Source organism: Longimonas halophila, from assembly GCF_002554705.1.
Classification (GTDB): domain Bacteria; phylum Bacteroidota; class Rhodothermia; order Rhodothermales; family Salinibacteraceae; genus Longimonas; species Longimonas halophila.
Genome location: NZ_PDEP01000002.1, coordinates 295,001 through 337,277 on the forward strand (window position 1 = coordinate 295,001; position 42,277 = coordinate 337,277).

General features: G+C 59.2%; 30 protein-coding genes and 2 rRNA genes (1 of these 32 only partly in view). 20 read left to right on the forward strand and 12 right to left on the reverse strand.

All coding sequences use genetic code 11. From position 1 onward, the window contains the following. From CRI93_RS03740 to CRI93_RS03765, 6 genes are all read left to right on the forward strand, one after another. Nucleotides 1–1,844: ribosomal RNA gene (locus tag CRI93_RS03740) — 23S ribosomal RNA — on the forward strand (it extends 1,110 nt beyond the left edge of the window). 95 nt (nucleotides 1,845–1,939) lie between these two features. Continuing rightward, nucleotides 1,940–2,051, forward strand: a 5S ribosomal RNA gene (rrf, locus tag CRI93_RS03745). Between the two features lie 206 nt (nucleotides 2,052–2,257). Next, a complete protein-coding gene (purL, locus tag CRI93_RS03750) occupies nucleotides 2,258–4,570 on the forward strand; it encodes a phosphoribosylformylglycinamidine synthase subunit PurL (RefSeq protein ID WP_098061266.1) in 2,313 nt (770 codons plus the stop codon). A gap of 278 nt (nucleotides 4,571–4,848) precedes the next feature. After that, the gene (gene trxB / locus CRI93_RS03755) at nucleotides 4,849–5,913 is read left to right on the forward strand and encodes a thioredoxin-disulfide reductase (RefSeq protein ID WP_176521665.1); all 1,065 of its coding nucleotides are present in this window, start codon (nucleotides 4,849–4,851) and stop codon (nucleotides 5,911–5,913) included. 181 nt (nucleotides 5,914–6,094) lie between these two features. Beyond that, nucleotides 6,095–6,682 (forward strand): LysM peptidoglycan-binding domain-containing protein, encoded by a 588-nt coding sequence (locus CRI93_RS03760; RefSeq protein WP_176521666.1) that lies wholly within the window; start codon nucleotides 6,095–6,097, stop codon nucleotides 6,680–6,682. Nucleotides 6,683–6,901: 219 nt separating this feature from the next. Further along, nucleotides 6,902–7,855: a 6-bladed beta-propeller gene (locus CRI93_RS03765; protein ID WP_176521667.1), complete on the forward strand. Its 954-nt coding sequence runs from the start codon at nucleotides 6,902–6,904 to the stop codon at nucleotides 7,853–7,855. Between the two features lie 43 nt (nucleotides 7,856–7,898). Here the strand turns inward: CRI93_RS03765 and CRI93_RS03770 are convergent, their stop codons facing one another. Then, nucleotides 7,899–8,759 carry a proline dehydrogenase family protein gene (locus CRI93_RS03770; protein WP_098061270.1) on the reverse strand — a complete coding sequence of 287 codons (861 nt, stop codon included), beginning with the start codon at nucleotides 8,757–8,759 and terminating at the stop codon, nucleotides 7,899–7,901. 276 nt (nucleotides 8,760–9,035) lie between these two features. Between CRI93_RS03770 and CRI93_RS03775 the strand changes: the two genes are divergently transcribed. Further along, the gene (locus CRI93_RS03775) at nucleotides 9,036–9,782 is read left to right on the forward strand and encodes a DUF429 domain-containing protein (protein WP_098061271.1); all 747 of its coding nucleotides are present in this window, start codon (nucleotides 9,036–9,038) and stop codon (nucleotides 9,780–9,782) included. Between the two features lie 201 nt (nucleotides 9,783–9,983). Then, nucleotides 9,984–10,637 carry a pyridoxamine 5'-phosphate oxidase gene (gene pdxH, locus CRI93_RS03780; RefSeq protein ID WP_098061272.1) on the forward strand — a complete coding sequence of 218 codons (654 nt, stop codon included), beginning with the start codon at nucleotides 9,984–9,986 and terminating at the stop codon, nucleotides 10,635–10,637. 30 nt (nucleotides 10,638–10,667) lie between these two features. Here pdxH and CRI93_RS03785 read toward each other — a convergent pair whose 3' ends face one another. The 4 genes from CRI93_RS03785 to CRI93_RS03800 form a co-directional block, all read right to left on the reverse strand. Continuing rightward, nucleotides 10,668–11,084, reverse strand: coding sequence for a hypothetical protein (locus CRI93_RS03785; protein ID WP_141491553.1), 417 nt, complete (start codon nucleotides 11,082–11,084; stop codon nucleotides 10,668–10,670). Between the two features lie 11 nt (nucleotides 11,085–11,095). Continuing rightward, complete coding sequence (locus CRI93_RS15055; RefSeq protein ID WP_141491554.1) at nucleotides 11,096–11,785, reverse strand: hypothetical protein; 690 nt, start codon at nucleotides 11,783–11,785, stop codon at nucleotides 11,096–11,098. A 368-nt stretch (nucleotides 11,786–12,153) separates the two neighbouring features. After that, nucleotides 12,154–13,515 carry a M24 family metallopeptidase gene (locus CRI93_RS03795; RefSeq protein WP_098061275.1) on the reverse strand — a complete coding sequence of 454 codons (1,362 nt, stop codon included), beginning with the start codon at nucleotides 13,513–13,515 and terminating at the stop codon, nucleotides 12,154–12,156. A 169-nt stretch (nucleotides 13,516–13,684) separates the two neighbouring features. Then, the gene (locus CRI93_RS03800) at nucleotides 13,685–15,229 is read right to left on the reverse strand and encodes an endonuclease/exonuclease/phosphatase family protein (protein WP_098061276.1); all 1,545 of its coding nucleotides are present in this window, start codon (nucleotides 15,227–15,229) and stop codon (nucleotides 13,685–13,687) included. Nucleotides 15,230–15,484: 255 nt separating this feature from the next. Here CRI93_RS03800 and CRI93_RS03805 point away from each other — a divergent pair, with 255 nt between their 5' ends. Continuing rightward, on the forward strand, nucleotides 15,485–15,919 hold the full coding sequence (locus CRI93_RS03805) for a fasciclin domain-containing protein (protein ID WP_176521668.1): 435 nt from the start codon (nucleotides 15,485–15,487) through the stop codon (nucleotides 15,917–15,919). A gap of 157 nt (nucleotides 15,920–16,076) precedes the next feature. Here CRI93_RS03805 and CRI93_RS03810 read toward each other — a convergent pair whose 3' ends face one another. Beyond that, entirely contained in the window at nucleotides 16,077–16,577 is a 501-nt protein-coding gene (locus CRI93_RS03810) for a Uma2 family endonuclease (protein ID WP_098061278.1), read from the reverse strand. A gap of 288 nt (nucleotides 16,578–16,865) precedes the next feature. On the opposite strand from CRI93_RS03810, the gene CRI93_RS03815 reads away from it, so the two are divergent. Next, the gene (locus CRI93_RS03815; RefSeq protein WP_141491555.1) at nucleotides 16,866–18,287 is read left to right on the forward strand and encodes a hypothetical protein; all 1,422 of its coding nucleotides are present in this window, start codon (nucleotides 16,866–16,868) and stop codon (nucleotides 18,285–18,287) included. A gap of 103 nt (nucleotides 18,288–18,390) precedes the next feature. Here the strand turns inward: CRI93_RS03815 and CRI93_RS03820 are convergent, their stop codons facing one another. Then, complete coding sequence (locus CRI93_RS03820) at nucleotides 18,391–19,203, reverse strand: anti-sigma factor (RefSeq protein WP_098061280.1); 813 nt, start codon at nucleotides 19,201–19,203, stop codon at nucleotides 18,391–18,393. Nucleotides 19,204–19,208: 5 nt separating this feature from the next. Beyond that, a complete protein-coding gene (locus tag CRI93_RS03825; RefSeq protein ID WP_098061281.1) occupies nucleotides 19,209–19,823 on the reverse strand; it encodes a sigma-70 family RNA polymerase sigma factor in 615 nt (204 codons plus the stop codon). A gap of 242 nt (nucleotides 19,824–20,065) precedes the next feature. Here CRI93_RS03825 and CRI93_RS03830 point away from each other — a divergent pair, with 242 nt between their 5' ends. After that, entirely contained in the window at nucleotides 20,066–22,492 is a 2,427-nt protein-coding gene (locus CRI93_RS03830; RefSeq protein ID WP_098061282.1) for a pyridoxal phosphate-dependent decarboxylase family protein, read from the forward strand. Nucleotides 22,493–22,531: 39 nt separating this feature from the next. Next, the gene (locus tag CRI93_RS03835; protein ID WP_098061283.1) at nucleotides 22,532–23,467 is read left to right on the forward strand and encodes a glycosyltransferase family 2 protein; all 936 of its coding nucleotides are present in this window, start codon (nucleotides 22,532–22,534) and stop codon (nucleotides 23,465–23,467) included. 8 nt (nucleotides 23,468–23,475) lie between these two features. Here the strand turns inward: CRI93_RS03835 and CRI93_RS03840 are convergent, their stop codons facing one another. The 3 genes from CRI93_RS03840 to CRI93_RS03850 form a co-directional block, all read right to left on the reverse strand. Continuing rightward, on the reverse strand, nucleotides 23,476–27,693 hold the full coding sequence (locus CRI93_RS03840) for a hybrid sensor histidine kinase/response regulator transcription factor (protein ID WP_176521669.1): 4,218 nt from the start codon (nucleotides 27,691–27,693) through the stop codon (nucleotides 23,476–23,478). An 875-nt stretch (nucleotides 27,694–28,568) separates the two neighbouring features. Further along, nucleotides 28,569–28,988: a hypothetical protein gene (locus CRI93_RS03845; protein ID WP_245850300.1), complete on the reverse strand. Its 420-nt coding sequence runs from the start codon at nucleotides 28,986–28,988 to the stop codon at nucleotides 28,569–28,571. A 229-nt stretch (nucleotides 28,989–29,217) separates the two neighbouring features. Further along, the gene (locus CRI93_RS03850; protein WP_098061286.1) at nucleotides 29,218–30,975 is read right to left on the reverse strand and encodes a SulP family inorganic anion transporter; all 1,758 of its coding nucleotides are present in this window, start codon (nucleotides 30,973–30,975) and stop codon (nucleotides 29,218–29,220) included. A gap of 288 nt (nucleotides 30,976–31,263) precedes the next feature. Here CRI93_RS03850 and CRI93_RS03855 point away from each other — a divergent pair, with 288 nt between their 5' ends. Further along, nucleotides 31,264–31,926, forward strand: coding sequence for an NUDIX hydrolase (locus tag CRI93_RS03855; protein WP_098061287.1), 663 nt, complete (start codon nucleotides 31,264–31,266; stop codon nucleotides 31,924–31,926). 67 nt (nucleotides 31,927–31,993) lie between these two features. Next, complete coding sequence (locus tag CRI93_RS03860) at nucleotides 31,994–32,575, forward strand: OmpA/MotB family protein (protein WP_176521670.1); 582 nt, start codon at nucleotides 31,994–31,996, stop codon at nucleotides 32,573–32,575. 207 nt (nucleotides 32,576–32,782) lie between these two features. On the opposite strand, the gene CRI93_RS03865 is transcribed toward CRI93_RS03860, so the two are convergent. Next, a complete protein-coding gene (locus tag CRI93_RS03865) occupies nucleotides 32,783–33,784 on the reverse strand; it encodes a potassium channel beta subunit family protein (RefSeq protein WP_098061289.1) in 1,002 nt (333 codons plus the stop codon). Between the two features lie 252 nt (nucleotides 33,785–34,036). Between CRI93_RS03865 and CRI93_RS15060 the strand changes: the two genes are divergently transcribed. The 6 genes from CRI93_RS15060 (at nucleotide 34,037) to CRI93_RS15065 (ending at nucleotide 42,224) form a co-directional block, all read left to right on the forward strand. Beyond that, complete coding sequence (locus CRI93_RS15060) at nucleotides 34,037–34,315, forward strand: hypothetical protein (RefSeq protein ID WP_141491556.1); 279 nt, start codon at nucleotides 34,037–34,039, stop codon at nucleotides 34,313–34,315. Nucleotides 34,316–34,442: 127 nt separating this feature from the next. Continuing rightward, on the forward strand, nucleotides 34,443–35,483 hold the full coding sequence (locus CRI93_RS03870; RefSeq protein WP_098061290.1) for an NHL repeat-containing protein: 1,041 nt from the start codon (nucleotides 34,443–34,445) through the stop codon (nucleotides 35,481–35,483). Nucleotides 35,484–35,797: 314 nt separating this feature from the next. Next, on the forward strand, nucleotides 35,798–38,884 hold the full coding sequence (locus CRI93_RS03875; RefSeq protein ID WP_098061291.1) for a transglycosylase domain-containing protein: 3,087 nt from the start codon (nucleotides 35,798–35,800) through the stop codon (nucleotides 38,882–38,884). 167 nt (nucleotides 38,885–39,051) lie between these two features. Continuing rightward, entirely contained in the window at nucleotides 39,052–40,176 is a 1,125-nt protein-coding gene (locus CRI93_RS03880) for a YncE family protein (RefSeq protein ID WP_098061292.1), read from the forward strand. A gap of 1,348 nt (nucleotides 40,177–41,524) precedes the next feature. After that, the gene (locus CRI93_RS15310) at nucleotides 41,525–41,671 is read left to right on the forward strand and encodes a hypothetical protein (protein ID WP_176521671.1); all 147 of its coding nucleotides are present in this window, start codon (nucleotides 41,525–41,527) and stop codon (nucleotides 41,669–41,671) included. A 130-nt stretch (nucleotides 41,672–41,801) separates the two neighbouring features. After that, a complete protein-coding gene (locus CRI93_RS15065) occupies nucleotides 41,802–42,224 on the forward strand; it encodes a hypothetical protein (RefSeq protein WP_141491557.1) in 423 nt (140 codons plus the stop codon). Nucleotides 42,225–42,277: the final 53 nt, after the last annotated feature.

A 42,277-nucleotide genomic window follows, 5' to 3' on the forward strand; every position in this document is an offset into this window, starting at 1 on the left:
GTTGGCTTAGAAGCAGCCATTCATTCAAAGAGTGCGTAATAGCTCACTGGTCGAGCGGTCGGGCACCGAAAATAAACGGGCATCAAGTCTAACGCCGAAGCTTCGAATTGCTATTCCGACTACGGTCGGAATGCAGTGGTAGAGGAGCATTCCAGCAGCGCAGAAGCCGTGTCGCGAGGCACCGTGGAGCTTCTGGAAAAGAAAATGTAGGCATGAGTAACGATAAGACAAGTGAGAAACTTGTCCGCCGTAAACCTAAGAGTTCCTGTTCAACGCTAATCGGAACAGGGTTAGTCGGGACCTAAGTCGAGGCCGAAAGGCGTAGACGATGGAAAACGGGTCAACATTCCCGTACCTCCCAACAACGTTAACATAAGGCGTGACGCAGTCGCGTAAGATCCGCGTATCGACGGAATGATACGTTGAAGTGCGTAGGCTGGAGAGTAGGCAAATCCGCTCTCCATGAAGGCCGAAACACGACAGTAGGAGGAGCCGACAGGCAAATCCATAGTGATCCCAAGTATGCTGCCAAGAAAAGCGTCGTATGTTGTTTCGGGAGCCCGTATCTCAAACCAACACAGGTAGGTGAGGAGAATATCCTCAGGCGCTCGAGTGATTCGTGGTTAAGGAATTCGGCAAATTAGTCCCGTAACTTCGGGAGAAGGGACGCCCTACTTTGTTCAAAAGGGAAGTAGGGCCGCAGTGAACAGACTCAAACGACTGTTTAACAAAAACACAGACCTCTGCTAAGTCGCAAGACGACGTATAGGGGTTGACACCTGCCCGGTACCGGAAGGTTAATGAAGTGTGTTATTCTGACTTCGGTCAGAAGAAGCTCACGACTGAAGCCCCGGTAAACGGCGGCCGTAACTATAACGGTCCTAAGGTAGCGAAATTCCTTGTCGGGTAAGTTCCGACCTGCACGAATGGTGCAACGATTTGAGTACTGTCTCGACCACGAGCTCGGTGAAATTGTGGTGTCGGTGAAGACGCCGACTCCCTACAGTGGGACGGAAAGACCCCGTGCACCTTTACTACACCTTGGCATTGACATTAGTCAGAATATGTGCAGGATAGGCGGAAGGCTTGGAAGCAGCGTCGCTAGGCGCTGTGGAGCCATCCCTGAAATACCGCCCTTATTCTGATTGATGCCTAACCCTCGGCCGTTAGCCGGTCGGGAGACAGTGTCAGGCGGGTAGTTTGACTGGGGCGGTCTCCTCCTAAATAGTAACGGAGGATTTCAAAGGTACCCTCAGCATGGTCGGTAATCATGCATAGAGTGCAAAGGCACAAGGGTGCTTGACTGCGAGACATACAGGTCGAGCAGGTGCGAAAGCAGGACTTAGTGATCCGGCGGTTCCGAATGGAAGGGCCGTCGCTCAAAGGATAAAAGGTACGCCGGGGATAACAGGCTAATCTCCGCCAAGAGTCCATATCGACGCGGAGGTTTGGCACCTCGATGTCGGCTCGTCGCATCCTGGAGCTGGAGAAGGTTCCAAGGGTTGGGCTGTTCGCCCATTAAAGCGGCACGCGAGCTGGGTTCAGAACGTCGTGAGACAGTTCGGTCCCTATCTACTGTAGGCGTTGGAAACTTGAACGGAGCTGCTTCTAGTACGAGAGGACCGAAGTGGACGAACCGCTGGTGTACCAGTTGCGTCGCCAGGCGCATTGCTGGGTAGCTATGTTCGGAAGGGATAAGCGCTGAAAGCATCTAAGCACTAAGCCCCCCGTAAGATTAGGTTTCCCCAATAGGTCGTTCGAGATTAGGACGTGGATAGGCAGCAGGTGTACGCATGGCAACATGTTTAGCCGAGCTGTACTAATTACCTATGAGGCTTGACCTTGCTATTTTCCACATGCCATCCCGTGTGATTACTCATCACACTTGCGGAAAAACATTACCCCTTGCAGCATGCTTTTTAGCGTGTTGCCACCCTTTCCTGGTGACTATAGCGCAGGGGCCACACCTCTTCCCATTCCGAACAGAGAAGTTAAGCCCTGCAGCGCCGATGGTACTATCGCTTCGATGGAAGAGTAGGTCGTTGCCAGGATGTTATTGAAGGCCTCGTCGCATGTGCGGCGAGGCCTTTTTTGTTGTATGCATACCAAATCACTATAGCCGCGCCTCCGCAGAAAAAGCGCGGTTGGCTTTCAATTTGAGGACGCGAAGAATCGGACAAGCTGAAGCTCTCGTTTCAAAAGCGAAGTTCACTTCTTATCTTGTAAGTCCCGTTCTACGCTCATGCCTCCGGTTGCTATGTCTGATTCAGATTCTCCTACGCCAACTTCACTCCCCAATGCACCCGAAACCACACCCGAGCAGGCCATAGAGCATGGTCTCACAGAAGAAGAGTACACGTGGATTGTTGACCACCTGGGACGAACACCGACGTTTGTCGAGCTCGGGATCTACTCCGTCATGTGGAGTGAACACTGCTCGTACAAGAACTCATTGGCGCTCCTGAAAACGCTCCCCAATGAAGGCCCTGCTCTTCTGGTTGCAGCCGGAGAAGAAAATGCAGGCCTCGTTGGTATCGGAGAAGGCCTTGGTGTGGCCTTCAAGGTTGAAAGTCATAACCATCCTTCCGCCGTAGCCCCATACCAAGGAGCAGCTACAGGCGTTGGTGGCATCCACCGAGACATCTTTACGATGGGGGCACGTCCCATTGCTGCTCTCAACTCACTACGGTTTGGCTCCCTCGAAAGCGACCGCGTGCGCTACCTGCTCGACGGTGTCGTGCGAGGCATCGGCGACTACGGCAACTCCTTTGGCGTCCCCACCGTGGCGGGCGATGTCTACTTCGACGATGCTTACGAAGGCAACCCGCTCGTAAACGCAATGAGTGTCGGACTCGTCAAAGAAGATGCGATTGCGTCAGCAGCCCCACAGCATACGGGCAGCGTGGTCTACATCGTTGGGGCCTCCACCGGGCGCGATGGAATCCACGGAGCAACCTTCGCTTCTGAAGAGATTTCCGAAGAGAGCGAGGACAAGCGCCCCAGTGTGCAGGTCGGTGATCCCTTCACTGAAAAGCTACTGCTCGAGGCAACGCTTGAAGCGATTGATGTAGGCGTGGTCGAGGCCATTCAAGACATGGGAGCAGCAGGCATCACCAGTTCGTCGTTTGAGATGAGTGCATCCGGGGGATGCGGAATGGAACTGCATCTCGATCGCGTTCCGGTGCGCGAATCACAGATGACGCCGTACGAAATCATGCTCTCGGAGAGTCAGGAGCGGATGCTCGTTGTGTGCGACCCGGACGATGCCGACCAGCTGGTCGATGTGTATGCGCGATGGGACCTGCACGCTGAGCGCATCGGCACGATCACCGACGGCACAAATGTGCAGCTCTACTGGAACGAGACCCTTGTTGCCGACCTGGATGCGCGCCATCTCGACTCCGGGAGCGGTGCACCCGTCTATGAACGTGAAACCAAGCGTCCCGCATATCTCGAAACGACCCGAGCGTTTCATCCCGACGAGGTGGCTGATTGCACGCCAGACACCGCAACCGACATGCTACATACGCTGCTTGCTGCCCCGAACATTGCGTCGAAGCGGTGGGTCTTCGAGCAGTACGACACGATGGTGCGCACAAACACGGTAGTCGGTCCCGGCCCCAGCGATGCCGCTGTCATTCGTATCAAAGGGACCGACCGTGGCTTGGCACTTAAGACCGACTGCAACGGACGATACGTCTATCTGAATCCGCGCAAGGGGGCTGAAATCGCCGTCTGCGAATCCGCCCGTAATGTGGTGTGCGCAGGAGGGAAGCCAGTAGCTATTACTAACTGCCTGAACTTTGGAAACCCGTACAAGCCCGAGGTCTACTGGACCTTCGCCGAAGCGATTAAGGGGATGGGCAACGCCTGTACCGCACTCGGAACGCCGGTTACCGGCGGCAACGTCTCATTTTACAACGAGCATCCCGACGGAGCCGTCTACCCAACACCGACAATCGGCATGGTGGGGCGCGTCGACGACTTACATACGCAGCCCACGACCGCGGCTGTGCAAACACCTGGGGATCGGCTTTTTCTGCTCCACCCAGACGGGCAGGCATATCCAAACGATATTGATGGATCGGAATATTTGGCAACAGTGCATGAGCAGATTGCGGGCGACGCACCACGCCTTGTGCTCGACGAAGAGGTTGCTGTGCAGCAAGCAATGCGCACCCTGATCAACACCGGAACGGTACAGCATGCGCACGACGTATCGGACGGCGGACTTGCGGCGTGCCTGGCCGAGTCGGCTCTGCACGGCAACTGTGGAATGGACATTACACTCTCCATTCCTGAAGACGTACGAGCAGATGCGGTGCTCTTTGGTGAAGCTCAGTCGCGGATCGTCTTTTCAGTTGCTGAAGACCACGAACCGGCGATTCAAGAAGCGATTCAGGATATTGAAGGCGTGTCAGCAACGCCTATTGGCACCGTGTGCGGCAACGAATTCCGTATCACATGGGCCGGTATCACATGGGTCGAAGCACCGCTCCATACGCTACGTGCAGCGCATGAAAACACGCTGCCCAACGCGATGAATGCCGAGCAGCGCACCGCAGCATAGACACCAGAGACCAGGCCAAAGTGTCCAACGTGGGCAAAGACCCGCAGGCGCGCGAACATCTTCTTGTATGGTGGAGTATCTGTGTATCCAAACAAACAGTATACTACGCGAAGCGCATATGTGAGAGGTCTGTATCCAGGGTCCGATTGCGTAACGCCGGAAGCGCTCTTCGCAACCAAGCATTGCGTCTTCCACACGTTGCGGCAACCGTACAACTTATGGTCCTGCTGCCGCGTTTGGATGCATGGTTTCTTCTTTGCACCAAGCCCTCCTTTATCATGAGCACGCCTGCAACCAACGGACACGCCCCTAATCTTTCCGCCTTTGAGGGCATTGATGGGGCCGATGCCGAAATGCGTGATGTCGTCATCATTGGCACGGGCCCGGCAGGCTGGACTGCCGCACTCTACACCGCCCGCGCCAGTTTGGAGCCGCTCGTATTCATGGGGCCCGAGCCCGGTGGACAGCTTACCACAACCACCGATGTGGAAAACTATCCCGGCTACCCCGACGGCATCATGGGGCCCGATATGATGCAGGACTTTCAGGCGCAGGCTGAGCAGTTTGGTGCCGAGTCGCGCTACGGTGTGGTCACCGATGTCGACTTCAGCGAGCGCCCGTATCGCCTGCTGGTGGATGAAGAAACGCTCATCCACGCGCAGACGGTCATTGTGGCGACCGGCGCTTCGGCCCGCTACCTGGGCCTCGAAAACGAGCAGCGGCTGCTGGGGCACGGCGTATCGGCCTGTGCCACGTGCGATGGCGCCTTCTTCCGCGACGAAACCGTGGCCGTCGTCGGCGGCGGCGACAGCGCGATGGAAGAAGCCATCTTCCTCACCAAGTTTGCGAAGGAGGTCCGCGTCATCCACCGCCGCGACGAACTCCGCGCCTCAAAAATTATGCAGGAGCGGGCCTTCGACAACGACAAAATCACCTTTGTGTGGGATACCGAAGTCGTTGACGTGCTCGGCGAGGATCAGGTGACGGGCATTGAGGTCATCAACAACAACACCGAGGAAACGTACGTCATGGACGACGTGACGGGACTTTTCCTGGCGATTGGCCATACGCCCAACACGGAGCCGTTTACCGGCTGGCTCGACATGGACGACAGCGACTACATTGAAACGCAGCCCGACTCGACCTACACCAATATTCCGGGCGTGTTTGCCTGTGGAGACGCGCAAGACCACGTCTACCGCCAGGCGGTCACCGCAGCGGGCACCGGATGCATGGCCGCGATCGATGCTGAGCGCTGGCTCTCAGAGCACGGCGTGATCGACGAGCCGCGTACTGAAACCGAGTATCACGCGGCCCCGGCTACCGCATCCAGCAACGCGTAACCTCGCAGACGCTTCGCGCCGCCTCCAGTCATGATCGCATGCAGCGATGCATAACATCGTCCTTGCATGTCGGGGCTGGAGGCGGTACTATTTTTGCCTGCGTTATGCGTGTGTTACCACTTGTTTCACCAGCCCCTTACTTCCTGTGATGTATTCGCGCTCCCTCGGAGCTCTGTGCGGAATGATCCTTGGCGTTGTGCTCACGCTCGCGGGCACTGGCTGCGCATCTCCTGATGCGCCCGACCCGTCGCCGCCTACCGCCACAACCACGTCCCCCGACTCATCAGCTCAGCAGGCGAATGCGGATCTGAATGCAGCGCCCCCAACGCCGCAGGGGGAGCGCTCCCTGAACGAGCGCCTGAATGATCTCTCGCTTGCAGCCCGCATCAAGCAAGCCCTGGCCCGCGACCGCAGGCTGCGCGGGTATGACTTTGAGCCGGAGGTGGAGCGAGGCACTGTGCTCTTGCAGGGCGATGTGCAAACGCAAGACGAATACGAGCGCGCCGCCGAAATCACGGCGCAACTGTCCGAGGTCGAGGCCGTCACCAACGCCGTTACGGTCGTTGGACAACCCGTCATCGCTGACAATCGGCGTGGAGATGCAAATCCCAGCAACGAATCGGGCGCCACGCACGTCGTGCAGCCCGGCGAAACGCTGTGGGATATCGCCCGCTCGCATCGCTCGTCGGTCGGCAGCATCCAGCAGCACAACGGACTGAGCGACGGACGCCTGCAGCCCGGTCAAACGCTCAAGATTCCATCGCCGTAAGAGGTGCGTTCTACATATCCAAGTAGCAGGTAGGGACGCAGCGCGCTGCGTCCCTTTTCTTTTTCGTAAAGCGATGATACATCGAGCTATAATCGAGCCCTTTGCATTATTGGTGTTGATTGGGCAATTTGTTTGCTGTAGGCTACTCGGCGCTTTAATCAACCCATCATGCGATACGTCTTCTTACTCTTGTGTTCGCTATTCTTTGCCCATGGGTCTTTGGCGCAGACGCCAGACCAGGAGTGGACACTCAACGACACGTTTTATATAACCTCCATCGACATCGATAGTGAGGGTCGAATCTACGCAAGTGATATCGAGGCTCACCAAATCCATATCTTCGGAGACGACGGATCACACATTCGTTCCGTAGGCAGTGAGGGGCAAGGGCCTGGAGAGTTTATGATGCCACTTTGTGCTGAGTTAAGTCCCAATGAGGAGCAGTTTGTCGTGCGTGACTGGCAAAACAGAGTTAGCTTCTTTACCCGAGAGGGCGACTACGAAAGCTCTTTTGTTATGACTGGGCACATACCATCAGAAGATCTTGCATTCCAGAATGACTCACTCCTCGTGATGGGCAGTTTTGGTGCCCAGACATTGGAAAATGGTAAGACCATGCATTTCTATACAACGGGGGGAGAAAACCTCAAATCATTCTTTCCGCTCAATGAGAGGATGATCGAGTTAAACATCTCAACATGGGCTGATGCCTCCTTTGTCATTGCTCCAAATGATCAAATATATGCACTGCAACCAGGCCAATACAGCTTCAGCATCTTCTCGTCAGAAGGGGAATTAGAACGCGAAGTATCTGTATCACCGTTTCCTGAGCATGTGAATCTCCCTGACGAACCGCAACCTGACGGACAAGATCAGGACGAACTACAGGAATGGATAGATACATATGACACGCCGCGATCGCTCTACATGGTTGATTCCGGCGTGCTGGCAGTCACGATTCAAGAAGGAGATGTGCCTGCGGAAGAAAGCACAATGATCGATCTCATCGAAGCTGATACCGGAGAGTTGTTAGGTAGCCTGCGCCTTCCAGGGTTCATTGTGGATGCTGATTACGAAGAGGAATTGTTGTACGCAGCGGAATCAAATGCGGGGGAGGCATCCACTACACTTCGCGCATACGGCCTCGACGACTTGTTAGAAGCAGCAGAGTAGAGAGCAATCCCCTGACCGTTACCAATCAACCCGCTCCGCCCCCTCACGTCCGCATGAAGTTCTTCAGCAGAAAGAACACGTTCTCCTTCCGCTCGCGCAGGCGCCGGTAGAAGTACGGAAACCACTCCGTACCGTAAGGCACATACACCATCATGTTGTATCCATCAGCAGCCATTTCGCGCTGGGTATCCGGACGCAGGCCGTACAGCATCTGAAACTCGAACCGGTCGCGCGAGATGCTTTCGTCCGCGGCGAATTGCTTTGTAGCGCGGATCAACGAATCATCGTGTGTCGCAATGCCTGAATAGGGCGTGTGCTTCAGCAGGCGCTGCATGTAGTCGGTAAAGCGTGCGCGAATCACATCCATGTCCTGATAGGCCCGTGCCGCCGGTTCGCCGTACGCGCCCTTGCACAGGCGCACGCTCACGCCCAGCTCGCACATCCGGTCGATGTCGCGATCCGTGCGCTTCAGCATCGCCTGCAGCACCGGACCAATATGATCCGGGAAGTCCGCATGCATCGTCTCAAAGATCGACAGCGTCGAATCCGTCAGGTCGCTGCCCTCCATATCCAGCCGCACAAACATGTCGTGCTCAGCGGCCACCTCCATAAGCGCACGCAGGTTCGCGAGGCAGAACGCCTCATCGATGAGCTGCCCCAGCATCGACAGCTTAATCGAAATGCGGTTGCGGCGCTCGGGGGGCGTCACCGCGTCCAGCGTGCGCACCAGCTCGATGTACGTATCCCGCGATTGCCGCGCCACGTCACGGTCGTGCACATGCTCGCCCAGCAAGTCGAGCGCCACATGCAAGCCATCGTCATTCAGCGCTTGCACGGCAGGCAGCGCCTCGTCGAGCGTTTCGCCCGCCACAAACCGGCTGGCCAGGAAAAAAGGAAGTCGCATAGCAGTCAATGTTGAAAGCGCTTTTACAGACAGTAAAACATAGGCATCACGTCCGGCACAAGTTGGCGTGCGCGTTGAAAAACCAGTTCGAAATACAAACATCGTTGCGTAGCGAAGGGCTCTTGGCCAGATAGGTGTCATTGAAAAACACTGGCTGTGATTAGCAGCATCCGTTGGCATTGCCCCAATTTCATTGTGGGAGAAAGCATAGCATCGGCGCTGCGCCGTAACCTCTCGCAGTTTCTCCGTCGCTCTCGTTCCTGGTTCCCCCGTTCCATGGCTGCGCAACCGCCCCACGCTCCACGCACATGGGTCGCCGGAGCCGATGCATGCCCGGCCGGGTGGATCGTCGTGCTCGAACACACAGGCACCGGCGTGCACCGGCACCGCATCGTCGAGCACACCGCCGATCTGCTGCGGCTGCCCGAACAGCCCGCCTGCATCGGCATCGACATGATCATTGGACTGCCTGCCGAAGCCCGCTCTGGCGGACGCGCCTGCGACCGTGCGGCCCGCGCCCTGCTCGGGTGGCCGCGCTCCAGCAGTATCTTCTCGCCGCCGTGCCGCGCCGCTTTGCAAGCCACCACCTACGACGAAGCCGCGGCCACCAACCGGGCCAGCCATCCCGATGGTGTCGGGCTCACCAAGCAGGCGTACTACCTCTTCCCCAAAATCCGAGCGCTCGACACGCTCATCACGCCCGCGAGGCAGCATCGAATATGCGAAGTGCACCCCGAGTGCAGCTTTTACGTGCTCAACGGCAATGCCCCGGTCGATGCATCCAAACACACCGACGAGGGCATTGAGCATCGCATCCACCTGTTACAAGACGCCGAGTTCGATGGGGTCCCCGATGCGTGTAGCGCCTACCCGCGCCGCCAGGCCAAGCCCGACGACATCCTCGACGCCCACGCCGCCTGTTACACCGCGCGCCGCATGCACAAGGGCACCGCCACACGCCTCCCCCAAACCGAACCGGTGCCCGTTGACCCCACCGGACTGCGCATGGAGATCTGGCGGTAAGTTACAGGTGATATACACCTTTATATCCTGCGTCCGACGGTCCCCCGTCGGATGTACAAAACACAGCCGCTCCTGCGGCTCTGGAAACCGGCAGCCCCAAAGAAATAAAAACAGGTTCCCAATTCAGGGGAATCCCGCTCCCTGAAGAGTTGATACCAACTGCCAGTGTCTACTTCATCCTTTCGCATCCCCCCGACTGCTATGCCCACCGACATCGCCAACCTGCGCGAGGAGTACACCCGCGCTACTTTGACGCGCGAGGACATCGCCGACGATCCTATTGCGCAGTTTCGCACGTGGCTCGACGCGGCCATTGAGGCCGACCTGCCCGAGCCCAACGCCATGACACTGGCCACCGCCGACAAACAGGGCCGCCCGGCCTCGCGCGTGGTGCTGCTCAAGGAACTGGATACCGGTTTTGTGCTCTATACGAACTATCAGAGCCAGAAGGGCCAGGCGCTGCAGGCCAATCCGCACGCGGCGCTTACGTTCTGGTGGGAGCCCATGGAGAGGCAGGTGCGCGTGCAAGGACGGGCGGAGCGCGTTTCGGCGGAGCAGTCAGACGCCTACTTCGCCAAGCGTCCGCGCAGCAGCCAGTTGGGGGCGTGGACCTCGCCGCAGAGCCGCGTCATCGATGACCGCGATGTGCTCGACGATAACTGGGCGCAGGTGAAGGAGCGCTTTGGTGATGAGGGCGAGGTGCCGCGTCCGCCGCACTGGGGCGGCATACGCATCGTGCCGCACACCGTCGAGTTCTGGCAAGGCCGCCCCAGCCGTCTGCACGATCGCCTGCGCTACTGCCGCGCCGACGCAGAGAGCGCCGCCTCGTGGACGGTGGAGCGCCTGGCCCCATGATGCAACGCGTGAAGGGTCTTTAGACACAACCTAATGCAATGACAGGGTGCTGAGGACCCGGTGGAAATCGGAGGTGCTAAACGGGTGCCGGAGCGCAGCGTCGCACCAGTCGGGTGGGGTGGACCAGCAGTGGAGTTTGAGCACGCGAATGTTGTGCAGCGCCCGCATCGACCGGAGGCTGGCGGCAAGCGGCTCCTGTCCAGAAGCGACATCACCGATCACAGCAAGCTGGTGCTCCCGATGCAGGGAACGCACGGCCTCGGCACCGGTGCGTGCCTGGTCTATGCTCCATGTCGCAAGACCGTTAGAGTGGAGACAGGTCTCCACGAAATAGCGCATGTCGTCGTTGCGATCAACCAGGAGGATGCGAGGGGGAGGGTCTGTTTCGTCTGTAGCAGGCAATAAGATGGGGTGCACATTCAAAAGATTGATGTCAGGGGAGGGCAAGTCGCAGTGGGCTACGTCAGCTTATATGCGCCCAATCCCAGTCCCAGTGCAATTAGATAGAAGAGGCCGCCGTCAACAGGGACTCCGCTTGGAAGTGTCTCTCCGGGAGCGAGGGGACTCCCGCCGCCACCTGTTCCGTTGCAGCGTCCATTTCCGGGACCACAAGTACCTACGCCAGTCGATGGGTCCACGCAGCAGACACTTCGTCCACCTCCTGCAGTACAGTCGTTATTGCTAAAGCATTGTCCTCCAGGCCCTGCATTTGTCTGCACACCATCGCCCACGCGTCGTGCAGAACCCTCTTCTTCATCGTCCGAGAAGTCATAGAAGTCGCGGGCCCAGTCCTCGCCATGGCGTGACGGATCGGGCGTAGAGTCCGAGGTTCGGTCGGTCGACCAGGTGTCTTCCGTGCCCCACGGGTCGCTGCTGTTCCAGGCGTCGTTTACAGCCCAGGGATTGTTATCTTCTTCTGCTTGTGAGCGGTCAATCTGCCACGGGTTAGAGGACGGTTCGGGAGAATCCCAAACGCTTTGTCCATGCGCGGTTGGCGCGGTGCTGAGGAGCAGCCCGCCGGCTACGAGTCCAACAAAACATACGATGCGAAGAAGAGCGGATCCAGAGTTGTGAAATACGCGGGCACTGCGTAGCCAATCCCAAAGAGCAAAAAGTGCGGCCCGGGCATGCGTAGAGCGAATCATCATGAATAAACAGGAGCATCCAAGAGTAGGTTGTAAGCTGCTCCTAAGGATATGAAGACGATGCTCCGATAGCTTGCACTAAACAAGCAATCTGTAACACAGATCAGGCGTTTTTACCCGTTGCACAAATCGATCATCGATTTGCACAAATCGGCTATATTGCTGAAAATCGTTCTTCAGGCCGTTTAAGAGATGATTCTGGTTGTGTTGATATATTGGGGTAAACGCGACCGTTGCGTTTTTACACCTATCATGAAGATAGATGTACCGTGAATCGTGCAACGCATACCGCTGCGTGTGCATCACTGTCGACGTGCAATGCGACGCAGATAACAGGGCCGAATGAGATATGAAAGCTATGCCTTATCCCCCTACTGCTGGCGCGGAATAAGGTAGAGTTCGGTCTGGCGGCCATCGTGATATGTAACAGCGTCGCCGTCGAAGAAGGCATCCTCTTCCACCTTCATGAGGATCTCCTGGCCGCCCCACTCCGGAATCGACACGGCCACGTTCAGTTCGATGGAGTGCGCGGTGTTCGCGTAGAGCGGGTAGTCGCCCCAGCCGGGCACGCCGTCTTGCTGATCCCAGAGTCCAATCGTTGGACCGGCGCCGTGGCCGTGGTATCCAATCGGATGCGTGTAGATGGTCGCGTCGAGATTTTCGTCGTCGGCAGCAGCCAGGGCATCCGACAGAATGGCGTTGCCGCTGCGTCCGGTTGCAAACTGATCGGTGAGCAGGTCTTGCACGCGGTTGGCCTGTCGGAGCGCATCCTGTACCCCTTCGGGCGCGCTGGTTTCGCCGGGACGCAGCACGTAGGCGTTGCGCTGGGTGTCGGTGTTCAGGCGCAGGTACGTGATGCCCAGATCCATGTGCACGAGGTCGCCGGGTTGGATGACGGTGGGACCGCTGTCGGATGAAAAGTCGCCGTCTTCGCCCTCGGCATTGGCGCGCTGTACCGACACGCTCGGGTGGAACCAGGCAGTCAGGTTCAGGTCGCGAATGCGCTCGCGGTACCACCATGCTACATCCTCGGTCGTTGTGATGCCGGGCTGGATCACGGCTTCAGAGAGCCCCTCCGCAATGATGGCGTGTGCCAACCGGTTGATGTGCCGATACGCCGCGTGCTCCGAGGTAGTGCGCGTCTCCAGCCAGCCAATCGCCAGCGCCTCGCCCGATACGATGCGTTCGCGGTACGTCTCCGACAGCGCCGCTTCGAGCTGGCTCATCTCGCTTGTGGTCATGCCGTCGGCCAGTGCAAACGTCTCAGAGGTGTTGAGCGCAATGGATGCCGGGTCGCGTTCGGAGACGATCTGGGCCAGGCGCGCCCACTGATCGGGCTGCTCGTCCGGGTCCCACGCCGAGGGAAACAGCTCGCCCACATCGTACCGGCTGATGGCCAGGCGCTCAACGCCGTCGTTGGGGCCGCGGTCGTAGAACACGAGCATGGTGCGGCGGCGCGCAGCCATCCATGTGGCGGGAAGCATCGTTTCAATGACGGGGTCTTCGTTGTACTCCCGCGCACTCACAATCCACATGTCCACGTTCTCGCGCCGCATGAGTGCCGGCAGTACGGTATCGAGGCGCTCCTGTAGCCACGTGTTCACCACATTAGCGCGTTCCTGCATGGAGAGTACGGCAGGCGCCCCGGCATCTTCAGGGTGTTGTGCCGTAGCGGGTACGACCGCCGCAACCATGAGGCAGACGGTGAGCAGAAGGCGTGTGCGGGTGCGCATGGCAACGGAGTATAGTGGAAGGCAACGACGGATGCATTCCCATAATACAACATGCACGACAGAGGTGCCACGAGCACAACCGCCCAACATACAGACGCGCAGCTCCGTGCGGAGGCACCGAGCCGCGCGTTTGCGCGTCGCAATGGGTAGGGAGGGATACGGTCGCCGCCTACCGCTGCACGAGGTCGAGCACCAGGGGCAGGTGGTCGGAGGCAGTGGTAGTCGCATCGGCATCCAGGCCGTGCGCCTGGCGCAGGCTGTCGGGCAAGCCCGGCGTGTAGAGCGTGTAGGCGTGGGCCACATCGAGCACGCTATCGCTCACATACGCGTAATCGAGGCGGCTGGGCGGATACGAACTGCCACGGCCCATCCAGGTGCTATGCAGCGAGGTGCCGGTCTGACGCGGATTGACATCCAGCAGGTCGGTGCCGTCCCAGTCGGGTGCGGTCGATTCGCCAAACTCATCGGTGTTGACGATGGTACCGGTTTTCAGGGTGTTGGGCTGCTGCGCATCCCCTACGAAGTTCATATCGCCGGTGATGAGCACGGGGGTGTTCTCGGGCACATCAATGGCGGCGGTGCCGGCTTGGGCCTCCCGCAGGAACGCGATGATGGAGTCGACGCCCAGCTGGCGGCGCACATCGCGTGAGGGAGTGGCATCGTCGTAGTTGCAGCACGGCAGGTGCGCCAGGATCACAAGTAGCGGCGTGCCGAGGTCGTCTTCCGTATCCAGCAGATACGCCCCGCTGGTGTAGTTCTGATAGCCGGTGATGGCGTGGGTGTCGAGGATGGGATACTTGCTCACCATAATCAGGTCGATGCCTTTCTTATCCACATGCCACTGTCCCGAATCGGGCGTGCCGTAGAGGGATTCAACGCGCTCGCGGGTGGCCTCGGCGTTGTTTTCGTAGAGCTCGTTGAAGCCGATGATGTCGGGCTGTACCGTGTTTAGGATCTGCGTGTAGCTGTCACCGCGGCTGCCTTCGAAGAAGCCGTCGCGTTCGGCGTTGTAGGAGAGCACGCGTACGCCGTCGTTGGTCGTGCGCTCCAGTTCGGGCGCGGGCCAGTTGGGCAGGTCGGTGTCGGTGAAGGCGTAGGACAGGCCGCCCTCATCAGGAACCTGATCGCCGCCCCCGGTGAAGGCAATGCGTAGCGAATCCGCCCGAAAAAGCGGGGCGGTAGCGGGTGTGGCATCGCGATCGAGCGCAATTTCAAACACTGAGGAGGTGACCGTTGGAAGCGTTACCAGCCCAATGGCTTCGTGCTCCACCTCGGGGCGCCCGCCGTTGGCGTGTACGCGCCCGCTGCGTTCGCCGAAGGTCCACGACAGATCGGCGCCCATGCCTTGCACCTCGGTGCCGGTGTTGGCATCGTAGTCGGTGTCCAGGTGAAGCGTCAGGTCGTTGTCTTCTTGCAGGTTGATCTCGGATCCCACTTCTACGCGCAGATACAAACGCTCGCTATCGTGCGCGACCCACAGGCGCTCAAAATCGAGCGCATCGCCATCGCCGGTGGCGTCGGTGTGGCGCACGGGGACTTCGCTCCAGTCGGACGCCCCGCCATCGATCTGAATAGCTGTGGGATAAGTGGGGGCTTCGGTCTCGGAGTCGTTGGGCGGGTCTGCATCCGTACTGTTGGAGGTTGGACCGGCGTCGCATCCAACCAACAGAGTGGCAGCGAGCGCGAGCAGGAAGAGCGGGCGAGATAGGTGCATAGGCAACAAAAAGATAATGGGGAAGCAAACAACGCATGTCATATCCCGCGCATCCGCACTTCGTTTCACAGGAGTGTAACGAGTGTCGGCGCAGCATGATGAATGGTGCTGTGCGGCAGCGCATGGCTGGATCACGTCTGGTCGCACCGTCGGTGCAAGGAGCGTGCTATGCAATCGTTGGGTGTGCTATCCTGCGAGGTGTCGTATGCTATGGTCACATTCGAACTGTTTCTCATCGTATCTAACCTCCCTACCATGGCTGTAGCCAAGAAAAGAGCATCTACCGTCGTTGATCTGGCTGTAGAAGCTAAGAACTTCACCAAGCTCGCAGAAGCGCTCACGCAAGCACAATTGGTCGACACGTTGAAAGGCAAGGGACCGTTTACGGTTTTTGCGCCCAACGACGACGCGTTCAAAAAACTGTCGCGCGAGACCTGGGGCACGCTGATGAAACCGGCAAACCGCAGCAAGCTCCAGAACATCCTGAAACTGCATGTTGCCTCCGGACGGAAGTCCGCGAAGGACGTGCTGGCGGCCTCGTCCATGAAGATGATGGACGGTACATCGCTGAACATCACCAACGAAGATGGGCAGCCGCGTATTGGCGGGGCCCGCATCCAGACGACCGATCTGGAAGCGGAAAACGGCGTTGTCCACGTGATTGATCGCGTGCTTTCGAACGACCGATAGTCCGCACAGCTAACTCCTTGTGCCGTTCATTACGAGGAGATGGTCAAGGCGCCAGGTCCAGGCATACTGCTTGGGGCTGGCGCTTTTGTGTTGGGCCGGCATGCTGCAACCGGATGTGGTATGGACAGATACATCCTGGATCCACAGGTTATCTTCCCTATTTCACGACTGCCGGAAACGCAGGCACCAGCGTGGAAGCCTCGGCTTGTTCTTCGGGAGCCGTGTGGAACGTCATGGTGCCCTCGGGGGCGCAGGTCCACACTTCGGTGGCTCCGCTCTCGAAATAGAGCACACACTTTTCGGCCATCTCGGCTTCGGTGTTCGACGCTGACAGCACCTCCACCACCAGATTAGGCATGACGGGGCTGGCTTCTGCATCGGGGGAAAGCTGCGATGCACGCTCGTCGGAAAGCCACACGACATCGGGGACCTTCACTCCCTGGGGCGTTTCGACGGGGAATTCGACGGCCCGCAGGCCACGCTCCCCAAGGCGATCGCGCAGCATATCGCTAATGCGAACTTGCATGGTGCTATGCCAGGGTGGGTGTGGACTCAAAAGAATCTGGTTGTGCGCATTGGTTTCCACTTTGTACGGCAGCTGTTGCAGGTGCGGGTCGCGCAGCGCGCGGTGCCAGGCCGTGGCGGGCTGGGTATCCATAACGCAGTCGTTGTTGGCAGTGGGATACGCATGCTTTTTGTTAACGCAGTGTGGAGGTGCCGGTTCGAGCCGATACGACGCACCCAACGCGAACGAGTCGGGGCGCCCTTGCCTCTTTCCGGACAGCTGATAGAGATGAGAAATCTCATCACGTAACAGGATTCGCACATCTAAAGGCCGCCCATCCGGGCATTTCGACCATCCAGTACGCCTATTTCCCTCGTAAGGTCGGGGTGAACGGGGGATGCTCCCTCGCTGCTTGTTTGTTCACCAGACACCACCGAACCCATGCATCACACTTTTTTGCGCATGACTCGAATCAGCAGTCTACTGCTGGCTGCGATTGCCTTGCTATTTCTTACCGCCTGCGACGACGACTCCACGTCGGTGGGACCCGAGCCCGACCCTGAGGAAGCATCGTTCAGCTATGCGTTTAACGAGGGCCAGGCGGTGGGCGACGTAAACACAGCCTACCGGGGCACACACGACCGCAACGTAACCGCCGATCTGGTCATCGAAGAGATGGAAGACGGCAACGCGGCAGTGACGGTCACGCTCAACAACACGCTCGACGGCGAAACCTATGCCGTGCATGCCCACGACATGGCCGATCCGAACACAACGCCCAACAACACGCCATACAACGAAACGCCCAACGCGGATGTCTACGCCGAATTGATCGACGGCACCGGCGGAAACGCGTCGCTCACGCATGAAACCGAACTGCCGTATGCCGAGGTAGCCAACGAGTACGAAGGATTTTTCGTGGTACACGATCCACTTCAGCCCATCGATACCGCCGACCTGACCACGTATCTGGTTCTTGGTGTGTTCGGGCAGTCGCTGGAGGCCGGCGAGTCGAGCCTGCGCAGCGCTGAATACGACTATGCGTTTAACGAAGGTCAACTCCTGGGCGACTTTGCCTACGACGGCTCGCAAGGCGACCACCCGCGCGAACTAACCGCGACGCTCTCGATTGAGGAGCGCGACACCGGCGCGGCCACCGTCACCGTTACGCTTGATAACACCCTCGATGGCGCTGACTATGCCGTGCACGCCCACGATGTGGCGGATCCAGAGACGACCCCGAACAACACGCCATACAATGAAACGCCGAATGGCGACGTGTACGCTCAACTCATCACAGGAACGGGCGGAAGCGTGAGCCAGTCGTTTGAGTCGGACGAGGCGTATGTCGATCTCGTGGAGGCCTACGAAGGCTTCTTTGTCGTCCACGACCCCACGCAGCCGGTGGATACGACTGATCCGAGCACGTACCTGGTACTGGGCACGTTCGCGGAATCGCTGGAAGCGGGCGACCCGAATCTGCGCGCCGTCACGATCACGATGGGCAATGACGGCGCCAGTGCGTATGTGGCTACAGATGTGGAAGGCGCGCCAGCTGAGGAGGTAATCGCGCTCAACGAGAACAACGCCCCGGTTACGCTGCAAGAGGGGATGCGATACCAGTTTGTCATTGAGAATGGCGATTCGCATCCATTCGGGGTAGACGACGATGCGGGCACGACGCTGCTGAACCATGACGGCACCGGCTCCTTCGCCGACAACGAGGCTGTGAACCTCATGACCGATGGCGAGGGCGGCGTCTCATTCAACCTGACCGCTGAACTCGCGGACGAACTTGCGGCCTACTACTGCAACTTCCACGGCTCCATGCGTGGGGATGTCATGATCGCAGATGGCGCATAAACGGCTGCGTACATGCGAAAACAGGATACGGGGTCTCCTCAAGTGCGGGGAGGCCCCGTTTTTTGTGGATAGGAGGTACACTGATTTCGTTTCGTTCGAGTCGCTATGTCTGCTGACCGAGCAAGAACATATCGCCGGTGGGCTGCGGCATTCCGCCTTTGGGTTCAAGGGTTACGGCGAAGGCGTTTGACTGCGGCGAGGGCGCAGCTGCAAGCTTATCGACAACAAAGAAAAGCTCCTCGCTCGATTCGTTGAAGTGAAAGACGCCCGCCGATATGGGCGACTGCTCGTCCTTGATAAGCCACAGCTGGTAGTCCTTGTCTTCGGGCGGCGGCGGCACGTTGGCCATCTGGAAGATGGCGCGGCGCTGCTCGGGGGCCCAGATGATCTTGCCGTATCCCTCGGGGCTCGGATCCAGGCCGCCCATCGACACGAGTCGTGCCTCGCGGGCCGCAAGCACCGCCAGAAGCTCGTCTTGCTGGGCCACTTCGTCTTCGAGCTGCGTAATGGTTGCTTGCTGCTGCTGCACGGTGCTACGCAACTGCGTAGCCCAGATGCCCAGTCCCACGATTGCAATGGTCAGCACCGCCGCCACGCCCTGGTAGACCCATGCCGGTATGCCTGCTCCGCGCTGCACGGCTGCGCGATCGGTGCGAAGCGCTGTCGACGCAGAGCTTGTGTCCTCCTGAATCGAAGCCATCAAGCGAGCTTCAACCTCGGGCGGGGGCGATTCGGGCGTGGTTGCCAGCGCCAGATCATCGTGGACCGCCTGCATATCCCGATAAAGCGCTTGCTGTTCGGGCGACGCATCGTCCAGCATCGCCTCAAACGCTGCCTCCTCGTCTCGGCTCAACGCGCCCAGCACGTATCCCGCACAGAGCGTTTCGAAGTCGACCGGTGTATCTGAAGTCTCCATATCAGTTAGTTATCCATCGTCAGCAGAGCCCGTAGCTTCATCATGCCCTGGCGCGTCCGGTATTTTACGGTGCCCAATGGGATGCCTGTGCGCTCGGCGATTTCGGACTGGCTGAGCCCTTCGAAGTAGGCAATCCGAATAACGCGGCGCTCTTTTTCGGGGATCTCGCTCAGCGCGCGGCGCAAGCGGTTAGCCCGGTCGGTGCGCGTGGCCTCTTCGAACGGACTGTTCTCCGTATCGATAGGCACCATCGCAAAGTCGTTAATGGTGTAATCTTGGCGCTGCAGGTTCTTGTAGACCTTCGAGCGCGTGCGGTCGATAGCCTTGTTGCGGGCTATGGTCACGATAAAACTATACGGTTTGCCGCGCTCGGGGTTAAACCGATCGGCGTTCTCCCACACCTGCGTAAACACCTCTTGCAGACAATCTTCTGCCTCCTGCCGGTCGTTTAGGATTGACAGGAGCAGTCCAAAGATCAGGGATTTGTACGTGCGATATAGATTACGCAATGCCTCTTCGTCTCCTTCTTGAATACGGCGCATCCACTCCACCTCTTGTGCACGCGAATAGGCCAGACCTATCGCGAAGGCTATCAGAAAAACAAGAAGGAGCGTGTACATACAGATACGAAGAAACCAGCAGCATGGATGGGCGCTCTGCGCGGTGAACCAGATTCCTGCAAAACAGGTAACTGTGCGGCGCAAAAAAACCGAAGGATGCCTTTGCAGCATAGGCAACGTCTTACTCAGGTGCAACCACTGCGCCATGCTTCCCAATGGCGTAACACCGCCCTGCATGAACGCGTACGCGGTTGTGTCTTGCGTCTCTCACCTGTTGATTCATCAGTCCTGCCCCTGTCCGTATGAACGACGCTCTTCACAAATCGGCCTTTCTGGGTCCCAAAGGCGAGAACCTGGACGAGCTGGAGCAGCTTTTGCTGGAGGTCTTGCGCGACCACGTATTCTGGCGGCGCAACTTTCACCCCAGCGATCCGCGCCTGATCGGGGAGCGCGACAAGCGGTCGGAGGCCTTCTCGGCCATGACCGCCCAGATGCGCGACGAGCTATTCCAGATTCTGTCGGAGCTAAAACGCGCGGCCCCGCTCTATTCGCCGCGACAGGTGGCTCACATTGTGAGCGATCCGACGCTACCGGCGCTCATTGGCTACTTTGCCGGACTGCTCTACAACCAGAATAACGTTGTTGAGGAAGTCTCGCCCGAGACCGTGCGCGAGGAGCGCGCGTACTTCACTGCACTGGCGCAGATGGTAGGCTATCCTGAGTTTCTGCCCGAGACGCTCCCGCCCAAGGCCCGCGCCCGCCGCCGTCCGTTTAGCTGGGGCCACCTGTGCAGCGGCGGCACTGTCGCCAACCTCGAAGCCCTCTGGATGGCCCGCAACGTGCGCCTCTACCCGCTCGCAGTGCGGCTTGTTGGCAAGACCCACGCCGACTTTGCGCACATGGCGCGCATGGAGGTCCAGACCGCTCAGGGCGATCCCGCCACGCTCAACGACTTGTCCACGTTTGCACTGTCAAACCTGCCCATCGGCCAGATCACCGACCTGCACCTGCGCATCAAAGCACAACTGGCCGAGGCCGACCGCGCCACCGCACAGGCGTTTCAGGACGCCATCCCCAGCGTGCGTACCGCCGGACTCGCGTCGTTTCTGCTCTCCTACAACGAAACTTTCCCGAACGACCCGGCGCGGCTGCCGAAGGTGCTCATCTCGCAGGCCGCCCACTACTGTTGGAAGAAAAACCTGGACGTGGTGGGTCTGGGGGCCGATGCGTTGGAAACCATTCCCACCGACGACCGCATCCGCATGGATATGGAGGCGCTTGCCGACCGTGTGCGCATCCACGCCCAAAACCGACAGCCCGTAATGAGTGTGGTCAGCATCTGCGGCACGACCGAAGAGGGCGCGGTCGACCCGCTGCACCAGATCGAAGCCTTCCGCGAGGAAGCCGCCGCGCACGGACTCACCTTTTGGCACCACTGCGATGCAGCATTTGGCGGTTACTTTGCCTCCATGCTGCCCAAAGACGACAGCGGCGACATTGTCCCCTACGACGAGGTCAACGACGCCGATCTGGCCGGTTCTGGGGCGCTGGTTGATGCCGAGGTGTACAACGGCATCGCGTCAATGAGCAAAGCTGACTCCATTACCATCGACCCGCATAAGTTCGGATACATTCCGTATCCCGCCGGTGCGGTGCTCTTCCGCGACTACCACCTGCGCGACGCGATCTCGTACGCTGCGCCCTACCTGGCCGATGACGACCGCTCGGGCTTCGGCGGCTTTCTGGGGCAGTGGACGCTTGAAGGCTCGCGCCCCGGCGCCGCTGCCGTGAGCTGCTACCTCTCGCAAGCGATGGTGCCACTCACGCCCGATGGGCACGGCCAGCTCATGAAGAACTGTATCGCCGTGAACCAGGCGCTGGTCGAGGCCATGCACACGCGATTCTCCACAGACAGCTGGATTGAACTGCACCCCCTGGCCGAGCCCGACACCGTTGGCTACTGTTTCGTGCTGATGCCCCAGTCTGGCTTCGAGACTGTAGCTGCGCTCAACGACTACACCGAGCGCATCTGGCGCCGCATGACCGTCGACGGGCGCGAAGACATCAACCAGTACGATTTTCTGGTGTCGAAGACCGAGGTCGAGGCCCGCGCCTACGAGCACGTGCTGCGCGGCGTACTTCCGGATACGCTGGTGGCCGATGCGGTGGACACCGATGCCTCGCTCACGCTGCTTCGCACCTGCATCATGAACCCGTTTTTGACAGACTGGGCCGAGCACGATCCGCCGTTCCAGACGCAGCTTGCGGCGTTCCTGCACGAGGCTGCTCTCGACGAGCACCTGCACGACGCCCTGCCCGCCGGTCCCCTTTCCGACGACGAGCGGCTTCAGGTCGCCGTCGTTGAACCCGAGCCCGAGGCCCCCGGCTCGCTCGCTGAGCAGCTCCAAACGCCCGAGCGCGGCGCCACGCATCTGTCCATAACTGCCCGCCGTCCCGAATCCAATTCCCCTGCCGCTATCTGGAGCGGATACGATGCGGTGGTGCTAACTGCCCAAGCCCTCGACATGCCCGCCCTGGCTGCAATCATTGAGCACGCGCAGGCCGCAGGCACGCCTGTGTTTGTGTGTGCGGATACGGAGGCTGCGCCCGATTTTCCTTCGGATGCGCCTTACAACACCCAATCGCTGCACTGGATTATCCACGACACGCCCACGCAGCGCGTGCATGACTTGCTGGCGCGGCTGTACGCCCCTCAGCTCGTGGCATAGCTTCCGGTAGCGTATTCTTCTCTTCTGTTTGTATGCCCCATGCTCGACATCCATGCGCTCGTTTTAGCCACCCGAAACCGCCCTGCCGATGTGGCTCGGACGCTGCGTAGCGTAGCCTGCGCAGAAGGTGCGGAGGCCCTCCACATCGTGCTTGTAGACGGCAGCGACCCCAACGAGGCCCGTGCCACCCAGCGCGTGGTGGATGACGTGCCCGAACTGCACGTGGACTACCACACATTTCCGGGCGACCCCGCAGCCAGTCGGCAGCGCAACTATGGCGTGGCGGTGCTGCCCCCATCGATGCGCGTCGTGCACTTTCTTGACGACGACGTCAAGGTGCATCCCCAGTACTTTGTTCACCTGGCAGACGCGCTACGCCAGCACCCCAAAGCAGGAGGCGTGGCCGGACGGGTGTGCGAGCCGGAGCGTCCGCCGCCGCCCGATATGTCGTGGATACGCCGCTTCTTTCTGCTTGACGGCGACACGCCGGGAACTGTATTGTCTTCAGGGCGCACGACACCGCTTCATCGCGCGGGCCGGGTGGCGCCGGTCCAGTGGATGCCTGGAGGGGCTTGTGCCTATCGCCGTGCGGTATTCAACACACACCGCTTCGATGCTGAAGCCGAAGGGCCGTCGCCACGCATTGAGGACCTGGACTTCTCGTATCGTGTGGGTCAGTCATGGCCCTTGCTTGTTCAGCCCAAAGCACGGCTGAACCATTACCCTTCGTCCGTTAACCGTGCCCGTGCAGATACCTATGCGACCGAGCGACTGGCGTGGCGCGCCTGGTTCGTCCAGAAGAACCTGCCGGGACCGGTTCACACCGCCGCATTCTGGTGGGCTACGCTGGGTGAGGCGCTGGCGATGGCCGCCTCCTCGCACCCCGACAAGTGGCGTCATCTGCGCGGTCATCTGCGCGGGATTCAGCATGTATGTGCACGGTCGCACCCGCTCTTGCGGACTATAGGATCATGACTACAGGATCATGACGCGTGCTCGGCACGGTACGCAGACGGCGTCTGCCCAAATGCGTCTCGAAACGACCGCGTAAAGTACGACTGACTGTTGAATCCAACCGCATAAGCGATTTCACCGATGGTGGTGTCCGGGTGGTTACGCAGCAGTTGGGCCCCGGCTTGCAACCGCCGATAGCGGATGAGCTGGATGGGCGTGCGGTCATAATGCATTTTCATTTTGCGACGCAGGTGCGACGCGCTCAACGCAACCTCTTCGGCCAACTCCGTGGCCCCGAACTCTGGGTCAGAAAAGCACTCGGCAATGCACGTTTCGATCGATTCGACAAGCTCGGGCTCAGACTCAGGCGTGGGGCGAGCGGACGAGGACGGTGCCAGGGCGTCGGCATCTGGAATGCCGCCACGGCGCTGAAACGCCTCCTGAAGCGTACGGCGCGAGGCCAGCAGGTTTTCGATGCGCACCTCTAACTCGTTGGCATCAAATGGTTTGGTCAGATACGCATCGGCTCCTGCATCCAACCCTTCCACCCTGCTTTCCGCGTCGACGCGCGCCGTGAGCATAATGACAGGAATGTGATCAATGTCGGGATGCTCCTTGATCATGGCGCACAGCTCAAATCCATCAAGCGCAGGCATCATCACATCCAAGAGCACAATATCTGGGAGGATGCGCTGGGCAGCCTCGTAGCCGGCATGTCCACCAGCGGCTTCCTCCACATGGTAGTCAGCGGCAAGATGCCAGCGAATGTAGGTGCGAAAGTCGTCATCATCGTCAATGACAAGCACAACGGGACGGTCGGCCTTTTCGTCGAGGTCGTCGGGGTCGTTTGCAGGGGCTACGGCCTCCTCAGGCGATTCGTCCTCGGGTGGGGCGGAATAGTCTTCTGAAGGGCTGCTTGCTGATGTAGCGGGCACCGCAGACACGTCGGATGCATCTTTCTCAGCAGTTGTGGCATCAGGGTGGGGGGGCGGTTCGGCATCGTCAACCTCGATGTCGTCAACCTGATCAGTCTGATCCATCAGATAGACCGTAAAGCGTGTGCCGCGCCCTACTTCGCTATCAAAGTCGACCCTGCCGCCGTGCAGGCGCGCCAGTTCGTGCACCAGGTTCAGTCCAATACCAAGACGCGGATTGCCAAGCGTCCATGTACTGGTTTCTTGATCGAAGTGTTGTTGCAAGTAGTCCTGCTGGTCGGTAGGAATCCCCGCCCCCGTATCTTCGACGGTAAGCGCCACGCCACGCTCCGACGCGTTGGAGGCTGCATCGGCAGGGCGCACCGTAACCCGAATGGATCCGCCGTCATCGGTTGCCTCAAGCGCATTCGACAGCAAGTTGCCCACTACTTTTTCGACTTTTGCCTTGTCGAAGGCCATGGCATACGTGCCGGGCGTGGAATCGCATGTTAGGGTGATGTTGTGCTGCATAGCCAAGCTGTTAAAGGCTTCCACAGCCTCGGCTATCGTTGCTACAATGTCGGCGTATTCGGCTTGGACAGACAGCGTGCCGGTTTCGACTTTGGCCAGGTCGTGGAGCTGTTCGACAAGCTGGGCAAGTCGCTGTGCACTGCGCTGGGCCATGCGGAGCTGTTGCTCCCTCTCCGAGGAGAGAGCATCAGACGGGTCGTTCAGGAGCGTATTAATGGGGCCCAGCATGAGCGTGAGGGGCGTTCGTAGCTCATGGCTGATGTGTGAGAAAAAGCGCGTGCGGGAGGCGTCGATCTGTTCCAATTGCTGAGCCTGCTCGATAACCGTTGCCAGCGCTTGCTGGTTCTTCTCTTTCTCGGCTCGGATGGTTTCGGTGCGAGCCTCCACCATTTTGTTGAGCGTGCGCTGTCGCTTTTCGAGGTGCCATATCCGCATCCGGTAGCCTGCGACTATCGTACCAAGGCCCAGCAGAGCTATGCCTCCCCAAAACCACCACGTTTCGTAAAAATACGGGGCTATGGTGATCTGGAGCGTAGCACTGTTTTCATTCCAGGCGCTGTTATGGTTGCTGGCGCGCACAGCGAACGTGTAGGTTCCAGGTGGAATGTTAGTGTACGTAGCCGTGCGCCCTTCGGTGGGCCCGCGCCAGTCGGTATCGAAGCCCTGTAGCTGGTATGAAAACCGGACTCGGGAGGGGGCAGCAAAGCTGAGTGCGGTATAGTCGATCATAAAGTCGCGCTCGTGGGGGGCCAGCTGCAGCGTTTCGGAAGCAGAAAGCCCATACGTGCTATCGGTGGTTGCTACGTGCTCAATGTGTAAGGGAGGGGGCACCGAGTTTTCTTTGATGCTATCGGGTTGAAAGACGGCGGCCCCTTCTTGAGTGGCAAACCAGAGGCGACCCTGGTTGTCGTGTATACCGGCAGGCTGGGTGCCGCCATTGGCTTCGCGGTTGCGCATGCCATCGCGCTCGGTATAGCTGGTCGACGCCACATGCGTTTGCGTGCCTGCAGCTACGGCTTCCAGGTCGTCTTTCTCAATCCAAAACACGCCCCGGTTGGAGCTCATCCACAGACGACCCTGACTGTCTTCTTCGATGTGGTGAATGCCGTTGTCAAAGAGGCCGCTCTGTTCGTTGTATGTGGTGATGTCAGCTTCGCGAATCGCCTCGGTCAGGGGGCGGTCATCGGGCAGAGCGATACGCGCGAGGCCACGGTCTTCTGTGCCCACCCAGAACACGCCCTCCGCATCCTGCCAGACGGGCCGTACCAGGTTCGAAGGCAACCCGTGGGTGGTCGTAAAGGGCATAAAGGCTCCTTCGTGGTAGATGGCGACGCCGCCGCCGTTCGTGCCAAACCAGAGCGCCCCGTTTTCGGCTTCATGTACGCTGCGCACAATGCGATGGGGCAGGTTGCTGTTCTCTGGGCCGTAGCGTACCCATGCGCCAGGATTATTTTCTGAGGAGGCCGAACGTCGGTAGAGCCCGTCGACTGTGCCTGCCCACAGGCGACCGGCGCGGTCTTCGTGAATGACCAGGATGCGCTTGCCAACGATTGGGCCCTCAGCATCGGGCCGAGCGCATCCAGTGCCCGTCCATTCGCAGAGCCGGTTGCCGCCCAGCCAGAGCGTGCTGTCACGCGTTTCGTGCAGCGACCACACGTTGTCGAGGGCCGAGGTGCCCTTGGGAGGCGAGAAGGAGGTCGTGTCGCGTGTGGACAGGCGGGTGGCTCCGCCGCCCAGCGTGCCCAACCAGATGTCCTGGTTGTGCCGCTGCAAGATCGAATAGACGTTGCTACTGGCCAGGCCCTCGGGAGCGCCGTACATATCAACTTGTGACGGACGCACTTGAAAGAGTCCCTCGCCCTGCGTGGCAACCCAGAGGCTCTGCTCGTGGTCATACATGAGTTGAGAGATCTCGGCGGGGACCGAAAAGATCTTGTCGCCTCGATGCCACAGCGTGCGCGATGCGTTAATCCAGACGGCACCCGTTGTACTGCGTTCTACCAGGCTGCCTTGCGGCTGGAAAGTGGGGCGTTCGTTTTGCGTTGCTACCTGCGTTGCTTGGCCGTCCTGGTAGCGATACACATGCGTGTCTGTGCGGAGCCACACGTCCCCATTGCGGGTGGACTCCATCTGGAAAATGGGAGACGTGAGGGCTTCGCCTTGATGGGGGACGGGCATCAGCTGGCCGTCCTCCCATCGTTGAAGCCCGCCCCACGACCCAATGAGCGTGCTGCCGTCAGGGGCGGACTCCAGCGTAATAACGTCTACGTCAGCAAGGCCGTCGGCTTCAGTGATATGGGTGAGTGTGCCATCGGGGAGGTGTTGATAGACGCCGTTCGATTTCGTTCCAGCCCACAGCGTTCCATCCGGCGCTTGGTGTACTGTTGATACAAGGCCCTCTATCTCTGGTAAAACGTGCTCAAATGAACGGCGGTCAACCTGTCGGTATAGCCCTTGCTGCGTGCTCACCCAAAGCCTGTCGTCTGCTGTGCGAAACACATCGTACACATCAGGCAGGTCTGCTACGCGGAACTGACCGGCTTGCATGTGCACCAGTCCCTTCGACTCGGTATGCAGCCACAGGGCGTTGCCGTCTGCAAACAGCTTGAGGATGCGGCTGCTGGGCAACCGGTCGTACGTGCCAGACTGGTAGGTGGTAAACTGGACGCCATCAAAGCAGACCAATCCGTCGAACGTGGCCAACCACAGGTAGCCGTCGTCGGTTTGTAAAAGATCGTTAATGGTGTTAACTGGGAGGCCGTCTTCTACCGTCCACTGCTGGGCGACGTGCGAAGGGGCCACCTGAACAGTGGTAGCTGTAGGGGGGGGAGGCATCAGCCGCTGTTGAAACGCGTGGGCTTCGGGGGAGAACCAGCATCCCAGGAACAGCACACCAGCAACAAATCTCAAGAGCCTAACTGAGCTCCGCCATTTCCATACGTTCATGTATAATCCCGTTTGCAAAATATATCATTTCCATGTACAGTCTTGCCATTCCAAGAAGCGAGAGCCACAGGTTGGATCTGTACCATGCAGCATCTTTCCCAATACACCCCCAGTCAGGGGGCTTCGGATCTCAAAGAGATGGTTGCGTTGCAGACCGAGGGCGTCATTACACAGTACGGCCCGAGAGCACGTGTGTGTTCAGTGGGTACCAGACAGCATTGAAAGGAAACAGCTGTAGCTCTGGGGAAAGACAGTAGGTTTGTATATGCTGTCGTCGTGCATCGATGAGAATACATATTGCCATACGCTTTCGCAGAAGGTGCGAAAAGAAACGGCAGGTGCTATGAGTAGCACGTATTGTAATAACGTCTGTGTTCCGTTCGCTTAAAGTGCTGAAAAGCTCGAAGTTCCTGTTCGTGCTGCTTTGTGATGCGAATATATGCCGGTATACATGCCCTAAGTTTGCAAGATACGGCCCCCTCCTATTCTATTTTCTTGGTGAGGAGTGAAGCAAAGAGCCTGAGGTCGATTGGGCTGTAACCTTCGCAGCAGCCGAAACGTGGTACATCCACATCCGGATGCGCTGCGCAGCTGCATGCTGTCAGGGCGTCTGCTATCTAACCGCAGGATGTGAGCAGGCACTGCCGAGAGTGGGAGCTCGGCGGTGCCTGCAGTGCGTTCAGCGGCTATGATCGCGTTTGCAGAACAGGCTCTGCTACAACACAGCCAGATTACGGCGCCTGATAGCGACTGTCGGTTAGTTCACGCAGATCGGTGGGTGTGATGATGCGCCAGTACGGTGCACTGAGGCGCTCGGTGCTGGTGCGCCGAAACGTGACGCGCACCAGCACCTCCTTGTCGGAGTCTGTGGCCCCTTCGTATGAAAACGCTCCCCAGTGCACAACCCAGGCTACGCGAGCCGGGTCCATGCCGAATGCACGGCCAACCTGCTCGGCCACGTATTCGATATCGTCGAGCACGGTGGGGCCGGTGTTTGCGGCCAGTTCGCGCAGCACCACGGTATGGTCGCGGTTCTCATCGTCGGGCGGACCGGGGTAGAGCTGCAGGTGCGTGCGGCTCTCGTGCGTATAGCCGCGCCAGGTGAAGGTGGTGTCGGCTACAGGCTGAGCCTGCAGCATATTGAGCGGCACAAGTGCACCGATCGTAAGCAGAAGGACCAAGAGGAGGGCGCTCCTGCGCGCTGCGAAAGATAGGGAGAGTGGCAGAAAAGCGGAACGTGCGGCGGTCTGATGTGGCATGATGCAGATGCGCTATGGGGATGCCCGTGCTGCGTTGGTACACGAGTAGACCCGTTGCATCCGCAAACATAACGTGAAGACAGGGCATGCATGCAGTACCCTTGTTGCTACGAAGCCATTGCTACGACGCCATCGGCGTCGGGTCCTTATGCTCGGGCTCGGTGCTCTGCTCATAGGTCTGCAAGCGATCGCTCTGTTCGTCTTCGTCGTCCCAGTTGCGCATGATGGAGACCACGGCGTCGTGGGGATCCATGTGGAAGTGATCTTCGCCCATGCGAGCGTGCAACCCCGAGCGGCGCACCACCTCGCGCACCGGTCCGATGAGTCCGGTAAAGTGCAGCTCAATATCCGAATCCTTGAGCGAATCGATGACGGTGCCCAGCGCCTCAATGGCTGTGGTGTCCAGGTCGTTGATGCTGGTGCCGTCGATGACGACCACGCGAATGTCGCGTCCTTCGCGTTCGCTTTTCTCTAAGATGTACTGCTTGAAGAACTCGGCGTTGGCGAATGAGAACGCGGCATCCACGCGGAGCACCAGGATGTTGTCGAGCCGTTCGGCCTGGCCAAAGCGCTCCATATCGCGGAAGAGGCGGGTGCCGGGCACATGGCCCAGTTCGGCAACGTTGGGCCGGCTAATGCGGTAGAGCACGGCCAGCAGCGTGGCGCCAATGCCAAACACGATGCCTTCCTGGATGCCCACCAGCAGCGTAGCCGCCGCCGTAACCATTGCAATGACGAAGTCGCGGCGACGCGCCTCAAAGAGCGCCTTAAGCTCGTTGCTGTCAACCAGTGAGAGGGCGGCCATCATAATGAGTCCGGCCAGCGCAGGCATGGGCAGGTAGTAGAAGAGCCCGGTAAGCACGAGCAGGGTAAGGGCAATCACCAGCGCGGCAAACAGATTGTGCAGGGGCGTTTGAGCCCCCAGGCGGTCGTTCAGCGCCGAGCGCGAGATGCTGCCCGACACGGGAATGCTGCGAAAGAAGCTGCCGAACAGGTTGGCTGCGCCCACCGCCATAAGCTCACGGTTTGCGTCTACCGTGTACTTGTTGCGCGTGGCAAAGAGGCGACACAGCGAAATGTCTTTCATGAACTGCACCAGCGCCAGCGTTACGGCGGCGGGCAAGAGGTCCTGCAGGTCGCCGAGCGACACGTCAGGCACGTCAAAGCCGGGTAGCCCACTGGGAATATCGCCCACCACGGCCACGCCCTGTGCCTCCCAATTGAACAGCCAGCTACCCAGAATCATGACCACAACCAGCACAATGGCCTGCGGGATGCGCGGGGCAAAGCGCCGAAGCAGCCACAGCAGCACCATGCTGCCCACGCCAATAGACAGGGTAAGCGTATGCACTGTACCGGCCTGCGTAAGCGCCGACCAGACCAGTTCGTGCACGTACTGCGACTGCGGCATGTCGATGCCCAGCAGGTGCTCCAGCTGGCTCGCTGCGATGATGATAGCAGCTGCCGAGGTAAACCCGTCGATAACTGGGCGCGAGAGCAGGTTCGCCACGAACCCGAGCTTCGCCAGTCCCATGGCGATCTGGGTGATGCCTACCATGGCCGCCATGGCAATAGCCAGCGCAATGTAGCGGTCGGTGCCCGCCTCGGCCAGCATGCCCACCGCCGCCGACACAATGAGCAGGTCGATGGCTACGGGCCCGATGACGAGGTGGCGCGAGGTGGCCAGCCACGGGTATACCAAGAGGGGAATGAGCCCGGCATACAGGCCGTAGATGGGCGGGACCCCCGCAATGACGGCATACGCCATGCCTTGCGGAATGAGCATGGCCCCAATGGCCAGCCCCGCCGCACCATCGCGGCGTAGCTCCTCCCACCCATAGCGAGTAATCCAACGTCCTGCAGAAAGCGTGTCGCGCATAACACCGAAAACGGCGGATCAAGACAAGGGCGCAAGGCAGATGCGTTGCGCAGATGCTTCGCAACGTAGAGCAGGCAGCGGTTGAATGCAACTGACTTTCGGGTCTCTACCGACTTCGTAGCTTGGCTATGCTAAATATTACGTTTGCGGCGTTCCGTTTGATGCACGCGATCGCACATTAGCGAGACAGAGCTTACCGATGATCGCCGCTCAACTTCGATCTGGCTCGCAAGTATGGGTAAGCCCCGTTGGTTCTGTTGATTCCCCGTGCGCGCTGCGCTCCTTCTTATGCTCGCTTACCATGTGGTCGATTATGTGCCGTACCAGCCAGATGTGTGGGCGCGCGAGGGGCTCCACGCCACCGGGGCCGACCCGCTTCGGTGGCAGGTGCAGCCTCCAACGACCAACGCGCCCGTGGTTGTGGTCGACACCGCCCAGCTGCCAACGGATACCTGTGCCCAGGGCGCGGCGTCTTCGATTCCGCCCGAAGCGCTCTGCAACGTAGCGCCCTACCGTCCGCCGGTGGACGTGCGCGCTGCCGGAGGATACGTCGTTCCTGCGCATCCCCCTACGCCCGTGCCTACGGTCTGTGCTATCTACCGGCGTGGCGCGTGGGACCTGCCCAAGGGCAAGCAGGACGCGGGCGAGTCGGTTGTGGAGTGCGCGCTGCGCGAGGTGCGCGAAGAAATCGGGGTTGACGACGTTACGCTGCGCGCCCCGCTGGGCATCACCAGCCACGGGTATGCCACGGCGCAGCGATACGCCGTAAAGACCACACACTGGTTCCTGATGCGCACGTCGGCCCGCAGGTTTGCCCCACAGGCCGCCGAGGGCATTCGCCGGGCCACCTGGGCGCGCTGGCCTGTGCTACACGCGCATATCGGATATGCGTCGCTGCGCCGCCACATGGAAACCGTGGCACCCCGGGTTGCGCATCTGTATACTGCGTAACCGTTATGCGCTGCCTTTCCTCATGCATGTTTGTATTATGGATACGACTCATCGCGCTCCGTCCGTTTTGACGACTGCCGTACCCCGCGGGCTGTCCGCTCTGTTGCTGGCACTGGTGCTGGCACTGGGCCTGTTCGTGATGGGCTGCGGCTCCGACGAGGATAGCACAGCGCAGGCCGACCGCATCGAAGCGCTCGCGTCTGAAAACGAAACCTTGCAGTCGCAGCTTGCCGCCGCGCGCGACTCGGTAGCGGCGTTGCGCAACCAAGTCAGCGGGGCTGACATGGTACAGCTTGGCAATGCGATTCGCTTCCCCTCGGGCAGCGCCTGGATTCCCGACCAGGGTCGCCGCACGCTTGACAGCCTGGCTACGATTCTTGAACGCGACTACGACAGCCGCAACTTCCGCATCAAAGGCTTCACCGATAATCGCCCCATCGGCCCATCGCTCACGGATACATACCCGAGCAACTGGTACCTTTCGGCAAATCGCGCTGCAGCGGTGGCGCACTACCTGGATACCGAACACGACATCCGATCGCGCACGCTTGAGATTGGCGCGTTTGGTCCGCAAAATCCCGTCGCCTCCAACGAAACCGCCCAGGGCCGCCGCCTAAACCGGCGCGTGGAGATTCAGGTGGCGGAGTGATTGGTGTCAGCGATACGCCGGGGACGTCTTCGGCGTAGCTGACGAGAGCGAACGGGGGACCGTTCGCTCCAGGGAAGGTTTTTTATCAGGAGTGATCTGTTCGCCCCGGTTCCAGAGTGTCTCATCCGTGCGGATGAGTAGGGCCAGAATAGATCTGACAGGTCTCGAAAGACCTGTCAGATCTTGATGATCATTCATGACATCGCACTACGCATTCCGCCAGTTGGTGGCGGGGGCGGGGGCGTTGTCGAGGATGTCTTCGATGCGCGCCATATGCTCGGGACTGAGCCGCTCGGCCACCTCCAGTGCCTTCATGTTTTCGTGGACCTGCTCCGGACGCGAGGCACCCGTAATCACGGTGCTCACGTGCTCGTTCTTCAGGCACCACGCCAGTGCAAGCTGTGCCATAGTGCAGTCCAGTTCATTTTCGGCGATCGGTGTGAGCTGCCGCACGGCCTCCACCTGACGTTGGCCCTCCTCGCTCTTTAGGCGCTTGCGCAGCCCCGCGTACTTGTCGAGGTCCAGGCGGCTGCCTTCGGGGATGCCGTCGTTATACTTGCCGGTGAGGATGCCGCTGGCGAGCGGACTCCACGTGGTGAGCCCGAGGTCAAAGTCGCGGTAGAGCGGCTGGTAGTCGCGCTCCACCTTCTGGCGGTGCGTCATGTTGTACTGCGGCTGCTCCATGACGGGCGGAATGAGATGCTCGCGCTGTGCGATCTCATACGCCTGCCGGATCTGCTCTGCAGACCACTCGCTGGTGCCCCAGTAGAACGCCCAGCCGCGATCAATGACGTGGTTCATGGCGCGCACCGTCTCTTCGATCGGCGTTTCGGGGTCGGGGCGATGGCAGAAGATCAGGTCCACGTAGTCCATCTGCAGGCGCTGCAGCGAGGCCCGCGTGCCCTCTACGATATGCTTGCGCGAGAGGCCGCGGTCGTTGGGCCCGGAGCCGCCCCAGAAGATTTTCGTGGACACGACCAGATCCGAGCGCGTCCAGCCCTCCGAGCGAATAATGTTGCCCATCATGACCTCGGCCTGCCCGCTGGCGTAGGCTTCCGCGTTGTCGAAGAAGTTGACGCCAGCGTCGTAGGCGGCGGTCATGCAGGCGCGGGCGCGGTCCTCGTCGATCTGGTCGCCGAAGGTGACCCACGATCCAAACGAGAGGGCCGACACCTTGAGTCCCGAGCGTCCTAAATGACGATATTCCATAGGGGATGCGATGTGTTGTGAATAAGACGGTGCATGGGCCTCCCTCATAACGCAAGCGGCGATGCGGGTTCAGTCCGTTGAGGACGTGTTACGTTGCCATGGAGGCATTTCATCTACCCTACTTTCCTGACCACATCTATACAAATTTGTGAAATATACAAACGTATGCAGTACGACTCTTGAAATTTTTAGCAGGGGGGGATACTCTGAAAATACATATTCAATAAATGTAATCATTCACTCGTATCCGCTATGTTTACGAAATTCCCAACCCTGCTCACTGTTGTTGCTGTGCTCTTGCTTGCTACCGGTTTTTCAGGTAACGACCTTGATTCTGAATATCCGGAGTCAGACGTTCCAACTTGTGTTTCAGTGATTTCAGCTTCTGAGACCTCTGAAGTGCTTATGGATGTGAAGCAAAGCTTTGGTCAAGGTCCAATAGGAACGTTTTGTGCTGGATCGTGCAGTGATTTTCCATGCTGCTTCATTATCGATGCGCCGCCCATCGATGATCCTGGAGGAAGTGCGTAGTATACATCTTTTCTAATACTAGATAAAGAGGAAAGGCCGCGTACAGTTCTTTAAATAAGAAAAGTATTCGGCCTTTTCTATATAAAGTATTTTTTAGAATATCATACCATTATATAAAGGTATTGAAATGAAATTTATTATTGTGTGGACTCTTGCTATCTTTGCATGGGTTTTCACCGCTCCCTGTACCGGTCATGCCCAATCCTTCGAAGATGTATTCACCATTCAGGACTCGTTGGAGTTGGAGCAAGGCGACGATGCTTTTCTCAGTGTCCCGTACGTGAGTTTGCTTGAAGATGGAAACATGCTCATTGTTGAGCCGCGCGAGCAGCGTGTGTTTCGATACAATCGCAGCGGTGCCCTTCAGTCCATTATAGGCAGCCCAGGACAAGGCCCCGGCGAATTTCGGATCCCTGTTACAGCCACCCAAACCGCTGCAGGCTCAGTGCTGGTCGGCGAACTCGGTGGCGGTTTTATTTCCGTATTTGATTCTTCTAACACCTTTGTAGAGCGGCACACCGGTCTACTCTGGCATGCCCTGCAGCTTCATGCGCTGGACGCGGAGCGCGTACTGGCCGTTGGTCCGAAGGAGCAAGGGACGGGTGCATCTCCGCTCCTCCACATCTTTAATGCAAGCACCGGAGAAATAGAGGACAGCTTCTTCCCACATCCCACTCCCATCGGAACATACGGAAATGTGTTGAACGGCATCTCTGACATTGCAACGGCTGACGTGCGCGCAGGTCAGACCGTTGTGGCTTTTGCTCCTGAACCCCGCCTGTATACGTTCTCAACAGATGGCGACTCGCTTAGCGCCGTCGACGTTTCGCTCCAACACTTTATCCCGGTTGACCCGTCGTATCGGGGAGCCGACCTTTCCAATCGTGAGGTGCAGGATGCGTATGACTCGTTCTCACGCATTCACGACCTCTTCTGGATGCATGATGATCTAATCCTTGTGCAGTACTACGACATTGCTGACCAGCGCACAAACACGCTCAACTGGCACCTCGCAGGCGTGACCCGCTCGGGCGATGTGCTTTTCGACATCGCCAACACGCCGCGTTTGTATGCGGTGGATACGTCAACAGGTGGGCTCTTTTTCAACGCGCCTGATACGCTCGATCCGGGCCAGTGGGTGGTGGCAGCGCTCAAGAATTCTTGGTAGTAGATAGACGTTAAGTGATAGCTCTCCTGATAAAAACGTTGACTGAGGCGAACGGTCCCCCGTTCGCTCTCGTCAGCCACGCCGGAGACGTCCGCGCCGGGCGGCGCTCCCAGTCTCCGGCTACTGGTATATTTCTTCCATCACTTAGCGTTGAACCGCTACCGGATTCTTTTCTCTCCTCGTCTGACTGACAGAACGGACTGGCAGTAGCGGCATCCTCCTCTGTTCCAAACGCCCGCGAATCCCAGACCTATTGGTGCAGGTATGCCTATTCTACAAAGAGCGTAGTATTACCTGCTTACACATCCCCAACTATGGGATCGGATCTGTCCATCATCGAATCATTCACGCAGCATCCCGCCGCCCAGCGTGTGGGGGCGTGGGGGCAGGCTATGGCCGAATGGATACGAAGCGCGCCGCCGTGGACTCGCGCGCTGATGCTAACGTGTGCGCTGAGCGTGCCCCTTGTGCTGCTCATCCGCGCCGAGCTGCGCACGTCGTACCTGCAGTCGACGTTGCTGTCGCGGTATGCGTCGGGGCTCACGTACCAGGTCGATGACGGCCCCAGCCCGTCCATTCGCTTTCCTACAACCGGCCCATTTAATGAGCGGTTGGGATACGTAGCGCTGCCTGCGTTCATCGACAGCCTAACGCAGAGTGGACGCTTCGCGATTGCCCGGCAGGCGCGGGTCTCCGACCGGTTTGCTACGCACATGGACATCGGGCTTGCGCCGCCCTATGTGCCCAAGCAACAGGCCGGCCTTGATGTGCTTGACCGCACAGCCACCCCACTGGCCTCAGCCCGCTACCCGCAGCGCGTGTACGCCGCCCCCGACTCCATTCCGCGGCTGGCGCGCGAAACGCTGCTCTTCATTGAAAACCGCGCCCTGCTCGGCACCGCACCGCCCCGGAAGAACCCGGCCATTGAATGGCGGCGCTTCGCGTACGCGTCGGGGCGCCAGCTTAGCGATGCGCTGGGCCTCACCGAAGGCGGTCCGGGCGGTAGCACGCTGGCCACGCAACTCGACAAGGTGCGCAACTCGCCCGGCGGGCAAACGGCAGGGCCCGTCGACAAGCTGCGCCAGATGGCGTCGGCCTCGGTACAGAGCTATCTGCATGGCCCCGAGACGATTGAGGCCCGGCGGCGCCTGGTGGCCGAGTACCTGAACCTGCTTCCGCTGGCCGCCATTGCCGGACACGGCGAGGTGAACGGCATAGGCGATGGGCTCTGGGCCTGGTACAACACCGACCTCGACACCGTAAACCGCCACCTGCGCGCCGCGGACACCACTGCGACGCCGTCGGACGCCCAGGCGCGGGCCTACCGGCAGGTGCTGCAGCTTATTCTGTCGACGCGCAGTCCCTCGCGCTTTTTTCAGTCGGACGCCGGGCACGAGGCGCTGACAGAGCTGGCCGATGCGTATCTGCCCGTGCTGGCCGAAGCCGGGATCATCTCCCCCGATATGCGTGATGCCGCCCTGGCCAACCGTCCCGAACGCCGCACGCGAGCCGTGGCTCCGGCCACCGAGTCGTTCATTGCGCGGAAGGCGGCCAATGCCACACGCATCCAACTGCTGCGGGAGCTGGCGGTCCCATCGCTTCCAGCGCTGGACCGCCTCGATCTGACGGCGCATACACACTACGACGCTTCGGCCCAACGCGCGGTGGCGGGACTGCTGGAGCGGCTTCAGGACCCGGCGTTTGTCCGCGAGGCGGGGCTTGCAGGGCCGCGCATGCTCGACCGGGGCGATCCGGCATCGGTCGAGTACGCGGTGGTGCTGTACGAGCGCCAGCCCGATGCCAACGTGGTGCGCCTGCAAGCCGACACGTTCGACGGGCCCTTCGACATCAACCGGGGGTCGAAGCTCGAACTGGGCTCGACCGCTAAGCTGCGCACGCTGGTTACGTATCTGGAGTTGATCGATGAGCTGTACACTGAACACGCCGGGCGGCCTGCCGACTCGCTCCGGGCGGTGCCGGTAGCTAATAACGACGCGCTCACGCGCTGGGCGCTGGGCGAACTGCAGCGCAATCCCGCGCTCTCGCGGCGCGACCTGCTGGAGGCCGCGATGAACCGCCGCTACTCGGCCAGTCCGTACGAGCGGTTCTTTACCGGCGGTGGACAGCATCGGTTTAGCAACTTCAACGCAAGTAGCGACAGTCTGCGTCCCACGGTAACCGCCGCGTTTCAGCAGTCGATCAACCTGCCGTTTATTCGCATGATGCGCGACATTGTGAACTACCACACGGCACGCCTGCCCGGCCAGCCTGGGGCCATGCTTGGCGACCCCAGCGACGAACGGCGCGAGGACTACCTGGAGCGCTTTGCGGATCAGGAAGGAAGCTACTTTCTAAATCGGTTCTACGCCGCGTATCCCGACACGCCCAACCGCGACGTGTTTACCGTGTTGGCGGAGCGCCATCCCGAACGTCCGGCGCAACGCCTGGCGTGGGCGTACCGTGCCATCGACCCGTCGGCCCCTGCAGACGAGGTCATCGACTTCCTGCGTCGCTATGCGCGCGACGGAGAGGGGCTTGCTGATGACCAGCTCGCCGCAGCGGTACGTCGGGCGGAGACGACGGATCTGTCGTGGCAAGATCGGGGCTACCTGGCGGGCATTCATCCCCTGGAGCTGTGGCTGGCCCACTATCTGCGCCAGAACCCCGAATCCACCCGTACCGAAATGCTCCGTGCCAGCGCCGACGTGCGGCAGGAGGTGTATCAGTGGCTCTTTCAGCGGCGGACCGGCGCGCAGGACACCCGCATCCGCACGATTCTGGAGCAGGAGGCGTTTGTCGGCATCCACAAGCGGTGGGCGCGGCTGGGGTATCCGTTTGAGCGGCTGATTCCGACGTACGCCACCTCGATTGGCAGCTCAGCCGACCGTCCCGATGCGCTCACCGAGCTGGTAGGCATTCTGCTGCGCGATGGCGTGCGCGCGTCGACCAAGCGCATCGAAACGCTGCATTTTGGGGCCGATACGCCGTTCGAAACGCGGCTCACCGCCACGCCGGCTGCGCCCGACACGGTGCTGAACGCCGATGTGGCGGCGGTAGCGCGCGAGGCAATGGTTGATGTGGTGGAGCGCGGCACGGCGGTGCGCGCTCGGGGGGCCTTTGCCGATAGCACGGGCACTCCGCTCGTGATGGGCGGCAAAACCGGCACAGGCGACAACCGCATCCGCACCCCCTTGCGGGGTGGAGGCCGCACGAACATTGCGCTGAACCGCACCTCTACGTTCGTCTTCTTTGCGGGCGACCGGTTCTTCGGCACGGTTACGGCGTACGCGCCCGGCCCCGGAGCCGATGCGTACGGCTTTACGAGTTCCCTCCCTGCGCAGGTGCTCACGCTCATGGGACCGGAGCTTACCTCGCTCGTCCATGCGCCGGATGGGCCGTGACGAGGAGCCCGTGCTCCTACTGTTAAGTTTGTGTGACCGTGAGGGGGCGTTTTTACAATGTCTGGATCATTGTATATGATATACGTGCATCTTGTCAATGTTATCGCCTCCTCATTATGTGCTGCTGCCTCAAACGGCCCTCAACTCTTGCACCACTGCTTGCCCTCGTGCTGTTTGCATGTGTGGGGAGCGGATGCGATACCGTTGGCCCAGGAGACGACCCATCGCTACCGGCCGGCCCGGCAGTTATCGCCTCGGTCGGCGGCAACGCAGAGGGCCTCTGGCGTTTTGACCTCGAAACGCTGGAACCCACGTCTGTCGTTGAGACCGATCGCACGCCCATAGGAGTGACTGCTTCCCCAGATCACGAGCACTGGTACACCGCCTGGGGCACCGGCTCGGCGCTTGACGGCGATACGCGCAAGGTATTGGCAATCCTCGAACCGGCCAGCGGGCGCATCACGAAACGCACCTCAACGCCTGGCTCGTTCAGGGGGCGTGCTCCGATACTTTACGAACCGGTGAACGATCAGCTCGTCGTTTTTGACCTTGACGGCACTGCGCAGTTCTTCGACGCTGCGACATTGGAGCTGGCGCACGAACTGCCCGTCGGCGAAGTGGAGGGGGCAGCAGTCGCCCATACAGGCGAGAAGATTTACATCGGCGTGAGCACCGCGAGCGGGCCTCGGGTTCGCGTTTACGACCCAACCGAGGCAGATATCGTAAACACGATTTCTCTCCCCGACAACTTGGGGCTTTCCGATGTGGCCCTTTCCCCGGACGAGCGCTACCTGTTCGCAACGACGTGGTCGTCGCTTGGTCCGCCGGGGCGCTTCTACATGGTGGATATGAAGAGCAGCGAGGTGCTCTTTACAGGGCCAGTAGGCAGCTATGCAGAACTGGCCGTAACACCGGATGGACGTCATGTTTTTATCGACTGTCCAGCAGGAGGAATGCTCGGACATGTGCCGACCAACCAGGTGCTCCGCTTCGACACGCAGGCACGTGAACTGGGGGTGTTCATCGAAGGGGGAGAAGCGCTCGGACTGGGTTATGAAGGACTGGTTGCAGACAAGATCACGATGCTCCCGGGCGGGGAAGCATTTGCGATTAGAAATCCATCACCGGCCAGAATTAGACTCGACGGTGGCGAGCAAGCGATCCCGGCGCTGATCAAAGTGGACACCGAGACGGCGGAGGTGCTTGCCACCTACACTCCGGAGCGCGATGAGGAGGGATACGTAAAGAGCTACATTTTGCATCTCGGTACTGCAACCGCTCCCGATCTGTAGACCCCAGATTCGAAGCGCTGCCTTCGAGCTTCACAGTCACTTTCTCACGAACGAACTCACAGCGAGGTTAACGTCATGAAACAGTTTGTATTCCTGCTGGCAACAACAGCCTGATCTTTCACAATACGAGGTCATGATTCACGGTAGTGCAGGCAGCCCATGCGGGGCAGCGAACGCATCCTCGTATCGGTGTGGGGAGGCGCCTACCAGCAATCCTTTCCACGTGGCACGTACGTGATGAATGTTGCCGATAGTACGAGGGAAGGGCTGCTGGTTGAGCTAATGGACGGCTCTTCGATAGGAAAAGATGAGCAGTACATCATTGGAGGATCAAAATATACAGGACAGGACGACCCCAGATCTGGCAATGCGGTGCGGTATGACGTTGCAGACGGCAGGTGGCATTGGATTGCAGATCTTCCACATGATTCCCTGGTCCGCCATGTGGATCCACCGGTTCCCAGTCCAACACGCGACCAGTTGGTTCAAAGCTGACGGGTGAACTATGCAAAGCAGCTTTTCCTGATGGACCATCGTGGAGAAAATGTGAGGCAGATTACTGAGCGTGGAGGCGAGAACCCGCGGTGGACACCCGATGACGATGCCTTCCTATTCAAGCGTGATGTGCATCAGGGGGAAGGAGCCCGGTATGTACCGTACAGGTTTGATCTGACGACGCAAGAGGCCAAGCCCCTGTGGCCTGCGCTTCCCGACTCGGTACCTGAGTTTCCTCCACTCTCCACCCAGGAGCCTCTTTTCAACCCTGATTTGTAAGAGACGAGTACCTTCCAGTTTATGATGCCGCTTTGCTCCTATGAACGAACCATACCCCAGAGGTGATATTGCCACATCAGAAAAATAGAAAGCCGTCGGCGTGGTACCAGCACCCGACGGCTTAGCAAACAGCTCTCGTGTTCTTTTTGATTTCCTGGATATCAGTATGAGCACATACATGAAGAACACCGCTTTAGCGATCTCAATCATCGTTTTTATGGGAGGCACGAGCGTGGCATCGGCTCAAGATTCTACCTCGGTCCCCTCGCAGGATAACAAAGATATTAGGGCGTGGCTCAGTTTCGAAGGCGGTCAAAGCACCTCTGGGGGATTTGTTATGCAGATGAGTGCCAACTATATACGGTCGTCTCATCTGTTTATCGTTCGATTTGTGGGGGAGTCACCGGGAAGAGGTTTCTTAGGAGGGCTCTTCAACGAAACCCGCTCCGAACTCGGTGGACTGTACGGAAGATCGACAAACTGGGACTGGGGACATGCCTCTGCGAGCACCGGAGTTGCTGTGGTTTGGGAGAAAGCCTATAGCTCTGGACCCGTCAACTGGACTACAGTCGGAGTGCCTGTTCAGGCTACGCTCTACCTTACAGTTCCCTACCGCCCGATCGACTGGCTGGGCCTCAAGATTGGTGGGCACGCCAATGTCAATCCTGAAGACTCCTTCGCTGGAGCAACCGTCGGACTCGTCATTGGCAAGCTGCGTTGAGGGGAGTAGAAGTCGACGGAGTTGGTGAAGTGCCTCATTTAACACATTCGTTTTCTTTAACATTAACCTATGTTATTAACATGATTTTTTTTAGAAAATTCTATCAAAAAACTTCTTTTTCTCTCTCTTTGTGCCTGTGTTTCTTTTCGCAAAATGTTTTTGGTCAACACGGGTTTCACAGACGTCAAATTATCTTTCACAGACAGACTTTGCATCTGTAGAATTGAACTTCCGTAACGCCGAAGATCCTCAAGATCCTGACCCGATAGCAACGGTCAAATACGAAGGCGGAGGAGTCTTTCAATCTGGTCAGTCTGTTGATTTTAGTTGGGAAGGGATAGAAATTTATCAAGGTGGGCCAAATGGATACGAAGAACCGGGAGACGGCACCTGGGAAGCAGACGACATTCGAGTATGCACTGACTATGACGAAGATAACAACGCATGCTTGAATGGATGGCAAGACAACACGCAGCAACCACAGTACATGACAAAACTCAGGCGGGTCTTAACAAAACAGAACGGGCCTATCCTCCAGCGGTACAGGTCGTGAGACAAACCATGACCTGTGCTGAAGAATAGACCCGTCTGCCTATGCCTTACGTG

Coding starts and splice junctions, on each gene's coding strand:
- purL (WP_098061266.1), top strand. CDS start 2,258: ATGTCTGATTCAGATTCTCCTACGCCAACTTCACTCCCCAATGCACCC.
- trxB (WP_176521665.1), top strand. CDS start 4,849: ATGAGCACGCCTGCAACCAACGGACACGCCCCTAATCTTTCCGCCTTT.
- CRI93_RS03760 (WP_176521666.1), top strand. CDS start 6,095: ATGATCCTTGGCGTTGTGCTCACGCTCGCGGGCACTGGCTGCGCATCT.
- CRI93_RS03770 (WP_098061270.1), bottom strand. CDS start 8,759: ATGCGACTTCCTTTTTTCCTGGCCAGCCGGTTTGTGGCGGGCGAAACG.
- CRI93_RS03775 (WP_098061271.1), top strand. CDS start 9,036: ATGGCTGCGCAACCGCCCCACGCTCCACGCACATGGGTCGCCGGAGCC.
- pdxH (WP_098061272.1), top strand. CDS start 9,984: ATGCCCACCGACATCGCCAACCTGCGCGAGGAGTACACCCGCGCTACT.
- CRI93_RS15055 (WP_141491554.1), bottom strand. CDS start 11,785: ATGATGATTCGCTCTACGCATGCCCGGGCCGCACTTTTTGCTCTTTGG.
- CRI93_RS03795 (WP_098061275.1), bottom strand. CDS start 13,515: ATGCGCACCCGCACACGCCTTCTGCTCACCGTCTGCCTCATGGTTGCG.
- CRI93_RS03800 (WP_098061276.1), bottom strand. CDS start 15,229: ATGCACCTATCTCGCCCGCTCTTCCTGCTCGCGCTCGCTGCCACTCTG.
- CRI93_RS03805 (WP_176521668.1), top strand. CDS start 15,485: ATGGCTGTAGCCAAGAAAAGAGCATCTACCGTCGTTGATCTGGCTGTA.
- CRI93_RS03810 (WP_098061278.1), bottom strand. CDS start 16,577: ATGGATACCCAGCCCGCCACGGCCTGGCACCGCGCGCTGCGCGACCCG.
- CRI93_RS03815 (WP_141491555.1), top strand. CDS start 16,866: ATGCATCACACTTTTTTGCGCATGACTCGAATCAGCAGTCTACTGCTG.
- CRI93_RS03820 (WP_098061280.1), bottom strand. CDS start 19,203: ATGGAGACTTCAGATACACCGGTCGACTTCGAAACGCTCTGTGCGGGA.
- CRI93_RS03825 (WP_098061281.1), bottom strand. CDS start 19,823: ATGTACACGCTCCTTCTTGTTTTTCTGATAGCCTTCGCGATAGGTCTG.
- CRI93_RS03830 (WP_098061282.1), top strand. CDS start 20,066: ATGAACGACGCTCTTCACAAATCGGCCTTTCTGGGTCCCAAAGGCGAG.
- CRI93_RS03835 (WP_098061283.1), top strand. CDS start 22,532: ATGCTCGACATCCATGCGCTCGTTTTAGCCACCCGAAACCGCCCTGCC.
- CRI93_RS03850 (WP_098061286.1), bottom strand. CDS start 30,975: ATGCGCGACACGCTTTCTGCAGGACGTTGGATTACTCGCTATGGGTGG.
- CRI93_RS03855 (WP_098061287.1), top strand. CDS start 31,264: ATGCTCGCTTACCATGTGGTCGATTATGTGCCGTACCAGCCAGATGTG.
- CRI93_RS03865 (WP_098061289.1), bottom strand. CDS start 33,784: ATGGAATATCGTCATTTAGGACGCTCGGGACTCAAGGTGTCGGCCCTC.
- CRI93_RS15060 (WP_141491556.1), top strand. CDS start 34,037: ATGTTTACGAAATTCCCAACCCTGCTCACTGTTGTTGCTGTGCTCTTG.
- CRI93_RS03870 (WP_098061290.1), top strand. CDS start 34,443: ATGAAATTTATTATTGTGTGGACTCTTGCTATCTTTGCATGGGTTTTC.
- CRI93_RS03875 (WP_098061291.1), top strand. CDS start 35,798: ATGGGATCGGATCTGTCCATCATCGAATCATTCACGCAGCATCCCGCC.